Genomic DNA, 54,893 nt, shown 5'->3' with positions numbered 1-54,893 from the left:
CCGGCCGCCTGGAAGGCCCGGGCCAGCGGGACCATCGCGTAGAGGTGCGACGGCCAGGCCCAGGTGGTGAAGAGCACTCGCATGTCGGTCGTCCTTTCCCGCACGTTTCGACCCCGGTATCGACCTATGGCCAGTTGGATCCCCTAGGTCTGGAGGCGCCAGGCGGCTTCCAGGAAGGCCCACTCGTGCCGGACCGCTTCCGCGACGAAGCGCAGCAACTCCGCCCGTTCACCCGTCGACGCGCCCGCGCCGACCTCGTTCACCAGGACGAGAAGCTCGTCCACCAGCCGCCGGTACTCCTCGCCGGGGTGGGACTGCTCGATCAGGGCCGCGTAGCGGGAGCCGGCCGTGTAGTGGGCGAGGAGATGGTCGTTGATCCGCATCTGGAGCAGCGCCGACGGCAGCAGCGCGCCGAGTCCGGCGGCGAGCGAGGTGACCCCGGCGGCGGTCAGGAAATAGGTGTAGGAGCGTGTGGCCGGTGCGACCGGCGGAGCCCCGTCGGCCTGCTCCGGGGACAGGCCAAGACCGCGCAGCGTGTCGCCGATGGTCCGCATGTCGGAGGCGACGCTGTCCAGGCAGATCGCGGCCATCCGGCTCAGGAACCGGGCGTGCGTGGGCTCGGCCGCCCGCGCGGCGCAGCGGGCGAAGGCCCGGCCGTAGTCCGGCAGCAGGTGGTAGGAGTCCTGCCTGGCGAAGTGGGCGTACACCACCGGCGGCAACGTCCCGTCCGCGAAGGCCCGGTGGTACGGGTGCTCCCGGTGGCGGCGCGCCGCCGCGACGACGATCTCTTCCACATCGGCGGCGAGCGGCCCCGGTATGGTCGTGGTCAGGTCCAGCATGCGGTGCAGCGTGCCGCGTCCGGCTCGAAGACCGGTCAGGACCCGCTAGGGGCTTGCGGCACCGTGGGGTCGATCAGTGGACATCGCGGGAAGCTCTTCGATGTAGGAGACGCCCGTGGAGTTGGTGTCGTCGAACCGGCGCCACTCCTCGCGCAGGCGCAGCCGCCCGTCGGCGAGCCGCTCGGGCGTACTGACGCATTCGCCGGCCACCACCCGACCGTCGACGAGCACCTGCCCGTACACCACGCGCAGGGTGCCGTCCGGCGCGCACGTACCGGCCAGCCGCCCCAGCCGCACCGCGCCGCCGGAGAACTCGGCCCAGACGAGGTCGCCCCGCTGGTGGTACCGGCCGATCGGGGCGGCCGAGCCAGCCGCCGTCTCCTTCGCCGTGGACCGGAACACCCGGCCGTCGTAGTCGACCGGAGCGTCGCTCATCGCGTCACCGCCACACCCGCCGGCGCCACGTTGTAGTTGGAGCGGAAGAAGTTGTCCGGGTCGACCCGCCGCTTCACCGCCGCCAGCCGCTGGTACGCCGCCGCGCCGAACGTCCGCTGGGCGCGCTCGTCGGGCGAGCCACCGTCGGCCGGCCGGTCGGCGACATAGTTGACGTACCCGTCGCCCCACGCGTTGTGCGGCTCCACCGCCCGCGCGACCGACCGCGCCCACTCGACCTGGGTGGCGTCCGCGTCCGCCGGCTCCCAGATGGCCATGCCGGTGATGTTGAACCGGGCCGTGCGGAAGGGCACCGCGGTGGCCGCCGCCGGCACCCGCCGTACGGCGCCGGCGATCGGTTCGATGAGGACGGTGTCGTTGTACAGGCCGCTCCAGCGGCCCGCGAGGAACCGCTCGACCAGCGGCTCGACGAGGTCGTCCGGAAGCTCACCGGCGCACCGCGCACTCCAGTAGTGGCGCAGCCCGAACGGCAGCCGGCCCAGGCACACCTGCATCGACACGTAGCCGCGCCGTCCGATCCGCCAGTCCGCGACCGGCAGCCGGCGCAGGGTCCGTTCCAAGCGCTCCCGGTAGGCCTCGTCGGCGCCGCAGTAGGCCACGCTCATCACCGCCGCGGCCTCCTGCGTCGGGCCGTACCGCTCCAGCAGCAGCGTGCAGGTCAACTCGTCCGGCGCCTCGGTCATGAGATCGCGAAACAGCCGGACGGCGGCGGCCAGCTCGGTCCGCGGGTACGCGACGTAGCCGCCGTACACAGTGGACACCGGATGCAGCCGGAAGCGGAACCGGGACACCACCCCGAAGTTGTGCCCCGCGCCCCGCAGCGCCCAGTCCAGCTCCGGATCCGACCGCGCGTCGACCGTCAGCTCCCGCCCGTCGGCGGTGACCAGCCGGTAGTCGACCACGTTGTCGCAGGCCAGCCCGAACCGGCCCATGAGGTGGCCGATACCGCCGCCGAGGGTGAGCCCGCCAACGCCCGTGGTGTCGAACGTGCCGCCCGTGGTCGCCAAGCCCCACGCGGACGTGCTCAGGTCGACGTCGCTCCACGTCGCTCCCCCGCCGACCGTCGCGGTGCGCGCCCCCGGGTCGACCTCCACCTGGTTCATCAGCCGGAGGTCGATGACGAGGCCGTCGTCGACCGAGCCGAGCCCCGCCACGCTGTGACCGCCGCCGCGTACGGCCGTGGGGATGCCGTGCGAGCGCGCCGCCCGCACGACGGCGAGCAGCTCGGCACCGTCGCGGGGTAGGCAGATCAGCCGGGGTCGCCGGTCGTGCATGCCGTTGAAGAGCAGGCGCAGGTCGTCGTACGCCGGGTGACTGGCCGACACGACCCGGTCGGGGCAGGCGGTGGCGAGCTCACGGGACAGGGCTGAGGTCATCGTCGGTCTCCCTCTGGCGGTTGGAGCGCAGCAGTGCGTCGGCCGCGTCCACGCTCGCGGCGAGGGCGGTCTTGGCGGCACCGCCGCTGCCGCCGGTAAACGTGAACAGTCCCGGCACCTCCGGCGCGACCGGGCGCAGCCGCAGCTGGCCGTCCGGCGCGTAGCAGTCCGCCGCCGCCACCGCGCGGTACCGGCCCAGCGTCACCTCAGGCAGCCGGCGCGCCGCGGCGCGCCGGACCTCGGCCGCGGCGGATCGGCCGGCCCGGACTCCGTCGCGGTGCGAGGTGCCCGGTGGCGCGTCCCAGTCCACTGTGGGCAGACCGAGCAGCATCCGGCCCAGGCCGTCCGGCCGGCCGTACAGCCCGGTGGACTCGTCGACGAACGCGCGCGGGACTGGCCCGGCCGCCCGGAAGACGCCGTACCGGATCAGCTTGGTCCGCAGGCCGCCCGCCGGCAGGCCGTTGCCGGCGAGCAGTCCCGGCGTCCATGCCCCGGCAGCGAGCACCACGGCGTCGGCGTGCTCGACCCACTCGCCGGCCTCGCAACGGATCCGCGTTACCGTGCCGGCGCGCACGACGCCGCCGCGCAGGATCACCTCGCGGCGGGCCCGCGCCGCCAACCGGGCCGGGTTGATGAAGCCGGCCCGGCGCTCCACCACGGCGGTGTGACCCGGCGGCACGCCGGCGAGCCCGTGTCGGGCCGCCGCGTCACCCGGTGCCAGCGACAGCGAGCCGGGTAGCGCGGCGTCGATGGCATCCAGCGTGCGCCGCGCCGGGCAGGCGGCGGTCAGGTAGACCGAGCCGATCTCGCGGAACGCGGCCCAGGAGCGCAGGGTCGGGCTGGCATACAGGACGGCGAGACCGCGTACGGCCAGCGCCGCGTTGTACTCGTCCGGCTCGTAGCCGCGTACGAGGCCGCCGGAGGCCGCGCTCGCGGCGTGGCGGTGCTCGTCGCCGACCAGCATCACCCGCACCCCTGGCCGCTGGACGAGCCGCCAGGCCAGCAGGCTGCCGGCCAGCCCGGCGCCGACCACGCAGACCCTCATCGGGGTACCCCGACCGCCTCGACACCGGTAAGCATCGTGAGCAGCTGGCCCGCCCGCCCACCGTCACCGGGCTGGTCGGCGCCGAGCAGGCACCGGGCGGCCTGTGCCAGGGCGAAGCTGTCGTACGCGAGTGACCGTTCCGCGCGGGCCGCGTCCATCGCGGAAACCTCGCCAGCGCGCAGCGGTTGGGGCCAGCTCCCGGTGACCCGCTCGAACCGTTCGCGGGTGAAATCGGTGGCGTACGGCTCGGGCCGGTCCCAGCACAGGAAGGCGCGGACCACGTCCGGCGGATACTCGGCCAGCAGCTCCTCCGCCCAGACGGCGTGGTCGCGGCTGGTCGAGAACTTGTCGCCGTCGAGCGTGTAGAACTCGTTGACGACCAGGCCGCCGAGCAGCTCCGGTGGCAGTCCCCAGGCCGCGAACAGCCCCGGAAACAGCACGGCGTAGTAGAACGCGTTGTCCAGGCCGAGGAACGCCCACAGCGAACCCACCGAACGCCACGCGCGCAGGTGGTCGGAGAGCGAGACCGCCGAGGAGTCCAGCCGCCGGCCCACCGAGTACAGGTAGCCCAGCCCCATCTCGGCCCAGGGGTCCAGCCGATGGCCGTCGGCCACGGGGATGCCCCAGTCGGTAGGGTAGGTGAGCGGTACGGTCGGCAAACCCTTGTCCAGCAACCGATCCACCATCCGGCGCACCCGCGGCGGCAGCGTCGCCTGGCACCAGACGCGCATCAGGTAGTCACGGTGGTCCGCGAGCGGCAGCACCGGCCCGCGCCCTTGCGACTGTCCCGACGGCGGGGCGCCGCACCGGGTACAGCGCGGCTCTACGAGGTCGCCGGCGGTGTGGAACGCGCCGCATCCCTCGCAGGTGCCGCCGTTCATCCCCGCGCCACAGCCGGCGCAGCGACCCGCCACGTACGCGTGGTGCAGGGTGCCGCCGCACGGCTCGCAGTACGGCAGCGTCCATTCCTGGACCGGCAGCATCCCGGCGGTGACGCTCTGGTCGAGCAGGCGGACGACCGCCGACCGGTACCGGGGGTCGGCGGTCGGCTCGGTGAAGACGTCATGCCCGATGCCCAGCCGCGTAAAGACCGAACGGATGCGGCCGGCGTTCTCCCGGCGCAGCTCCTCGGCGTCCCGGCCCCGTGCGCGGGCGGCGGCCACCACGTAGTTCTGGTTGTCGTCCAGGCCGCACACCGAGATGGTCGGCTCGCCGCGCGCCCGCCCGGCGCGCACGGCCACGTCCGCCGCGACGTACGGCCCGGCGAGGTGCCCGACGTGCAGCGGTCCGTTCGGGGTGGGCGGCGGCGAGAGAACCACCGTGACGGGCGGCTCGCCCGCTCCCTCCGGCGGCGTCTCCGGCATCCAGTACACGCTGAGGATGCGGACCGGCTCGTCGGCCGCGGCGTTGTGGATGACGTGCCGCTCGCCGGACTCCAGCAGGACCGCGGTGCCCGCCGACACGGCCACCTCGCGGCCGTCCACGTCGAAGGTCGCCCGGCCCGCCATCACCACGGCCAGCTCCACCTCGGGATGCTGGTCGGGCGCGCTCGCCGACGCCGGCGGGATCACACACCACATGGCCTGGAACGGCAGCGCCGCCACGCCCTCGTACTGCGACCACCGTCCGATGTGGATGCCGGAGGCGGCGTTGAGCACCGCGTCGGCCGCGCTGAAGGTACGCATGGGCGACAGCCTCTGGCGCCCCGGTCGAACCGCGCTCGAAGGCCGCTGGTACGCGCTCGCGGCCGCGCCCGCCGGCGTGTGACCATCGAGCCATGACGGTCGGGATGAGGCCGGTGACGTACCAGCCGCGTGCGATCACCACGCAGGACGGCATCGACGTCGGCGGTTGGACGGTGAAGAGGTACGCGGTGTCCGCGCTGCGCGACACCCCGCCGGAGCCGGTGCACGCGTTCGCCGTGCTGGCGTTGCGCCGCAGCCTGCCGCCACCGCACCCGCACGGCGGCTCGCACGCCTTCAGCGTGGTGCACGAAGACGAAGACGGCTGCTACGCGGTGGCCGCCTGGTGGAGCCTCAACCGCGTCATCCTCCACACCCGCACGTGGCTGGCCGACTGGTCCGACCTGACCGCGCCCACCGAGGCCCCCGGCCACGCCACCGCATGCCTCTGGGAGCTAGCCGTCATCGCCCACGAACGCCGCTCCTGGCTGACCCACATCGTCCGCCCACCCCAACCCGACGTCCCCACCTACCTAGCCGACGCGATAACCGACAAGTTCTAGACCGATCGACAACAGTTCTGGGCACATTCAGATCCAGGACCGAGGTCTGGGCTGCCGCGACGTCCGCCGCGCGCAAGACCGCCGCTCCCGCGGCCTCACCCTCCGCGACCCACAACCCCCGGCCGGGTGGGTCGTGCGGACACGAACGGTGAGGCCGCGGGAGCAACGGCATCGCCCACGACGAACGTCGCGGCAGCCCAAAACCCCTGAATCTTGGCGAGTTTGGCGCTGTTTCCGCCACAGCTCGCCAAGATCCGATCATGACCTATGTGGACAGACAACCCTGTTCGCGAAAGGTCTCCTAGAAACCCGGAGCCAGATCTTGGTTGGCCACCGTCGTCATAGCGACGCTCCAGCTCCAAGATCTACCTCCCGGGACCTATGTGGACGGACGGAGCAGCCTCACCCACCGCGAGTCACATCCACCCCGGGCACCCCGGGCGGCGCCCGGGTGCTCGGCCTTGGTGGCCGGTCCGCGCCCCACTGTGGTGGGACGCGGGTGGTGGGGTGCGGTGGTGGGGTTGTGGGGGTGCGGAGGGGGAGGCTGCGGGAGCGGCGGTATGGGGCGCGGCGGGCGTCGCGGTAGCTCGAGCGGCGGCAGCGCTAGGCCCACATGGTGTAGACCTGTTCGTCGCGGATGGTGAAGGCGGGTCGGTCGAGGAGGGTGTTCAGGATTATCGCGCTGCGGACGGGGAGCAGGCTGAGGTTCGGGTCGGCGAGGCCGTGGCTGAGGCGGCCGCGGTTCTGGACGAAGATGCGGTGGCGCGGGGCGTGCTTCCACCGGATCGAGTAGTCGTGGTCGACGATCGGGTCGCCGGCGCCGTCCAGTTCCACCAGCTCGGCCAGACCGGCCGACAGGGGCAGCGGGGCCGGGCGGCGGCCGGTGGCCAGGACGACGAGATGGGCGGTGTGCCGCTCGCTGCCGCCCGAGGCGCGGCGGCACCACAGGGTCACCACGCCGTCGCGGGCGCCGGCTCGCACGACGTCGCGTCCCGGCAGGATCATCACCGGTGCCCGGCCGTCGCGCAGGTAGCCCTCGTAGTTCGCCCGGTAGATCTCTTGCAGCGTCTCCAGCGAGACGCCGTCGCTGGTGAGCACCTGCGCTCCCACGTACGCGTGCCGCACGTCGTCGGGCAGGTTGTGGAAGAACCGCTGGTACGCCGGCCGGTAGAAGTCGTTGGCCGGTGGTGAGTCGTCCAGGGGGGCGAACCAGTGCCGGCGCCCGAGCCACCGGATGTCGCGGACGCCGCGGCGTACCAATGACAGCACCGCTTCCGCACCGGTCTGGCCGCCACCCACCACGATGACCTGTCCCCCGGTCGCGCCGCTGTCGCCCGCGAGGGTGGCGTCCAGGCGCTCGGCCAGCACGACGCCGGGCAGCCCGCCGGGCGGTAGGCAGGGCGGGACCTCGGGATGGGTGCCCAGGCCCAGGACGAGGTGTTCGGCGGTGGCCACCGGTCCGTCCGCGCCCACCAGCTCGAACCTGTCCGCGAACCGGATCTCGTGGATCGCCGTCCCGTACCGCACGGTGCCGAGCTCGCTCGCCGCCCACCCGAGGTACCGCGCGTACTCCACCCTCGGGATCGCGTCGAACTGCGCGTTCAGGAACGCGTAGATCCGTCCAGTTTGGACGAGGTAGTTGAGGAAGCTGAGCCGGTTGCGCGGATCGACGAGCGTCACCAGGTCCTTGACCCAGGACGTCTGCAGTCGCGAGTGGGCGCCGAGCAGGCCCGGGTGCCAGGCCGGGCCGGGTTGCCGCTCGAAAAGCGGGAGCCCGCCGGGAAGCAGGTCCTCGCCCAGCGCGGCGAGGCTGAGATTCGCGGGGCCGGCGCCGATGCCGGCGACGAAGTGGTGCGCCGGCCGGGCCGGCTCGGTGGTTGGCATGGCTCTCCGGTCACAGTGGAATGTTGCGGTGCGCGCCGCGGGCGGTGCCGGCCGCGGCGATCGCCCCGGCGATCCGGGCGCGGGTCTCGGCCGGCGCGATCACGGCGTCGACGGCGCCGATCTCCAGCGCCCGCGCCAGCCCGCCGACGGTGTCGGCGTACTCCCGCGCCAGGCGGGACCGTAGCTGTCCGCGCTCGGCCGCGGGCGTGCCGGCCAGGCGCCGCCGGTGCAGGAACCCGGCCGCGGCGTCCGCGCCCATCATCGCCACGTCCGCGCCCGGCCAGGCGAAGACCGCGGTGGCGCCGAGCGCGCGCGAGTTCATGGCGTGGTACGCCGCTCCGTAGGCCCGGCCGGTGATCAGCGTGACGCGCGGCACGACCGCCTCCGCGAAGGCGTGCAGCAGCTTGCCAGCGTGCCGCACCGAACCCCGCCACTCCTCGTAGAGCCCGGGCAGGAAGCCGGGCGCGTCCACGATCACGACCAACGGCAGGCCGAGCGAGTCGCACATGCGCACGAACCGCGCCGCCTTGTCCGCCGCCGCGGTGTCGAGGCAACCGCCCAGCCGCCGCGGGTTGTTCGCCACGACGCCGACGGTGCGGCCGGCGAGCCGGCCCAGCAGGGTGACGATGTTGGGCGCCCAGCGGGGATGCAGCTCGGTGCCGGCGGTGTCGAGCAGGCCGGCGACGACGGACTCGACGCCGCCGGTGTGTGCGGCCCCGGGCCGGGCCGGCGGTGCGGCGCCCGCGAACGGCCGGCCGAGCAGACCGGTCAGCCTTCGGACCTGCTGGAGGGCGGCGGCGTCGTCTTCGGTGGTCACGTGCGCCACCCCGGATCGGCGGCCGTGCGGCTCGGAGCCGCCGAGCCGTTCCATGTCCACCAGTTCCCCCGTCACGCTGCGGACCACCTCCGGCCCGGTCACGAAGATCCGCCCGTTGCCGGACATCACGACGATGTCGGTGAGGGCGGGCCCGTACGCGGCGCCGCCGGCGGCCGGCCCCAGCACCGCCGAGATCTGCGGCACCCGGCCGGATGCCCGCACCATCGCCGCGAACAGCCGCCCGACCGCGTCCAGCGCGCCGACCCCATCAGGCAGCCGGGCGCCACCGGAGTGCCACAGACCGATCACCGGTGTGCCGGCGGCGACGGCGTCGTCGATGGCGTCGCAGATACGCCGGCACCCGGCCACCCCCAGCGCACCGCCCATGACCGTCGCGTCCGTGCAGTACGCGGTGACCGGCACCCCCTCGATCTCACCCCGGCCCACCGTCACGCCGATCCGCTGCCCCGCCGGCTCCCGGTCGTCGAGAACACCGAAGGCGCCGTCGAAGAGCCGTCGCAGGCGGGCTCGCGGCTCGCGCAGGTCGGCCTCGGGCCTGACCTCGCGTATCGGCGTGAGCGTCATGCGGCCATGGTGCTGACCGCCACTCGAACGCCGATCGATGCGACCTCGATCCGGAAGATTGCGGGTACGGCGGATAGGGACGTTGCGTAATTTCACTGAGGCGCCTGTCAAGGCATCTAGCGCAAACTGAAGCGAGACCTGCGCTTATGTGCAAGGTCGCTCCACGCGGGACAGGCAAAAGGGGTGGTTATCGACGGTTCGACGAAGACCGCACACCATAGACCTCAGTCCATTGCACATTTGCTCTTTCGCTGGCTCCCGATGCCTGCCTACACTGCCAAGCATTGCAGCGGAGATCACACTGTTAACAAACTTCCTTGACGGCGGCCCGACAGAGGCTGCCTAAAGGACCCAGCAAGGAATCCTCAAGGCCATTCCATGACTTGAGAAAAGGACGCGCCGTGATCAACGTCGATATTCTAGGCCCGCTGGCGGTGACGGTCGACGGGATGCCGGTGACACCCACCGCCCCGAAGCCACGCCAAGTCCTCGCGCTGCTGGCCACCTCGGCCAACAGCGTGGTCCGCAACGAACGAATCATCGAGGAGCTCTGGGAGGATCAGCCGCCGGCCAGCGTGACCACGACACTCCAGACGTACGTCTATCAACTCCGCAAACAGCTGCGGCTGGCACCCGCCGCCGGGCCGGGACACCGGCACCCGCGCCGAGCCCGCGAAGACGCGCTGCGCACCTTCGCCGGCGGCTACATGCTCTCGCTGGAGCCCGACGCGCTGGACGCGACGCGCTTCGAGCACCTGGCCCGCCTGGGCACATCCCTGCTGGAGTCGGGCGCGACCGAGGAGGCGAGCCACACGCTGCGCAGGGCGTTGGGGCTCTGGAACGGGTCTGCCCTGGTCGACGTGAGTCCCGGCCCGATCCTCCAGGTCGAGATGCTGAGACTCGACGAGATCCGCAAGAGTGCGGTGGAGGCCCGGATCACCGCCGACCTTCAGCTGGGCCGACACTCCGAGGTCGTCAGCGAGCTGATCGGGCTGGTCGCGCAGCACCCGACGCACGAGGGGTTTCAGGGAAAGCTGATGCTGGCGCTCTATCGGGCCGGTCGCCGCTCGGCCGCCCTGCACGCTTACCAGCGGGCCCGCGGAGCCCTGGTCGCCGAGCTCGGAGTGGAGCCGTCGAGAGAGCTGCAGCGCCTGCACCAAGCGATCCTGGCTGGAGATGGCGAGCCGCACGTGTTGTTGACGCCGCAATTGCCGATGCCGAGGCAGATGTATGCGCAGGAAACCGGTTCGATGAATCATCGCACACCCCCCTCGCGCTCCGCGGCCTGAGGCCGACCCGAATGTGACGCGACCCAGAATGTGTTACCTGTAAGTCAGAGATTACACATGAAAGCGATGGCGGGCAATGGCCGGTTGTGTGGGAGTTCTGGGCGGCTCCCACATTCACCAGTACCCATCCTCACCGCTGCACAATTGCGCAATTACCGAGCGAGCAGCGCCGCACTCTGGAATCCGCCGAACCCGCTCGCGACACTCAAGACCGCGCGCATACGGTGTTCTCTCGCTACCAGCGGCACATAGTCGAGATCGCATTCCGGGTCGGGGTGGTGCAGATTCGCCGTTGGCGGCACGACCTGCCGGTCGAGCGCCAAGGCGCAGGCGGCCAGCTCCAGCGCACCGATCGCGCCCAGCGAGTGGCCGATCATGGACTTGATCGAGCTGACCGGGACCGCGTACGCCCGCTCGCCCAGGCTCCGCTTGAACGCGGCCGTCTCGTGGCGGTCGTTCTGCTTGGTGCCGGACCCGTGCGCGTTGATGTAGTCGATGCCGTCCGGGTCGAGCCGCGCCTGGTCCATGGCGACGCGAATGGCCTCGGCCATCTCGCGGCCGTCCGGCTTGAGCCCGGTCATGTGGTAGGCGTTGCTGCGGCTGGCGAAACCGACGATCTCAGCGTAGATCCGGGCACCGCGCCGGCGGGCCGCGTCCCGCTCCTCCAGCACCAGCATCGCGCTGCCCTCGCCCAGGACGAAGCCGTCACGGTGCAGGTCGAACGGGCGCGAGGCGTGCTCCGGGTCGGCGTTGTGCGACGACGTCGCCTTGATCGCCTCGAACGAGGCCGCGCTGATCGGCGAGATCGGCGCGTCCGTGGCGCCGGCCAGCACCACGTCGGCGGAGCCCTCCTCCACCAGCGTCGCGCCGTGGCCTACGGCGTCCATCCCGGAGGTGCAGCCGTTGGACAGCAGCACCGTCGGGCCCTCCGCGCCCACGGCCCAGGCGACCTCCACGGCCAACGTGCTCGGGACCATGTAGCCGTACAGGTGCGGCACCGCGTACCCGTGGTCGACCAGCCACTGCCTGCCGTCGTCGGAGAGCACGACGTACTCCTTCTCCAGGCCCATCGTGCAGCCGACCGCGCTGCCCACGGTCACGCCGGTGCGCGCCGGGTCGAGCCCGGACAGGTCGAGGCCGCTGTCGGTGACGGCCTCCCGGGCGCAGACCACCGCGAACTGCGCGGCGCGATCCATCCGCCGGACCTCCTGGCTGGTCAGGCCGCAGGCGCTGGGGTCGAAGTCCGCCTCGGCGGCGATCTGCGACCGGAACGCCGCCGGGTCAAAGAAGGTCACCCGGCGGGTGGCGGTGCGCCCGTCGACCAGCAGGCGCCAGAACTCCTCCCGGCCGATCCCACCGGGCGCCACCGCGCCGATCCCGGTGATCACCACCCGCCGGCTCACGCTCCACCGACCTGCGGGAGCGGCGCGTGCCCGTAGAGCGGCGGCTCGACGTCGACGTGGCCGAGGGCGGGCAGCGGGGCCAGCGGCGAGAGGTGGAAGATCGCGTGTATCTCGACGTCGCCGGTGTTGACCGCGCGGTGGCGGGCACCGATCGGCACGATCAGGGAGTCGCCCGGCCCGAGGCGGGTCAGGGCACCGTCCACAAAGAAGTCCAGCTGGCCGGCCACGACGTGCAGGAACTCCTCGGAGTACGGATGGTAGTGCTCGGTGACCGACTCGCCGGGGAGCATCTTCAGCACACCGCCGAACCCGGAGGTGGCGCCGACGGTCGCCGGGCTCAGGGTGACCCGGATGTCGCCGCCGCGGCGCCGGTTGGGCGGCACGTCGCCGGCGTTGACCCGCAGCGGCCGCACGGCGGTCATCGCGGGCCCCCGTTGCCGGCCGACCAGACGTAGAACGGGTTCGCCATCGCGTCCTTGGGCTCGGCCCAGTACGGGTCGTACGGGTACACCAGCTCCGCCAGGCGGGTGTTGATGTCCTGGTAGAGCGGGTGGCTGCGAGCCTTGTACAGGGACGGTGAGATGTCCTGGTCGGCCTCGACCAGGTGCACGTAGAGGTCGTGGAAGGTAAACAGCGTCCGCCGGGACACTCCGATCAGGTGGGGCAGGTCGGTGGCGTCGGACTCGGCGAACACGTCGGCGATCTTCTCCGGCCGGTCGGTTTTGAGCTTCGCGATGATCAGCGTTCGATGCATGAGGGCCTACCTCCTTGGATGTGCCGCGGGGTGCTCGTCCGGGGACGGGATGGACCAGCGCAGGATGCGCAGGGAGAGCTGGAGCGCGTCGGTGGCGTACCCGACCATCGCCGCCTGGTAGTCCGCCACCGCGTCGGCCAGGTCCCGCTCCCCACGGTCGACGCCGGCGAGGGCGGTGGTCAGGGCGCTCGCGTCGCGCAACGCGGTGTTGGCGCCCACGCCTCCGGACGGCGGCATGGTGTGCGCGGCGTCGCCGAGCGGGATCACCGGTCCGGTGTCCCAGGGCACGACCGGATCCGTGGCCCGCAACGCCACCGCGAAGCTGGCGGCCGGGTCCGCGTACCCGAGGATCTCCCGCACCCCGGGGTGCCACCCGGCGGTGCGATCGGTCACCAGGCGCCACAGGTCGGTGCCGGAGAGCCGGAACAGCTCGTCGTCGGAGGTGCCGAGACGATCGGCGTGCAGGTTGAAGACGCACATGTAGTAGTCGCCGGCGGGGGCCATCGCCAGCCCGGGCCACAGCCGGCCCGCGACCACCGGTGGCGGCTCGCGGAACACCATCGGCATGAGGCCGAGGTGGTGGCCGTCCGAGCCGATGACGTAGCTGAAGCGGTCGCGCAACTCGGGTGATACCAGCGCCTGGACCCGCGGCGTCATGGGTATCCGCCCGAAGATGGTGCGGATGCCCAGGTCCGCGTGGCTCGCCAGGCCGGGGTGGCGCTCCCGGATGCGCGAGCCCGCGCCATCGGCCGCGACCAGCACGTCGCCGGTCTCGGTGGCGCCGTCGGCCAGGCGTACGGTCACGCCCCCGGGCGTCACCTCGTGCCCGACCACCGTCCGTCCAAATTGGACGACGTCTTCGATGCCGGCCAGCAGCGCGTGCCGCAGCGTGACCCGGTCCACCGAGTCGATCTTCTGCGGATCGGCGGCGCGCGGGTCCTCGAACGCCGGCGCCCAACGCGGCGACAGGTGCTCGTCGTACGCGGACAGCCCGGCGCCGTGGCGCACGTTGGCCGTACCGGAGATGAGGCGCACCACCCGCTCGGGCAGGCACTCCCGCAGGGCCCGCTCCCCCTCCGGGCTGATGTGCAGCCGGTACCCCTGGTTGCGGCCGGCGACCGAGGTATCACGCTCGAACACGCGCACCGACACACCGGCGGCCCGCAGCCCCTGCGCCAGGCACAGCCCGCCGATGCCGCCGCCGGCGACCAGTACCCGCAGCCCCGGCCAGCTCACGGCAGTTCCACTGTGGAGTCTGTGGAGACTGTGGAGTACGCGGCCGCGACCTCGTAGACGCCGTACGGGCGGGCCGGCGGGTTGCTGCGGTACGCGCGCAGGGGCGCGGTGCTCGCCCGGTGCCCGGGACCGCTCTCCCAGGCCCGGAAGGCGGCCAGGTCTCGCCAGGCGCTGACGACCACGAACTCGGTCGGGTCGTGCACGGAACGCAGCAGCTCGTTGGCCATCAGGCCGGGCACGGGCGCGAGCCGGCGGCTGACCTCGTGGTAGGACGGGTCGATCTCGCCGATGCTCGGCGCGCTGTGGTAGAGCAGCACCCGCAGGCTGTTCATCGCCATTCCGGTCACAGCCGCACCGTCTCCCACTCGTGGTGTGAAACGGCGCTGGGCGTACCCGGCAGGTGGGCGACGACCCGCATCGTCGTCATCGTGCCGCCGGAGCGGTACGGGTGCAGGCGCTGGCGGTGTTCGAGGTGGCGGTCGCTGGTCTCGAACTCGCGGAAGCCGGGCTCGTCGACCCAGTCGCTGACGATGTAGTAGACGACGCCCTCGCTGCCGCTCTCCTCGGCGGCGCGGGACAGCCACTGGCCGAGGTTGGCCGGGTGGGACGTGACGGCGTCGCCGATCTCGCGCCACACCCGCTCGAAGTCCGCCTCCGCGCCGGCCTTGATGGTCATACGGAGCATGACGCGAAAGGCGATCGGCTCCTGCGTACGAGGGTTCATGGGTAGCTCCGAACGTTTACTGGATGAGCAGGGGCAGGGCGGTACAGTTGGCGGCGAAGGCGGCGACCGTGAAGACGGCGCGCACCCGGTTCCAGGCACCCCAGCTGCGGCGCGGGTCCACGGCGGGGAAGTCGGCCGGCAGGTTGGCCGGGTCCAGGCTCCTGATCCAGGAGTTGACCGGCACGTTCCGCAGCAGCGAGATGGCGATCGCACCGGCGGCCAGCACGGCGGCGGACAGGAACAGCGGCGTGGCCGCCCTCACCGCCAGGGCCGCCAGCGCCACGTCCCCGCCGACCGTGAGCAGCATGCAGGCCGGCATGAACGGGTCGAACCGGGTGGCGAAGAAGGCGTGCGTCGCCACGTACCGGTCCGGCGGCAGGCTGGTCAGCAGGGGCCAGCCGCCCAGTTGGGTCCACATCATCACGCCGGCGGCCAGGCCGCTGGCCAGCAGGACGATCGGCACGAGCAGTTCCACTGTGGACGCCTCCCGGTCAGGTGCTGTGGACGCGGGCGACCGCCTCCACCTTCCGCTTGATGAGTTCCATCTGGACCTTGGTGTTGCCGTCCAGCCGGTCGCGCATGGCGGCGTCGTCGATCGGCGCGCCGGGTTTCATCTCGAAGTCCTGCACCCAGCGCATCCGCACGCCGTCCGGCTCCTGCGTGTACTCCCAGAAGATCCACATGTACTTGAAGACGCCCGTCTCCACGCGGTGCGCCCGCACGGTGCGGGTGGCCAGGTCGGGCGTGCGGGCGGAGACCCAGCTCCAGACGGTGCCCCTGTCGTCCGGATGCAGGGCCAGCCGGAAGCGGGTCGTGCCGTCCCGCTCCTCCAGGATGGTGGCCTCCGCGTACTCGCTGAACAGCCCCGGCCAGGAGGCCACGTCGTTCGTCATCTGCCAAACCAGGTCCATCGGGGCGTCGAGCACGACCGCGTTGTCCACGTGCCCGGCCATCTCAGGCCACCTTCCCGGCCAGCAGCGAGTTGACGAAGTCCACGGCCTCGCGCGGGCTGCGCATCTGGTCGAGGACCGCCTCGTCGGTGATCCGCACGCCGTAGCGCCGCTGGACCTGGCTGGCCAGCTCGATCATCGCCAGCGAGTCGTAGCCCAGCTCCGCGAACTCGGTCTCGGCGAGCTCGCCGTCGAAGCGCACGTCGGCGTCGAGACCGATGCTCGTCCGCAGGATCTCGGTGAGCTCTGTCATGCCAAACGGGTCGGCCATGTCTTCCTCCAATCGACGGGGTTCACAAACCTCAGGCGGGCCTGCCGAGCACCAGGGCCGCGGCGAAGCCGCCGTAGCCGCGGGCCAGCACCATCGCGTGCGAGACGGGGCGCTCGCGGGGCTCGGACAGGACCAGGTCCACGGCGTACTCCGGGGCCGCCCGGACCGGACCGGGCGTGTGCGGGATGACGCCGTGGCGCATCGACAGCAGCGCGGTGGCCACGTCCAGCGCGCCGCCGCCGGCGTAGAGGCGCCCGGTCAGCGTCTTGGGCGCGGTGACCGGCACGGCGTACGGGCCGAAGACCTCGGTGATGGCCCGCGCCTCGGCCAGGTCGTCGGCCGGTACCCCGGCGGCGTCGGCGAAGACCACGTCCACGTCGTCCGGTGCCAGCCCGGCGTCGGCCAGCGCGTCCTCGATCACGCGGCGCAGCGCCCTCGGCCGTGACGAGCCCGGCGGCGGGTCGAAGCCGGCCGCGTAGCCGGCGACGGTCCCGTACGCCCGGCCGCCGCGCGCGCGTACCGCCGCGGCGTCCTCCACGAGCAGGATCGCCCCGCCCTCGCCGGGCAGGTAGCCGCAGGCGTCCGCGTCGAAGGGCCGGTACGCGTGCTGCGGGTTGTCCACTGTCGACAGAAGTCCGTTGGCCAGCTGGGCGGTGAGACCGAAGGGGCACAGCGAGGCGTCCAGCCCGCCGGCCACCACCAACCGCGTGCCGGTACGCAGCAGGCGCCGGGCGTGGCCCAGGGTGTCCAGCCCGCCGGCCTGCTCGTTGCAGATCACCCCGCACGGCCCGCGCATCCCGTGCCGGATCGAGATCTGCCCGGTCGTCGCGGCGTAGAACCACGCGATGGACTGGTACGCGCCCACCCAGTGCGGTCCCTTGCGGTGCAGGTTGACCATCTCGGTCTGGCCGAACTCGGTGCCGCCCGAGGAACTGGCGGTCACCACCGCCATGTCGTACTCGGGCAGGCTCGCCGGCTCGACGCCGGCGTCGGCCAGCGCGGCGTCGGCCGCGGCGATGCTCATGTGGGTCCAGATGTCCATCTGCGGGATGAGCCGGCCGCTGAGGTGCTCGGCGGCGACGAAGCCGGGCACCTGGCCGGCGAGCCGCACCGGGTACGGCGACGGGTCGAACCGGCTGATCCGCCCGATCCCGGACTTGCCGGCGAGCACCGCCTGCCAATGCGCGTCCCGCCCGATGCCGGTGGGCGCGACGACACCGATACCGGTGATGACGGCGGGCGAGGCGGGCGGCATCCTGGCTCCTTTCCGGTGCGGGACCTCAGAGTCACGGGCGAGGCTGGAAGACATCTCGAACCCGGCTCGACCAACCGTTCCGGTGGCGGGCTCAGCGCACAGCGACGCTCAGTGCACGGCGACGCTCAGCGCACCGCGACGCTCAGTGCACAGCGACGCTCAGTGCACCGCGACCGCGATGGCGTTGAGCAGCAGTGCCAGGACGGCCAGGACGGTGCGCAGGGTGTGCCAGCGCCGCCAGAGCGGGCGCGGGTCGCGCCAGTCGGGCGGCAACCGGTCCGGATCCAGCCGTTTGACCTGCCGGTTGATCGGCACGTTGCAGAAGTGCGAGACCACCGAGACACCGACCAGCAGCCCCGCCGACGCCGCGAAGAGCCGGGCCGGCACGCCCGCCGACATTACCGCGAGCGCGACCGCACCGGCGGCCGACGCCAGCACGATGAGCGGCATCGTCGGGTCCCAGTTGCGGCCGAGCAGGCGGTGCGCGTAGACGTACCGGTCGGGCGGCATCGCGGACAGTCCGGGCAGCACGCTGAGGGCCACCGCGAACAGCACGCCCGCCGTCACGCCGCTGCCGACCAGCACCGCGACGCCGAGCGAGTTTTCGATCATGCTGGCCCGCGTCGCCCGGTCAGCCGAACGCGACCTTGGCCAGCAGCGGGAGCTGCTCGGCGTCGGCCGTACCCGGGAATATCAGCAGCTCGTCGCAGCCCGCGGCGGCGTAGCCCTCGATCGTGGCCCGCAGCCGGTCCTCGTCGGCGATGACGTGGGCCGCCAGCATCTCGGCCTTCGGCCCGACGTAGGAGTAGTAGTGCCGCAGGTAGTCGCCGGCCTGCTCCTTGCGCTGCGAGCCGAGCGCGACGTAGGTCAGCGCCGCCATGCGCGGCGTGTCCGTGCGGTTCTCGGCCGCCCAGACGTCCCTGGCCCGGCGGACCAGGTCCGGAAAGCCCATCACCGAGCCGCCGGGTGCGATCCAGCCGACCGCGTGCTTCGCGGCCCGGCGCAGCGCCGCCTCGGAGTGCCCGCCGATCCAGATCGGGATGTCGCCGTCGGTCGGGCGCGGCCCGATGCCGGGTACGGCGCCTTCGCCAGCCCAGACGGCCTTCATCTCGTCGATCATCGAGTCGAGCCGGCGGCCGCGCCGGCCGTACGTCACGCCGGCGGCCTCGTAGTCGTCGGGGCGGCCGCCGGCGGCCAGCCCGATGGCGAGCCGGCCGCCGCACAGCCGGTCCAGGCTGGCCAGCTGCTTGGCCAGCACCGCCGGCCCGGGCCGGTACGCGGCCAGCAGGATCGTGGTGGCGAGGCGGATGCGTTCGGTGACCGCGGCCGCGCCGGCGAGCGCGACGATGCTGTCGTAGCTGTCGTACACCAGGCGGTCGATCACCGCGAGCGTGCTGAAGCCCAGCTCGTCCGCACGGCGGGCGAACTCCAGCAGGTGCTTGCCGTCGGTGCCGGGCACGGTGGTGGGCAGGCCCACTCCGATGTCCATGGGTTTCCTCCTATTCCGATGTAGACAAACCGGGGTCCGGTGGGCAGGTCAGCTCGGCGAGCACCGCGGCGTCATCGGCGCCGCGCCCCGCGGCGAGCGCCTCGGCGTACCGGTCCGCGGCGCGGGCCACGACCGGCAGTTCGGCCCCGCACGCCCGCGCCTCGCGCAGGGCGAGCGTGAGGTCCTTGTGCATCAGCTCGGCGCTGAAGGCCGCCGGCCGGTACTGACCGCTCTGCATGTAGCCCGCCCGGAAGCTGAGCACCGGGGAGCGCCAGCCGCTGTTCTCCAGCGCGTCGAGCAGCAGCCCGCGCGCCATACCGGCCGCCTCGACCAGGCTGACCGCCTCGGCCAGGCCGGCCGTCTGCACGCCGAGCAGCAGGTTGAACGCCAGCTTGAGGGTGCTGGCCTGGCCCGCCTCGCCGACGTGGCGGACATCCTGCGCGCAGGCGGCCAGCACCTCCGCCACGGCCGCTGGCGGCGGTGACCCGGCTACGAGTACCCGCAGCCGGCCCTGACGAGCCATCTCCGGGTTGCCGATGACGCACGCCTCGACCCGGGTCACGCCGCGCACGGCCAGGCGGGCCGCGGTGGCGCGGGCGAACTCGGGCGACACCGTCGACGTGTCCACAATGGAGGCCGCCGGTGCCAGCCGGTCCAGCAGCCGGTCGGTGAGGACGCCGTCGACAGCGGCCTCGTCGGCGAGGCTGACGAGGACCACGTCGGCACCCTCGACGGCGGCCTCCGCGGATGCCGCCACCGCCGCGCCGGCCGCCCGCAGGGCCTCGGCCCGCTCCGCCGTTCGATTGTGGACGGTGACGGCGAATCCCGCGTCCAGCAACGCCGTCGCCATCCCCGAGCCCATCCGGCCGAGGCCGATCACCGTGACCCGCGTGCCCACCCGGATCACCGCCCGGCCGGATGGGTGTCCACCGTCAGCTCCGACACACGCCGCATGGTCGCGCTGCGGAAGAACGCGGCGAAGCTCTCCGGCGTCTGGGTGTCGCGCTGCTCGGCCAGGAACGGCGCGAGGGCCGCCTCGACCAGGTGGACGCCCCGCTGCCCGCCGACGTGCCGGCCGATCGCGGCGAGGTCGCCCTCGTAGTGGATCATCCGGACGACGACGTCGTCCTTGACGAAGACGGCGGTGCCGAGCAGGCGTCCGGCCATCTCCCCGCCGGCGTCGCGCACCTGCGGGGTGTCCATCCGCTGGAAACCGGCGAAGATCTCCGCGATCTCGTCGTCGTGCCCGGGCTTGACCCGGTACATCAAGGCCGCGTACGGCATCAGACTCCCCCATCCACGTTGAGCGTCGCGCCGCTGATGTAGCGGGCGTTGTCGCCGGCCAGGAACAGCACCGCCGCGGCGACGTCGGTCGGCTGGCACAGCCGGCCCAGCGCCGTCATGCCGACGATGCGGCGCACCGCCTCGGGCGGCAGGCCGGCACCGGGCTCGGTCTCGGTGAGCCCGGGCGCCACGGTGTTGACCCGGATGCCGCGCTCGCCGACCTCTTTGCACAGCGCGCGGGTGAACCCGATCAGCGCCGCCTTCGAGGCGGTGTAGTGCACGCCGTTCGCCCGGCCGCGCAGGGCGACGGACGAACCGACGTTGACGATGGACGCGCCGTCCACCAGCAGGTCCAGCGCGGCGTGCGTCGTCAGGTACGTCGAGGTCAGGTTCTCACCCACCACCCGGTGCCACTCGCCGTCGTCGACCTGCCCGAACGGCCGCGCGCCGTCCGCGCCAACGTTGTTCACCAGTACGTCCAGCGCCCCGAAGTGCCGCCGGCACAGCTCGGCCAGCCGGGTGACGTCGGCCCGCTGGGTCACGTCGGCCGGTACGACCAGGTGGCCCTCGCCGAGTTCCTTGAGCTCCCGGGCCAGCTCCTGCGACCGCTCGTCCGCACTCCGGTGGCAGGTCACCACCCGGGCGCCGGCGGCGGCGAACGCCAGTACCGTCGCGCGCCCGATGCCGCGGGTGCCGCCGGTCACCAGTACCCGCTTGCCCGAGACCGCCATGTCCATGAGGTCCTCCCTCTCTCGATCGCTAGTCGGTGCCGCGCGCGGCGACCCGGGCGAGTACCTCGATGAGCTCCGCGTCCGGGTCCTCGACCGGGCCCGGTGAACGCCACGCCACGAACGCGTCCGGGCGCACCAGCACCGCTCCCCCGGGCGAGACGCCGTACGCCGCCGCCCAGTCGGCGCCCTCCGGCACGAGGTCGCCGGCCGGGCCGACGACGGCGCACCGCAGCGGTACGCCCAGCCGCTTGGCGACCCGGTCCGCGGCCTCGTTCCAGCCCTTGTCCCGGTCGCCGGTGAGCAGGACGTAGCCGTCCCAGAACAGGTCCACTGTGGAGATGAGCTGCCCGTCGCGGCGCAGCCACACGTGCGGCGCCCGGGTGCCCGGCTGCCCGGTCAGCTCCAGGTTCGGCGTCAGCACCGGGCCGTCCGGCTCGCCGTCGACGACCGCGTCGGAGGCGTACCGGTAGCCAAGGGTGATGATGATGTCGTCGACCATCGCCGCGCGGGTCTGGTCGTCGGCGTGCCCGTGCCGGATCCGGTTGCGCACCATCGCCTGCTCGGCCATCGCCTCGCCGACCCGGCGGCGCTCGGTGTCGTAGGTGTCCAGCAGCCGGTCGCCGGCCGTGCCGCGCAGCACCGCCGCCAGCTTCCAGGCCAGGTTGTGCCCGTCGTGGATGCCGGTGTTGGCACCGAATCCGCCGGCCGGCGGGTGCACGTGGGCGGCGTCGCCGGCCAGGAACACCCGGCCCTGGCGGAACGCGTCCGCCACCAGCTGCGCACCCTCCCAGGGCACTTTCGCGACGATCTCCACGGCCAGGTCCGGACGGCCGGCGGCGGCCCGCACGATCTCGGCGCAACGCTCGTCGGTGAAGTCTTCCGGGCGCTCGCCGCGCTCCGGGAAGTACAGCGGGGCGGCCAGCCATGGATCGCAGCCGTGCAGCCGGGATAGTCCCATCATGGTGCCCGGAGCCGCCTCGGCGTAACAGAGGATGAACTTGCGGCCCTTGAGCAACGCCTCCAGTTCCGGCGCGCGGAAGTAGACGCTCATCGCGGTGAAGACGGTGCCGCGCCCGTGACGGCCGATGCCAAGGATCCGCCGGGTGGTACTGGACGCGCCGTCGGCACCGACGACGTAGCGGGCCCGCACGGTGGTCGGCTCGCCGGTGGCCACGTCGCGCACGATCGCGGTAACGCCGTCGCCGTCCTGCTCCAGCGCCTCCAGCCGGGTGCCGAAGCGGATGTCGGCGCCGTCCTCGCGGGCGGCCTCGGTCAGCACCTGCTCGTAGCGGTCCTGGCCGCAGCCCATCACCCGCTCGGGGCTGATGTGCGGGCCGTCCAGCGACGGCGCCTCCAGTACGACCGCGTCGTCGATCTCGGCCAGCGTCCGGACGCGCAGGATGCCACCCTCGAAGTACGGGTGGGAGTCACCCATCTCCAGCGCCCTGATCCGGTCGTGGACGCCGGCCGCGCGGAACAGTTCCATGGTGCGGGCTTGCAGGCCTGGTGCGCGCGGCAACGACGAGGTGCCGTCCCGCTTCTCCACCAGCATCGTGGCGATCCCGTGGCGGCCCAGGAAGAGCGCGGTGGACAACCCGACCGGTCCGCCGCCGATAACGAGGACGGTCACTTCGACGTACGACATCCGGTGGCCCCTTTCGTGTTACCGGATGTGGTAGTGCCGCGAACTCAAGGATGGCTGGCGGCGCGGTCGCGGTCACGCTCTTTCCACAGCGGGTGTCGCTCTTCCACCGCGGGTAGAGCGCGCCTCGAACCGGGTGCCGGACTATCCGGCCCGGCAACCATCGCCGGAGAGAGGAACGTCGACATGACAACCACGGAACTGGACGTCGGCACCGCAGCCGGCCTGCTGCGCCTGGGAAACGCCTTCTGCGACGCAAAGGCGCTGCTGACCGCTGTCGAGTTGGACCTGTTCGGCGTGCTGAAGGACGGACCGGCCACGGAGGAGGAGATCCGCGAGCGCCTGCGCCTGCACGGGCGCGGGCTGTCGGACTTCCTGCACCTGCTGGCCGCCCTGGGCGTGCTGGTGAAGAGCGGCGAGGCGTTCGGCAACGCCGCCGGCGCGCAGCGGCACCTGGTGCCCGGCGGCGAGAGCTACATCGGCGGGTTCCTGCAACGGTCCAACCGCAACCTGTACCCCGCCTGGGGCCGGCTGAGCGAGGCGCTACGCACGGGCAAGCCGCAGTCCGGCGGCAGCTTCGCCGAGGTGCTGGAGCGCCCGGCCGTGCTGCGGCAGTTCATCGGCATGATGGACGCGCTCACCCAGCAGCTCGCGCCAGCGCTGGTGGAGGCGTTCCCCTGGTCGCGATACGGGTCGCTGCTGGACGTGGGGGGCTGCCGGGGAAACCTCGCCGCCCATCTGGTCACGGCGAACCCGGGCCTGCGCGGTCACGTCTTCGACCTGCCCCCGATGGCGCCGTTCTTCGCTGAGCACGTTGAAGCGCAGGGGGTGGCCGACCGGCTGGAGTTCCACGGCGGCGACTTCTTCGCCGACCCGCTGCCGGCGGCCGACGTCGTCGTCCTCGGTCACGTGCTGCACGACTGGGACGCCGACCAGCGGCGGCAACTGGTCCGCGCGGCGTACGCCGCGACGAACCCGGGCGGCGCGCTGGTGGTCTACGACCGGATGCTCGACGACGACCCGCGGCACGTGGAGAACCTGGTGATCAGCCTGGACATGTTGCTGGTCACCGACGGCGGCAGCGAATACCCGGTGCAGGAGCTGCGTGCGGCGGCCGCCGAGGCCGGGTTCGAGAGGATCACCGACCGGCCGCTCGGCGACTTCGACACCATCGTCGTCTGCCACAAGCCCTGAGCGTTCGGGCCCGGAGCCTTTCCCGGCTCCGGGCCTATGGGTGGGGTCAGCGGGGGACGGACAGGTGGGTGACGCAGCGCAGCAGGCTCGCGTTGAACGTGCGGACGAACCCCTCCGGCGTGTCGGTGTCCCGCGGATTGCGCAGGTACGGCTTGAGGCGGCGCTCCACCTCCCGCACGCCGGGCTGCCCGGCCATGAACCGGGCCACGGCCTGCAGGTCGCCTTCGTACTCGATGACCCGCACCAGGGTGTCGTCGCGGATGAAGACCGCGGTGGCCAGGATGCGGGCCGCCGGGGCGTCCCCGTTGCCGTCGCCGGGGATGTCCGGCGACGGCGGCCGGCGGAAGCCACGGAACACCTCCGCGACGTCGTCCTCGTGCCCGGCGATGATGTCGTAGGTCAGCGCCGCTATCGGCATGGCGACCTCCTGTCCACAGTGGTGCTCATCGGCCCGGGCCTTGGTACGCGCCGATGTTGGCACCATCGGCCGGCACCGGGTTGCCGAAGAAGTCGCGCCGCACCCCGGGCACCGCCGTGCCGGCGCCCAGCGCCGGCGACCCGGCTAGCAGCAGGTACCCGTCGGTGGTGGCCAGCGACGACGCGGTACCCGGCGCGGCGAGCATCGGGGCGCCGGTCACGGCGGCGGTGTCGCCGGGCGGCGCGGGCACGTTCTGGTAGAGGTTGTGCGCGTAGTCGCCGTGCGGGTCCCTGATGACCGACCCGGCCGGCCGGCCGACGAAGACGTTGTTGACGAACCGCACGGCGGTGGTGCCGGCGTTGTTGACGATCCGCTCGCTGGTCGGGGCGTAGAACGTGTTGTTGTGCACCACGGTGTTCGGCTGCGGGTCGCACAGCAGCGTGAAGATCCCGAAGAAGTTGCTGCCGCCCACGTCGTTCTGGCTGATGTTGTATCGCACCACGCCGTTGCGCGACGTCGAGCCGTCCGAGTTGCACGCGTACAGGAACCCGCCGCCGTTGTCTCGCGTGAGGTTGTACTGGTAGACGGTGCCGTCGTTGGCACCCTCCAGCGCGAACGCCATCCCGACGCCCCGGCCGCCGGCCACCTCGTTGTACTCGAAGAGCGTGCGGTCGGAGTTCCAGGCGTACATGCCGACGTTGTAGTCCAGCGAGCGGGTGTTGTAGCCGTCGATCACGTTGTGCCGCACCCGGGCGCCGACGCCGTTGAGGATGGCGACGCCGTCCCCGCCGATGTCGGTGAGCCGGTTGCGCTCCATGGTGACCCCGGTGATCGGCACGAACGAGGTGCCCGGCCCCTCGGGGTGGATGTCGCGCCGTTGCCAGCTGGAGAAGGTGCCGATGCCGATCCGGTCGACCGTGGAGACCGCGTTGTCGCGCACCGAGATGCCGTCGAACCCGGTCGGCACGCTGGCGCCGCCGGCCTCGAAAACGATTCCGCCGCTGGGGCCGGGGAACCGGCAGTCGCACCCGTTGACGTCGTGCACCGATACCCGCGACACCTTGTAGTGGCGGCCGATCCCGAAGTCTTCCAGCAGCACGTACAGGCCCACCCGCTGCTGCCCCGCGGTGGGCGGCGGACCGGCGTTGCTGATCCGGAGGTCGCGCAGTTCCCAGCCCTGCACGTTGTGCAGGAACACGGCGGCCCGGGCGCCGCCGCCGTCGATGTGCGGTGCGCTGCCCACCCCGTACGCGCCGAGGGTGATCGGCCGTCGGGGTGTCCCGGAGCCGCGCGGCGCCAGGGTGCCGGTGCAGGTCGTGCCGGCGCGCAGGCGCACGGCGTCTCCCGGCTTCAGCTGGGTCGTGTTGACCCGCGCCAGCGTGCGCCAGGGACGGCCTGCGGTGCCCGGGCCCGCGTCGCTCCCTTGTGCACAGTCCACAAAGTAGTGCCGGCCCCCACCCCCAGCGGCCGAGGCCGGCGTCACCGGCACCGCCGCGGCGGCCACCAGGAGCGCACCGACTCCCAGCGCGAGAGTCCGGATGATGTGCGAGCGTTTCATCGGTGGTCTGCCTCCCTACACTCCTGGCGGGCGGCGGTTACCGGGGTCGCCAGGGGTGGAAGGGCGGCCAGTACGGGCGTACCACGTTGGCCCGCGCCACCGCGACGACCCAGCTCAGCAGGCGCCACAGCAGCGCGGTCCAGCGTGATCGACGATCCTCGACTCGCATGCGCGCTCCACCTCCCCTTGACGGCTGGCTGCCGTCCCGCTCCGGGGGAGCATGCGGCCGACCACTCAAGGCTGGCTGGAACGGCCATCCCGGGCCAGGAGGCCGCAGGAGGTCAGTCGACCTCGCGCATCATCCGCTCCATCGCGATGATGCGGCCCTTCATGTCGCGCACGTCCTCGGCCAGCCGGCTCAGGTCGTCACCGGCCCGTGCCTGCGCGTCGCCCACCTGGTCGGCGAGCTTGCGGTAGGCGTCTTCGCGGCTCACCGCCGCGCGCGCCCGCAGTGCGGAGCCGACCTGCCAGATGATGACGACCAGCACGACGGCGATCAGCGCGAAGATCGCCGCCGTGAACCAGATTCCGTTGATCGTGACCGACGTTTCGTCCATCAGTCCTTCGCCTCCGGGGGGTCAGGGGTCAGGGTGGAGGCCGCCTCGGCGACCGTGGTCGGCGTCAGCGCCACCGTGAAGGGCGCGACCTCGAAGTACTTCATCGCCTTGCCGTCGGCCGAGACCTCCAGTACGCCGGAGACCAGGCCGGCGGACTCCAGCCGTTGCAGGTGCATGTGCAGCAGCGGGCGGCTGATGCCGAGGTCGCGGGCGAGCTGGCTGACGTAGTTGCGGCGGCTGGCGAGGGCGGCGACTATCCGCAGCCGGTGCGGGTTGGCGAGCGCCCCCAGCATGTGCAGCAGGCGGTCGCCGTTCGGCGGTACCGCGTCCATAGACCCTCCATATGTAAGAGCAGCCTTACACATGTTCGGTGTTTTCGATACCTACCACGCTACACATATTATGGATAACCTTAATATGAGCGATCCACACGCGACGTCCGCGCGAACCAAGGAGGCACGTCATGGCCATGCCGCCGCGCGTCATCGTCATCGGCGCCGGCACGGGAGGGATGTGCCTGGCGCACGGACTCAAGCGGGCCGGCATCCCAGTCGAGGTCTACGAGCGCGACCGGGACCGGGCCGACGGGCTGCACGGCTACCGCGTCGGGATCGACCCTGACGGCAGCCGGGCCCTGCACGCCTGCCTGCCGCCCGAGCTCTACGACACCTTCGTCGCCACCTGCGCCCGCGCGCCCATGCACTTCACCATGCTCGACGAGCGCCTGTCCGAGCTGCTCTCGCTGCCCCTTCGCGACGAGTCCGACCCGATCAACAGCGAAAAGTCGGTCAGCCGGATGACCCTGCGCCAGGTGCTGCTGACCGGCCTGGAAGACGTCGTCCGTTTCGACAAGACCTTCACGCACTTCGAGCAGGACCCGGGCGGGTCGGTGACCGCCCACTTCGCCGACGGCACCCGCGCCACCGGCGACCTGCTGGTCGCCGCCGACGGCACCGGATCGCGGGTGCGCCGGCAGTACCTGCCGCACGCCGTCGTGGAGCCGGCCGGCGTGATCGCCATCGGCGGCAAGGTCGAGCTGAACGAACAGACCAAGGCGCTGCTGCCACCCAAGGTCTTCGCGGGCATCTCCATCGTGTTCGCCCCGAAGGGCTACAGCTGCGTGCTGCACGTGATGGAGTTCAAGTGGGACCGCGCCGGCGTGCCGCACCCCCACATCGGCGCCAGCGACGCCGCGCTGCTGGCCAAGTGGCCCGGCCTGATGTACGACAACACCCGCGATTACATCAACTGGGGTTTCGCCGCGGCGACCACGCGGTTCCCCAGCGACGTGATGGCGATGCGGGGCGCCGACCTCGCCCACCTGGCGCTCGAAATGACACCCGGCTGGCATCCCCACCTGCGCACGCTCTTCGAGCTCACGGACCCCGGCACCGCCTTCCCGGTCAACATCGCCACCTCCACGCCGGTGCCGGCGTGGGAGGCGACCCACGTGACGCTGCTCGGCGACGCCATACACACCATGACGCCGGGCCGGGGCGTGGGCGCCAACACGGCGCTGCGCGACGCCGCGCTGCTCTGCCGCACGCTTCGCGACGTCCGCGACGGCAAGGCCACGGTGCGGGAGGCGGTGGCGCGATACGAGGCCAAGATGACTGAGTACGGCTTCGCCGCCGTCCGCGACTCCCGGCGCAAGCAGAGCGGCGACGACCCGCTGCACAAGCCGTACATCGGGCGGGCGGTCCTGGCCGGTATGCGCACCGGGATGCGCGTGGCCAACCGGCTGCCCGCCGTCAAACGACGAATGTCCGACGCCCTGTACCAGTACCGGGGCGCCGAACGCGAGGAGGACTGACATGGACCTCGGCCTCACCGACAAGCGGGTCCTGGTGACCGGCGCGACCCGCGGCATCGGCCGGGTGACCGCCCGGATCTTCGCCGCCGAGGGCGCCCGCGTCGCGATCACCTACCAGTCGGCCGCCGGCCGGGCCGCCGAGGTGGTCGAGGAGCTCGGCGGCACCGGCCGGTCGATGGCGATGCCCTACGAGCTGCGGGACCCGGCCTCGATCACCGCCGCGGTCGACGAGGTCGAGCGGAAATGGGGCGGCATCGACGTACTGGTGGCCAACGCCCACTGGTTCACCTGGGTGGACCCCGACACCGCCCCGCTGTTCGAGGACGTGCCACCCGCCGAGTGGGCCGACCTGCTGCGGGCCAATGTGGACGGTCAGCTCCTGACCGTGCAGTGCGCGCTTACCGGCATGCGCAAGCGCGGCTGGGGCCGGGTGGTGCTGCTCTCCTCCGTCACCGCGCACCACGGGCTGCCCGGCTCGGAGATCTACAGCGCGTCCCGCGCCGCCGTCCAGGGCTTCGCCCGCGGTCTGATGTGGAGCCGCGGCGGCGTCCTGGTCAACGTGGTGGCACCGGGCGGCACCCGAACGGAGAGCCTGGAGCGCGTGGACCCCGCCCAGCTCGCCCGCGCCGAGAGAGACACCCCGAGCGGCCGGCTGAGCACCCCGGAAGACGTCGGAAACCTCATAGCGTTCCTCTGCTCCGAGGCCAACGGCAACATCAACGGCTCGATCATCCACGTAGCCGGCGGCCGCTAACCCAGATCGTGAGCTACCGCGACGCCCGCCGCGGTAGCTCACGATTGTTCTGGATCCTGCTCTTCAGACGGCGATTTCGACGTTGTACTCGGTTAGCCAGGTGTTGAAGCCGCAGGCCATCTCGACGTTCATCCGGGCGTGCCAGTCGTGGGCGCCGGCCGACAGCTCGGCCACCGCCTGCTGGGCCGACTCCAGGTGCAGGAAGGGCAGCACGGGCGAATCCGGGTTGGAGAGCACATCGGACAGTTCGCGGTGCAGGGCCTGGGTGTAGGTCGGATCCTGCGTCACCGGGTACGGACTCTTCGGCCGCGCCAGGACCGACGGCGGCACCAGGTCCTTCACCGCGGCCCGCAGCAGGCTCTTCTCGCGCCCGTCGAAGGACTTGAACGACCACGGGGCGTTGTAGACGTACTCGACCAGGCGGTGGTCGCAGAACGGCACCCGGGTCTCCAGGCCGGAGGCCATCGCCAGCCGGTCGCCGCGATCCAGCAGCATCGGCAGCCACCGGACCAGCTGGAGGTAGCACTGCTCGCGCATCCGGTGCTCGTGCTCGCTCTCCCCCTCCTGGTGCGGTGTCTCGCGCAGCGCCTGCCGGTAGGAGTCGCGGTAGTAGCCGGTCATGTCCAGTTTGGACATTAGCCCCGGATCGAACAGCGCCCGGCCCTGTCCCAGGCGGCTGGCGGGCGAGCGCATCTCCGCGGCCACCCACGGAAATGTATCGGCGGCGACCAGTTCGGCGTCGTGTAGCCACTTGAAGCCGCCGAAGATCTCGTCGGCTGTCTCGCCGGTCAGCGCCACGGTCGAGTGCTCGCGCGTAGCCCGCAACATCAGGTAGAGCGAGGTGTCCATGTCGCCGAGCGTGGTCGGCATGTCCTGGGCGACCAGGGCCGCCCGGCGGGCCGCCGGGTCGATCAGGTCGGCTGTGCCGAGCACGATGTCGGTGTGCTCGGCGCCGACGTGGCGGGCCAGCTCGGCCGCGTACGGCGCGTCCGGGGTGTCCCGCTGGTCGTCCGGCCGGAAGTTCTCGCTGTATCCGACGAACGTCGCGGTGATGGTGCGCACCGGCTCGTCGCCGGCCGCGCGGCGGGCGATCGAGGCGAGCGCGGTGACCGCGCTGGAGTCGATGCCGCCGGACAGGGCGGTACACAGTGGAACGTCGGCCACGAGCTCCCGCGTGACGATCTCCTCCAGCATGGACCTGACCGTGGCCGTGGTGGTGGCCAGGTCGTCGGTGTGCGGCCGGGCCTCCAGCGTCCAATAGCGACACTGGGTGCGGCCGGTACGCGAGATCGTCAGCGTGTGGCCGGGCAGCAGCTCGCGCATGTCGCGAAAGACCGCCTGGCCGGGGGTCTTGGCGGTGGAGAACAGCTCGCGGAGCCCGTCGGCGTCGACGATCGGCCGCACGCCCGGGTGTGCCAGCAGCGCCTTGGGCTCGGAGCCGAACAGGACGGCACCGCTGGGGAGCACGGCGTAGAACAGCGGCTTGATGCCGAGCCGGTCGCGGATCAGCACCAGCTCCTGGCGGCGCTCGTCCCACACCGCGAAGGCGAACATGCCCTCCAGGTGTCGGGCGCAGTCCGCGCCCCACTCCAGGTAGCTGCGCAGCACGACCTCGGTGTCACTGCGGGTCAGGAACGTGTGGCCGCGCCGCTCCAGCTCGATCCGCAGCGACCGGAAGTTGTACACCTCGCCGCTGTAGGTCAGCACGGCCAGGATCCGCCCGTCCTCACGGGCCAGCATCGGCTGGATGCCGCCGGCGAGGTCGATCACGGAATTGCGGGTGTGCCCGAGCGCGGCGTACCGGCCCAGCCAGGTACCTCGCGCGTCCGGCCCGCGACTGGCGAGCGCGTCGGTCATGGCGTCCAGGACCGCTTGCGCGTCGGGCACGTCGTGTCCGAAGTCCACCCACCCCGCGATGCCGCACATGGCGCCTCCCTCTCCTCGACGGTCGAACCCCCACCACCGTGCCGATCGCCTCTCGCGGGTACCTCGACCACCGCTCGACGCCCTTACCGGTAACCCTTCGCCTGGAGGCGGTACAGCTCGGCGTACCGGCCGCCGCGCGCCAGCAGTTCCTCGTGCCGGCCCTGCTCGATGATCCGGCCACGGTCGAGCACGATGACGAGGTCGGCGTCGCGTACGGTCGAGTACCTGTGCGTCACGAGGAGCGTGATGGTGCCGCAGGAGCGGGCGGCGTCGGCGGCGATCCGGGCGAACCGCTCGAACAGCAGGTGCTCGGCGGCGGGGTCCATCGCCGCGGTGGGCTCGTCGAGCAGCAGCAGGAGCGGGTCGGGGCGCATGCAGGCGCGGGCCATGGCCAACCGCTGCCACTGCCCCCCGGACAGGTCCACCCCGCCGAACATGGTGCCGAGCTGGGTGCGGTACCCCTCGGGCAGCTGTTCGACGATCTCGGTGGCGCCGGCCCGATCCACCGCGGCCGGCACCGCGGCGGGGTCGAGCTGGTGCAGGTCACCGATCCGCACCGCTTCGTCGACGCGTACCTGGAACCGCACCGCGTCCTGGAAAGCGGCGGAGAGCCGCGCCCGCCACGACGCCGGATCGAGCTGGTGCAGCGGGACACCGTCGATCTCGATACTGCCGGCCCTGGGTTGGTACATGCCGGAGAGGAGCTTCACCAGCGTGCTCTTGCCCGCGCCGTTGAGCCCGACAACCGCCACAGTGGAGCCCGCCGGCAGGTGGACGTCGAGGCGGCGGAGCACGCCTTCCTGGCCGCGGTAGCCGAAGGAGACGTCGCGCAGCGTGATGCCGTGACGCAACGCGGCAGGTGCCGGCTGGCGGCCGGGGTGCGGCCGGCGGGCCCGCTCGCGCAGCGACCGGTAGTACTCGGTCACGTGACCGGCCAGGGCGACCTGATGCGCCGCCTGGATGGCGACGTTGACCTGGGCAAGCAACTGGGTGCCCAGGGACAGCACGAGGACCGCGTCACCGACGCTGGCCGTACCCTGGGCGACTAGCCGGCTCACGACGGCCAGCGCGGCGACCAGCCCGCTGAGATACACCGCCCAGCCCAGCAGCTGCCAGACGCCGGCCAGGCCGTTGGCCCTCGCCTCGGCGCGCCAGGCGCCGCGCCACAACTGGGCGGCGCGCTCGCTGAGCATCCGCTCGGCTCCGGCGACCAGTGCCTCCTTCGCCGGCTCCGGACGGATGACGAGTTCGTGCAGCCGCTGCTCCAGGCGGCTGGTGCCCTCCGCGCGCTCCCGGGCGTCGCGCACCCGGCGCAGCCCCGCCCTGTTGGCCAGGAAGGGCGGCACGGCCAGCACCGCGAGCAGTCCGAGGGCCGGGTGGACGCCGGCGAGCAGCCAGAGGCTGAGCAGCAGTCCGCAGGCCGCGATGCCGACCTCGGTGATGGCGCTGAGCCCGGCGGCGAGGAACCAGGTGCTGTGCCGCAGCAGTGAGGACCGGTCCAGGAACCGTGGATCGTCGAGGTGGTCGAGGGTAGGGAGCCGGGCGGACCAGGCGACGATCTCGCCGTTGAGGAGGATGCCGAACCGTTCGATCAGGTAGAGGCGCAGGTTGGACTCGATCCGGCCGCAGGCCGCGGTCATCGTGTGAGCCAGCACGCCGAGCACGACGGCGGCGAGCACCATCGTGGCCTGACCGTGCACAGTGGAGTCGACCAGCCAGCGCTGGCTCAGCCCGATGGTAGCGGCGCTGGCGGCGATGGCCAGCGCCATGACGGTCACCGCGACCGCACGCCACCGGTCGCCGCGGGTCGTCAACCGCGCCAGGTCGGCCAGCAGGTGCCAGCGGCCGGCCGTCATCCGGACACCTTCTGAGTCGCGAAGCGGGCCGCCTGTAGCTGGTACAGCCGGGCGTACTCGCTCTGCCGCGCGACCAGCTCGTCGTGGTCACCGGCCTCCACGATCCGGCCGCCCGCCAGCAGCAGGATCGCGCGCGCCGGCCGGACGGTCGACAACCGGTGCGAGATCAGCACGACGGTCACCCCCGGCATGGCCGCGATGATCTGCTGGTGGAAGTCGGCCTCCAGGCCGACGTCGAGGTGCGCGGTGGGCTCGTCGAGCACCACGATCCGGCGGCCGTGCGCCACCGCGAACAGCACCCGGGCCAGCGCCACGCGCTGCCACTGCCCGCCGGACAGGTCGACCCCGCCGGGCGCCCCGGACCACAGCGGTGTCTCCACGCCGCCCGGCAGGTCCTCGACCACCTCGGACAGGCCCGCGCGCTGGATCGCGGCGAGGACGCCGGGAAGGTCGTCGCCCGCCTCCGGGGCGCCGGCGACAACGTTGGCGCGAAGCGACTCGGGATATCGCACGAAGTCCTGGAACAGCACGGCGAGCCGGCGGCGCCACGCGCGCGGGTCCTGCTCGGCCAATGGCGCGCCGTCCACGGTTATCCGGCCGGCGCTCGGCTGGTAGAGACCGGCGAGCAGCTTGATCAGCGTGGTCTTGCCGGCGCCGCTGCGGCCCACGAGCGCGGTGACCTCGCCCGGCCGCAGTTCGAGGGTGAGCCCGTCGAGCACGGAACGGGACCGGCCCGGGTAGGCGAACGTGACGCCGTCGAAGCGGACCAGTGGCGGCGGCTGGTCGTCGACCGGCGGCTGTGGTGGCGGCCCGGCGGCGGGCGGCCGGCCGTGCTGGCGCACCAGCCGGTCGTAGGCGCCCACGGTGATCGCCCCGTACTCGATGTCGAAGGCCTCGGTGCCCAGGTAGCTCAGTGCGAACATCCCCCAGGCCGCGAGGACGCAGCTCACCAGCCCGCCGGCCGAGATCGTCCCGTGCAGTGCCGCGTAGCCCGGTACGCCGAGCGCCAGCCCCGCGGCCAGTGCCGACAGCGCGATGACCGGACCCTGCGCGCGCAGGGTCCGGAAGGTGGCCCGCCAGGCGCCGGCGGCACCGCCGATCTCGTCCCGCAGGTACCGCCGGACGACCCAGCGGCCCAGGTCGAAGATCCGCAGCTCCTTGGCGGCCTCCGGCTCGGTCGCCAGGCTCACCCAGTACTTGGCCCGCCGTTGCCGGGTGCGGTCGCCGTGCCGGACCTCGGCGATGTGCATCCACTGCCGGCGCAGCAGCGCCCGGATGGTCAAGGTGATGGCCAGCAGGACGGCGGCGAGCAACACGGAGAACCGGGCCACCACCGCGGCCGCGACGAGCCCGCCGGCCAGGCGAAGCACCAGCGCGGCCTGGCCGGCTGCCGCCGCGCCCGGTGACCGGGCCCGGCCGTTGCCCAGCCCGAGGTCGCCGGCCTGGTCGGCGCCGGCCTGGAACGCCGGGTCTTCGATGAGCCTCAGGTCGCCCGGCGCCGTGGCCATCGCCCGCAGCCTCTCCCGCAGCGCGCCGTTGACGCGGTGGGAGACCTCCATGGTGACGTAGCTCTGCATTGACTCGGCGGCCCGGCCGGCCAGCAGCACCGCGCCCAGGACCGCGACGACCGGCAGCGCGTCGCCGCCGCCCGCGCCCTCGGTGAGGATGGCCGCCAGCCGCCCGCCGGCCAGCGCCACCAGCGCCGGGCTGACCTCGACCGTCGCCCGGATCAGAATCAGGCCGGCCGCGGCCGGCGGGCCGGCGAGCCCGAGCAGCCGCAGCAGGCGCCAGCCGCGCCGTACGGTGGCGACGAAGCGGTTCATCACTGGGCCCTCCCTCAGACGTCGAATGACTTCCGGGAGCGCCCGACGCCGATCGTCCCGTCCAGAAGGCGGCGTTCGAACGTGATGCCGAGCTGGCCTTCCCAGCGCGCCAGGATCTCCTCCTCGCCGCTCCGGTTGATGTCGTCGAGCACGACCGTGTAGTCGTCGGCGAGCATCGGTGCGAAGAAGGGGACGGCGGGATACCGGCGGTGCCGCCACTCCGGCCGGTACGCGGGTGGCCCGTCGACGACGAGCAGGTCGACCGGCTCGCCATCGATCGCCTTCGTGATGGTGTCCCGCTCGTACCAGACGGCGTCCTCGCCCGGCCACTCCGAGGCGATCGGTGCCAGCACGGCCACGACCACGGTGACCACCGCGTCGAGCCCTTCGTTCGCCAGCTCGTCACAGAGCAGCTTGGCCCAGTCCGCGTCGTGCTCGACAGTCCAGAGATGCCCACCCCGCTGCTGGAGCAGGCGTCCAATGTAGAAGGTGCTGATGCCGCCGCCCAGCTCTACGACGCGCCGGCGCCGGTAGACCACGATGTCGTTGAGGAGAGCGACGATCGCGCTCGGCCGCATGGCGCTCGCGCTCCACGGCAGGTAGGACGGTGACAGCGGGGCCAGCGCAAGCAACGCCAGCATGTCCTTGCGGTCGCCGAGTGCGCGAAAGTACTCCTCGGAGGCGGGCGGCATGGGGTCGATCGTGGGAAGGGGTGCTTGAGTACCGCTCGACCGCCGGTGGAGCGGTAGATGCTGCGCTGTGCCCATGAAGGTTGTCACGATCGCAACTGACCTGGAGAACCCGTTCCTCACACGGCTGCTCATGCCGTCCTGCCGGGACGCGGGGCTCGACCTCATCGTCCTGCACTCCACAAAGGAGCAATTCACGTTCGCGGACAAGCGCGCCGCGCTGACGGCGTACCTGTCCGAGGCGGCCGACCCCGATGAGCTCACCGTGTTCACCGACGCCTACGACACGCTGTTCATCCAGGGGAAGCAGCACATCGAGCGGGCCTACGCGCGCTTCCCGCAGCGCGTCGTCTTCAGCGGCGAGACGAACAGCTGGCCGATCGGAGTCATCGGGTTGGCCCTGCGGGAGAACCCGCCGGTCGGCCGCTTGCCCTACCTCAACAGCGGTGGCTTCATCGGGCCCGCGGGCGACCTCCTCGACCTGTGCACCCGGTATCCCGAGCCGCCGAGCGAACGCTTCACCGTGCTGGAGCGGCTGCGTGCGCACGGCTACGACACCACCGCGCAGTTCAGTTTCAGCGACCAGTACCACTGGACGCTCGTCCAGCTTCTGGAGCCGGACCGGATCGGCGTGGACCACGACGCGGCCATCTTCGAGTACTACGGGCCGACGGGGTCCCACCTGGTGATGCAGGAACCCCTGTACGACGTCATCGAGTTCCGCGAAAAGGGTGTCGCGGCCGGCAGCTACCAGCGGGAGCGGGCGCGGCTGCTGGAGCAGCTCCAGACACCCAGCGGCGCCGCGCAGCTCCACTTCGCCAGTACGGTCACGAAGGCGGCGTTTCTCCACCTGCTCGACGAGGGACTGCTGCCGGAGTGGGTCGCGAGCGTGACCGCGAACGACACGGCGGCCGCCCGATGACCACGCCCGCACCTCGGACCTCCGTGGTGATCATGACGCGCAACCGCGCCGCCGAGCTCCGGCGGACGCTTCAATCGCTGCGCGAACAGACCGCACCCGCGCACGAGATGGAGGTCGTCGTCGTCAACGACGGCTCGAGCGACGAGACGCCTGAAGTGGTGCGGGAGTTCGGGGCGACGCACCAGGTGCGGCACCTCGTTGTGGACCACGACGAGGCCGATGTCGCGGCGCACGGCCCCGCCTACGCGCGGAACCGCAACCTCGGCGTCCGGCTGGCCACCGCCCCGATCCTGGCGTTCCTGGACAGCGGCACGGTCGCCGGACCGGACTTCGTGGCAGACCACCAGCGCCACCACCAGCTCGCCGGCAGCCCGGCCGGACCAGGGGTGGCCGTCATCGGCTACGCCCACGGCTACAACCCGGAGGCCTTCACGTCCGGCCGCGACACCCTGAAGGAGCTGGTCGCCCGGCACTCCCCCATGGAGGTCGTCGAGCGGATCGCGGACCAACCGCTCGGCATGGACATGCGCGAACCGTACTTCGATCGGGACCTGAGCGAGCTGGCCGCGCCCTGGCTGCTGTTCTGGGGCCTGAATGTCTCGATGTCCGCCGCCGACTTCTGGGCCGTGGGCGGCTTCGACGAGGACTTCCGCGGCTGGGGCCACGAGGACATCGAGCTGGGATACCGCCTGACGCGGCACGGCGTACGGCTGGTCACCTCGCGGACGGCCTGGGCGTTCGAGCTGCCGGTCGACCGGGTGCTGGAGGTGACCAAGACGGCGGGCGACGTGAACATGCGCCGCTTTCTCACCAAGCACCGCAAACCCCTGATCGAGCTGTGCGCGGTCAACTCGAACGAGGACATCGTGCGTCTCGTCGAGGACGAACACCGGTACCTCACCCGCTGGGCCGCGCGCGCCCACGGTCTGGACGTACGGCCGGAACTGGAGCAGGCGGCGCGGGACCTCGGCGTCACGGCCGGTACGCGGACGGCCGTGATCGGCTGCGGTCCGGCGCTCCCGCCCGGGTGGCCCGACTCGGTGCTACTGGACTTCGACGCCGACGCGCTGGCCGCCGCGGCCAACGGCGGCCGGCACACCGCGCTGCACGGGATCGGCCTGCGCACCGAGCTGCCGGAGTCCTCCGTCGACCTGGTGCTCGTCACGTCGCGGCTGGGCGGCGTGTGGGACCGGTGGGGCGACGCCGTACTCGCCGAGGCCCACCGGTTCGGCCGCCGCGTCCACGTGACGTTCCACTAAGGACACTGGGCCGGCGCGTCACCCCGGCGGGCGACGTCGGCCAGGACCTCGATCGCCCGGCCGAGCCCGTCTTCGGCCCGCAGCCGCTCACCGCAGGCGGCAGCCCGCTCGCGCACCTCGGGCCGAGCCAGGTGGCGCAGCGCCCGGCCCAGCCGGTCCAGGTCCAGGTCGACGAGGTAGGTGTGGCCGCCGGCGCCGAGCCGTGTCACCCGGCTGCCCCAGAACGGCTGGTCGAAGAAGAGCGAGTAGACCCAGTTCGGCCGGCCGGCGGTCAGGCTGGCGGCGGTGGTCCCCGAGCCGCCGTGGTGCACGATGGCGGCGCACCGCGGAAACAGCCAGTCGTGGTCGACCGCGCCGACCGCGTGCACCTGTGCGGGAAGCTGGTCGGCCACGCCGCTCAGGTCGGTCCAGCCGCTGCCGATCAGCACCCGCGAGCCGGTGCGGCGGGCGGCCCCGACCGCGAGGTCCACCAGGCGGCGGGGCTCGGCCATCATCATGCTGCCGAGGCTGAGGAAGACCGGGGCCGGTCCGGCCGCCAGCCAGGCCACCAGGTCGGGGGGCGGCTCCGCCTCGCCCAGCCGGCGGCGCGCCTCCGCCGGCAGCCGCCAGTAGCCGGTGATCACCTGGTGCGGTCCCCAGTCGCGGGGGCGCGGCACGAGGGTGGTGCTGAAGTGGTGCAGCGTGGTCAGGCCGAGCCGCTCCCCAGTGGCGATCACCGAGGCCGACGCCGGGGGCAGCCCCAACGAACGCCGGAGCGCGTTGACCTGTGGCTGCTTGTCGCGCCAGTAGACCGACTCGGCGAGCCGGTGGGTGGCGCGGTTCACCGGCCCGGCCAGCGGGCGGGGGCGCAAGCGGGCACGGCTGAGCAGCGGGTGCGGAAAGTCCGCGGTGGCTGCCAGCGGCACGAAGTACGCGGTCACCAGGGGAACCTCGTACGCCTGGGCCACGGCGAGCGCGTGGTCGTCCATGCCCAGCCCGGCGACCAGCACGTCGGACCGCTTGGCCAGCGCCTTGATGCCGTCGCCGATCGTCCCGCTCGCCCGCGCCATCATCTCCTTCCAGCCCGGGAACCCGGCCCGCCGCCGCCCGGCCCCGGCCACCATCCCACCGCTTTCTCGCACCAGCGCCTGCACGTCGAAGTCCAGCGGCACGAAGTGCGCGTCCGCGGCGGCCACCAGCTGCCCGGCGTCGACGGACGCGGCCATCGCCACCTCGTGTCCCGCCGCCCGCAGCGCGGAGGCGAGCGCCACGTACGGCTCGACGTCGCCCCGGGTCCCGCCGCAGACGATTCCCACTCTCACGAGGTCCTCCGGTTCGTGGACGTGCCGTCGGGTCGGCACACATGCTGCGGGGCACTGGTCGACGCCGGCTGGAGAGCCGCTGGACAGGGGCCCGTTCAATCCGGCCTTGAGCGCGCGTCCAGTACGGATGGGAATCCTCTGGCCATGGTGGACACCCTGCGCGACGACCTGGACCACCCGCTCTTCCCCGCCGGCGATCCACCTCGCCTGGACGCCGATCCACTGCTGGCGCGGCTGCGCCGGGAGCCGGGCATGCACCGGGTGCGGCTGCCGTACGGGCAGGCGACCTGGCTGGCGGTGCGCCACCGCGACGTCAAGGCGCTGCTGACGGACCAGCGTTTCAGCCGGGCCGACGCGGTTGGCCCTGACGAGCCGCGGATCCTGCCCTTCATCCAGCAGGCCAACGTGCTGCTGGTCACCGACGCGCCGGAGCACGACCGGCTGCGGCAGCTGCTGGCCGGCGCGTTCACCGTCCGTGGCGTGGAGCGGTTGCGGCCGTTCACCGAGCGGACCGTCGAGGAGCTGCTCGACGCGATGCGGCAGCAGGAAGCGCCGGTGGACCTGCTGGCGGCGTACGCGCTCCCCCTGCCGGCGCTGGTCATCGCCGAGCTGCTGGGCGTGCCGGCCGCCGAGCGGCAGGCGTTCCGCCGGCTCGCCGACGCCTTCTCCGTACCGGCGGTCTTCACGCGGACCGTGGAGGAGCTGATGGCGCAGCGGGAGGAGCTTCAGACGTACCTGTCCCAGCTCATCGAGCGCAAGCGGGCGAGCCCCGGCGACGATCTGCTCAGCTCGTTGATCGACGGCGGCTCGCTCACCGCCGACGAGCTGCTCGCCGTAGCGTTCATGCTGCTCGTCGCGGGCCACGAGGCGACCGCGGACCAGATCGCCAACCTCACGTACCTCCTGCTCACCCACCCCGACCAGCGGCGAGAGCTGCTGGACCGGCCCGAACAGCTGCCCGCCGCGGTGGAGGAGATGCTGCGGTTCGTGCCGTCCGGCGTGGCGACCGGCCTGCCCCGCCTCGCCACCGAGGACGTGCGGCTCGGTGGCGTCCTGGTGCGCCGCGGCGAGTTCGTGATGCCGCTGATGGCCGGGGCGAACCGCGACGAGGAGGTCTTCGCCGAGCCGGACCGGCTGGACTTCGCCCGGCCCAGGCCCGCCCATTTCGCGTTCGGGCACGGCGTTCACCGCTGTCTTGGCGCCGCTCTGGCCAGGATGGAGCTCCAGGTCGCGATCGGTGCGCTGCTGCGGCGCTTCCCGGATCTGCGGCTGGCCGCCGACGTCGACGACATCATCTGGTGCGCCGGCGGTCTGGTGCGGGCACCGGTGAATCTGCCCGTCGCCTGGTAGACATCGCGTCGGTCATAGTAGGTATAGTCATAGCATGACTAGGGTCTTGATCATCGGCGGTGGTGTCGCCGGTCCCGTGGCCGCGATGGCCCTGCGGCACGCCGGCATCAAGGCGTCGCTCTACGAGGCCTACGACCAGACCGCTGACGGCGTCGGTGCGTTCCTGACGCTGGCGGTGAACGGCCTGGACGCGCTGCGCGCGATCGATCTCGAATCGGTGGTGAAGGGCGGCGTCGCGACCCCGCGGTTCGCGTTCCACGTCGGCAGCGGACGGAAGCTGGCCGAGTTGCCCAACGGGCCGACCCGGCAGGACGGCCTGGTCAGCCAGACCATCCGGCGCGCCGACCTCTACCGGGCGCTGCGGGACGCGGTCATGGCACGCGGCATCCCGATCGAGTACGGCAAGCGCCTCGTCTCGGCCGAACCCGTCGACGGCGGCGTGCGGGCGATCTTCGCCGACGGCACCACGGCCACCGGCGACCTGCTGATCGGCGCGGACGGCCTCCAGTCACGCACCCGCCAGCTCATCGACCCCGCCGCGCCACCCGCCCGGTACGTGCCGCTGCTCAATACCGGCGGCTTCACGCGCGGCGTGGAGGTCCCGGGCAGGCCCGGCGTCATGCACATGATCTTCGGCAAGCGCTGCTTCTTCAGCTACCTCAAGACCCCGGACGGCGAGATCTGGTGGTTCGCCAACCCACCCCGCACCGAGGAGCCCAGCCGCGCGGAGCTCGCGAACACGCCAGCCTCGGCGTGGCGGGAAATGCTCATCGGCCTGTTCCGCGCCGACCGCACCCCGGCGCGAGCGATCATCGAGTCCACTTCGGACATCCTGGCCGGCTGGACCACGTACGATCTGCCGTCGGTGCCGATCTGGCACACCGACCGCATGGTGATCATTGGCGATGCCGCGCACGCCACCTCGCCCGCATCCGGCCAGGGCGCGTCGATGGCGATCGAAGACGCCGTCGTGCTCGCGAAGTGCCTGCGCGACGTGCCGTCCATCCCGGAGGCGCTGGCCGTGTACGAGTCGCTGCGCCGGGAACGAGTCGAGCGGATCGTGGCGCAGGGCAAGCAGAACGGCGACTCCAAGGCGACCGGCCCGGTGGGGCGCGTGATTCGCGACGCCGTCCTGTCCAGGGTGTTCAAGCGGTTGGAGCGCACCGACACCGACCCGAGCGGCTGGATGGGCGACCACCACATCGAGTGGTCCACGCCGGCCGCGACCTGGCTATACCGGACGGAATAGCGAGGTGATGTCGTCGGCCATGGTCACCACCGTCGCGGCGAGCGCGCCGGCGCCGACCGCGACCAGGGCACCGGCCAGGTCGGGCGAGGCGGCCGGCAGTTGCCCGCCGGCCAGGCCGAGCGCGGCGGCGGCGAGCAGCACGAGGTTGCGCGCCACCTGCGGGTACCCGAGTGGTTGTGTCGTGGAGCCGAAGCAGCGGCAGGGCGCCCGCTCGCCGCGGCGCAGTGCCAGCACGATCGTGCCGGTAAAGCCCAGCAGCAGTGCGGCGGCGACCGCGAACCCGATCGGGGTGGTCGCCGGCATCGTTAGCAGCAGCACCACCGCGAGCTCGATGGCCACCACGCCGGCCGCCAGCCACCGGGCCAGGGCCGCCGGCAACGGCCGGGGCGACAGCCGGACGGTGGCGGCCAGGAACTCGTCGAACGCGCGGCGGCCGCGAAGCTTGCCCGCGATCGAGAACACGAATACCAGCGCGATTAGGCTGCGAAGGCCGATCAGGACATACGACATCATGTGGCGACCTCGGAGAGCTCCGGCGACTGGTATCCGGCCGCCTGCTTGGTGAACAGGGACGCGTACACGCCACCGGCGGCCATCAGCTCGGCATGGCTGCCCTGCTCCACCACACGGCCCTGGTCGAGCACGACCAGCGCGTCCGCGTCCCGGATGGCGCCGAGCCGGTGGGAGATCAGCAGGCTCGTGCGCCCCTGCCGAAAGCCGCGCAGCGTCTGATGGATCTCGGCCTCGGCCTCGGCGTCCAGACCTGAGCTCGGCTCGTCAAGGATGAGCAGGTCCCGCTCGTCGCGCAGCAGCGCCCGGGCCAGCGCCACCCGCTGCCACTGGCCGCCGGAGAGCACCACGCCGGCCTCCGGGTCGGGGTCCTCCGCCTCGGCCGCGCCGAAGAACATCCGGGTGAGCAACGTGTCGTAGCCGCGCGGGAGCGTGGCGAGCTTGTGGTGGATGCCGGCCGCCTGGGCGGCGGCGACGACTCTCGCCCGGTCGTGGCCGGCGTCCAGGTCGCCGAGGGCGATGTTCTCGGCGGCGGTCAGGTCGTACTCCATGTAGTCCTGGAACACCACGCCGATCCGTCGGCGTAGCTCGGCGGGGTCCATGTCGCGCAGGTCGACGCCGTCCCACCGGATCGATCCCCGGTCCGGGTCGTACATCCGGCACAGCAGCTTGACCATGGTGCTTTTGCCGGCGCCGTTGCGGCCGACCAGCCCAACCGCCTGTCCACGTTGGACCCGGAACGACACGCCGCGCAGCGCCCAGGGATGCTCCGGCGTATACCGGAACCACACCTCCCGGAACTCGATCTCCCAGCGCAGCGGTAGCGCCCACGCGGTGTGCGCACGCACCGGCAGGTCCGGCTCGCTGTCGACCACCGCCAGGTAGTGGTCGAACATGGTCAGCTCCTGGTGGGTCACCATCATCTGGCTCACCAGCGAGGCGACTCCCATCTGTACGGCGGCGACCGCACCGACCAGCAGCATCACGTCGCCGGCGGTGAGCTGGCCCCGGGTAGCGGCGAACAGTGCCCACAGCATGCTGGCCCCGGCGACCGCCGCGCCGAGCATGCTGAGCCCCGACTGGGTCAGCATCTCCCGCCGGTCCATCCGCCGGCTCTCCCCGTTGGCGACGCGCCGCTCAGCGAGCATCCGTTGGCGGAAGTGGCCGCTCGCGCCGAACAGCCGCAGTTCCTTCGCCGCCTGCACGCTGGTGAGCAACTGCTGGAAGAAGAACTCCCGCCGCTGTGCCGGGCTGACGCGCCACATCATCGCCGCACGCTGCCGGGACAGCTTCCACTCCGCGAACACCGCCGGCACCGCGCCGACCGCCACCGCGGCCGCCAGTAGGGGGTTGAGCACGAGCAGCGATCCGACGAACCCGACCACCGTCACGATGTTGCCACCGATGCCGAACGCGCCGGAGACCACCTGGCTCGGGGTGGAGCCGCCGGCCTGCTGAGCCAGGTTCAGCCGGTCCAGAAACGCCGGGTCCTCGAACCGGCGCAGTCCCACGAACCGTTCCGCCGCCACGAACAACCGGTCCTGCGCCAGCAGGCTGACCCGCCGCCCCAACTCCGCGGTCAGGTAGCTGGACGCGTGCGGCGAAACCCCGCCGACCACACCGGCGAGCGCCAACCCCACCCCCGCGGCGGCCAACGTCGAGACGCCCGCTGCCGAATCGACGATCCTGTCCAAGGCGTACTTGGTCAGCCACCCGGCCACGACCGGGACCGCCGCCGCCAGCAGAGTCAGTGCCCCGTACCCGACCAGGTGGTAGCGGCCGGCGCACCAGGCCAACGCCAGCGCGCGGGTCAGCCCGGTGAGGCTGGCCCGGGCGCCCCCGTTCAGGTCGGCCATCGCGTTCAGGCGACGGCCGGCGCGAGCAGCTGTAGCTGGTGCGGGTCATGTCCGCTGGCCACCACCGTCCCAGTGGAGTCGAGCACCGCGAACGCCGGGTAGCCTTGCACCTTCAGCGCGGCGGCGACCGGCCCGTCCAGCAGCGGCTCGATCACCAGCCGGGCGACCGGTGCGAGCCGCTCCCGGTACTCCGCCGTCTCCTCCCGTTCGCCGGCCAGGACCGCCAGCACCTGGCCCCGCCCGCCCGGGAACTCCTTCGCCCTGACAAGGAACTCCGGCAGCCGCTCCTCACACGCGCTGCAGCTGGGCGAGAGCACCCCGATGAGGGTCTGTCCCGACAGCAGGTCCCGCGAGACCGGCTCCCCGTCGTCCGTGGTGGCGGTGAAATCATCGACCTGCTCGCCCGCGCCGGGCATCACCGACGGCGCCGTCCCGTCCGGCACAGGCAGGTTCGTCAGCTTCTCGGTGTGCTGCCGCAGCCGGCGAATCACCCCCACGGTCAGCAGCAGGTTCAGTACGGCAACGGCGCCGACCAGCACCACGAGTGCGATAAGAAACGAGGTCACCTTCACCATCCAGATACGTCATCCGAACTCGACCCGCGACAGGTTGGCAGACCGGGATTGACACGGCCTTGCAGCGGAATTGAAAACGCTGGTGGCAGGGGGCGTCCTGGGTGGTGAGCCACCCGCACACCGGCGCGCGCCCATGCCGCCGAGCGCCGCTGACCAGCCGATTCAATCCCGCTGCAACCGCGCCTCAATTCGCCCGTGCCAACCTGCTGCGGGCCTCGAAGACCGGCGACATTCGGGCGACGAGGCCGCGAATGACCTCGACAGAAGGGATGTGGGATGGCGATCAGCCGTCTTGCCGATGCGTTGCTGGAGCGGCTGGTGCCGCGAGCGGTGGTCGCGGCGCTGCCCGCGTGCGGCAGCCTGATCGGGCAGAGCTGCAGCAATGGAGTCTGCACCCAGCTCGCCTGCGCGTACCACCAGAACTACTGCGGCGGCACCCAGCGCGTGCGGTACCGCCGGTACTTCTACACCATGCCGGGCACGTGTTCAAAGTGGACGGTCCAGTACTGCGGCTGCTGACCTGAGCGCTTCACAGCGCTGGCTGACCAGTGGCGGCAGGGCCCGGCGTCCTGCCGCCACCACTCAGGGTCGGACTGGCGAAATTGCGGCGGAACTAGCGAAGGGTCAAACGGTCATGACCTCGTCCCTCATCGCCGGGCTGGTCCTGCTGGCGACGGCCGCGGTCGTCGGCTGGCTGCGGTGGCGGCTGCGGATCGTGACCGTCTTCGGCGACAGCATGCGACCCGCGCTCGCCCCTGGCGACCGGCTGCTGGTGCGCCGTACTCCGCTGTCCCGGGTAAGAGCCGGCGACATCGTGGTCATCCAGCATCCGTGGCAGCTGGAGGCGATCGTGGCACCGGACACCAGCGCCCGGTGGCTCATCAAGCGTGCGATCGCGACGCCCGGCGACCCGGTGCCAGCGTCGGTCGCCCCCACCCTGTCCGTGCGGCCCGGCAGCCCGGTCCGCGACGGCGCGCTGATCGCCATAGGTGACAACCGGGACGCCAGCTCCGACTCCCGTGACTTCGGCTACGTCACCGCGAGCGACCTATTCGGCGTCGTGCTGCGCCCGATCCACCGTCAGTCGTCGAACACGTAGCAACGATAGTGGCCGCTGCTGGCGATGCCCGACGGTGCGGCGCTTTTAGCAGGTTGGACAGGCCTCGCGCCGGACGAGCCAGGTGAACTGGGTGCTGCCGGTGCGACCCGCCGCGTCGGTCGCGCTCACAGTGACCGTGTAAGTGCCGAACTGAGTAACGGTGCCGGCGATCACGCCGGTGCTGGAGTTGATCGACGTACCCGTGGGCAGCCCGCTGGCGGACCAGTTGTAAGGGGCGGTCCCGCCGGTCGCGGTCATTTGCAGATATGCGTAGTCATAAATGTAGGTACTCCGGCTGCCCGGGTTGGCCACGGCTGGGGGCGGCGGAGCGCAACTGATGCTGGTGCTCGGGCTCTGCCACCGGTACGACTCCGGCACGGTGGAGTCACTCACGGAGGCGTACCAGTACGCCACGTAGTTGCCGGGTACGCAGCTCGCCGCCGTGTACGCCCACGCTCCCCCGATGCCGAAGTCGTCGTCGGACCCCACGAGCGTCCCGTCGCGGTAGAGGTGGACCGACGCGTAGGCGGTGGATCCGACGTCGCTGCAATTGATCAACAGGTCGGCGCTGACCTGTGCCGGGTTGCTCCAGTTGTTGGGGCCGCCCGACCGGAAGGTACAGAGGCCGGCGGCGGCGGTGGCTGATGCGGGCGCGGGGATGAGGATCGCCGCCACCGCCGTGATGGCCAACGCCGCCACGGCCAGCGGCCTGCTCCGCGGAAGCCATCGTGTGATGTTCATTGCCACGAGTTCCTTTCCTGAGGTCGGATTCGATGGGACGACCGAGCGCGCTCATGTCGGAGGTCGGCTCGACAAGTGGCTCACGCTAAGCACGACGACTCGACGAAGCCTGGAGGACGACTGAACCGGACCACACCGACTCCACCTCCGCCGCGGTGGCGGCGCGAAGGACACCAGCGCCGACGACACGCCGACGGCACCGACCTGGCGGTACTCGTCACGGACCACTGTGGACGAACGGTGCCCACAGTTCGGGATGTGCGGGAAATCTCGCACGCAGGCGTCGGGTCACGTCGTGTAAGGCCACCGCGGCGCCGTCCGCGGTCGAGGAATCGCCGAGCAGCCGGTAGAAGCGACGTGCGGCCATCGCCGCGACTTGATCGTTGACCGACCACAGGGTGGCCACCACGTGCCGGTACCCCGCGAGCTGGAACGCGGACGCCAGGTGGATCGCCTGGTCTGCCTGGAAGAGGCTCCCTTGACCCGTGGAGCAGGCCGACAGGTACGCGAACTCACCGCCCCGCGGACCGGCCCCGCTGATCTCGGGCACGCGCAGCATCCTGTCGTGCAGGTGCAGCCCGCTCTTCGACGCCTTCTCCGGATGACTTGTCGCGTGGCAGGCGAAGTGAACCCAGCCGGCGCCGGATAGTGCGTCGAGAACGGCGGCCGCGCTGGCCTCGCCGTCCGCGAGCGCAACCGCGTCCGGGTTCCTGGCCAGCAGGTAGGCGGTCTCGGCGGCGGTAGCGGGCAGGTCCGGCAGTCCGTCCGTGTGCCGCATGGTGACGGTCAGCTGGGTGCGGGTGTCCGTGCCCGTGCGTTGCCTGCCGAGGATCAGGGCACGGATGGTCGGGGTGTACGAGCTCACGACGCGGTCGAGTGCCGAGGGCCCGTCGGGCAACCCGGCCGCGTGCAGGGGCAACAGGCTCAGCACCCCGGTCGCCACCCACCACACCCGTGGTGTTGGCTGCCCGGCATCCGGCGGCGTGTCGTATCCGAGTGCGGTCAGCACCGGCCCGGTGACCGTCTCCCAAAGCCAGGCGAGCAGGTCGTGTGTCGCGCCTGCCGGCCGTGTGGTTCTGGCTTGCGCGACGCGATTTTCCGTGAAGAACTCCACGCCCGCCAAGGCGTTCGCGTGGGCCCTCGCGTCCGCCTCGGTGAGCTCGGGCAGCCGTACCCGCAGCAGGGCGTCCGGCTTGAGCACCACCGCGTCGCCGCCGAGCGTTCCCACGTTGACGAGCACCACGGCACCGTCTGCCGCTGCACTCTGCAGCTCGGCGATCCGAGGCGGTACCAGGAAGCCGGCGAACTCGGGGAACTCGCGGATCCGGTGCAGCAGTTGGTCCCAGCGGTCGGCGAGGTGGCGCGGCGGCCGCCGCGGTGCCGGCGCGCCGGTGAGGTCGTGCAGGCGGCCGTCCATCGGCGACTGGGTGTCCATCTCGGACACGAGTATCTTGAACTCCTCGGCGAGGTCGGGAGCGGAGCGCGAGAGTTCGGCTACGTCTATGCGGGCGCTCAGCTGGTTGGACAGCAAGATGCCGCGGCCAAGCTCGGCAAGCTCGACAGCACCCGCCACGTCACCAATCGCGAGGAGAGTCGCCGTGGCCTCGCCAACCAGACTCCCGCTGTGGCTGAGCTGGTGCTCCTGGTCGGACCAGGCCAGGCCCTGAGGTGCGCACAGGGGCAGCAGCTCGACCGCTCCGCGCCACATCGCCGCCGCCTCGGTGAGCATGCCGGCCTGCAGAGCCAGGTGGCCGATATTCGTCCGGGCACTCGCCTGTGCCGTCGGTGTCGTATCTGTGGCGGTGCCGACCGCCTCGACGAGTCGCCGCACCACGCCTGCCCGACGCTCTGGATCGACCGCCTCTTCCTGGTAGGCGACCGCGAGGTTTTGCAGACGCCTCAGGAAGAACGGCGAGTCCGGCCCCGTCGCCGTCGCCGCCCGCGCGATGAGGTCGATCGCCTTGTCCAGGTCTGCGTGACCGGCCACCTCGCCCGTGCGGGCGTTTAGCCGGTGCCGATGCAGCAGGGCTCCGGCGAGGGCGTCGGCGAACTGAGCCCACTGTGGGTCGGCCTCGTCGGTGGCGCCGAGCGCCTGCAGGCTGTATCCGGCACTCGCGTCCAGATCGGCGGGATCGCCGCCCCCCAGGTATCGCTGCAGCAGGTACCCGCTGAGGTTGGACTGTATCTGCCGCCGCTCAGTGTGCCTGATGCCGGCGATCGCGAGGGCACGTTCACCCAGTTCCACGGCGGTGGTCAGATCTTCCAGGTCCCGGAAGCGTTCGAAGCGTTCGGAGTAGGCGTTGGCGAGACCTTCGAGTCGTGAGACAAGCTCGGGATGACCGTCGGGCAGCGCCCGGACGGCACGGTGACCGAGCTGGACGGCATGGTCAAGGTCGCCCTGCGCGCCGTATCGCTCGAACCGCTTCCGGTACATCTTGGAGAGATTGGCAACGCAGGTGCCGCGTTGTTGGCTGGTCAAACCGCCATCCGCCAGCGCTTCCTCACCGACCTCGATACTCGCCTCCAGATCGCGGTGGTCACCAAGGTATTCGTAGCGTTGGACGTAAGAAACGGCGAGATTGACCAGCGCTATGCCTTGATAGTGGGCAGAAGCGCGTCGCCGCGACTCCTGCGTCAGTTCGACGTACTTACGCAGATCGGCGGCGTCGCCGGCCAGGTTGAACCGAGCTCGAAACGCCAGACCCAGCTTGTAGAGCAGCTCCGCGTAGTCCCGGTTGTCCTCGCCAGCGATCTCCAGCGCCCTGCCCGCACAGTCGATGGCACTGTGCACATCCGCCGAGCCGCCAGTCGCCTCGTACCGCTCCAGATAGGCGAAGCTGAGGTTGGACAAGTCTCGGGCCAGCATGCCGCCGCGCAGACCATCGCCCACGACCGCCTCCCGACAGGTGATGGCCGCGTCGAGGTCACCGACGTCACGCGCCCGCTCGTACCGTCGCTCGTACCCAGCGGCCGCCAGCTCGTGCAGAACCGGCCGATAGGAGTCCGCGGCATCGGCCACTTCCAGACCGTGTTCGGCATGCCGGATCTGAGCGTCCACATCGGCCGGTGCCCCGCCGAGCTCAGCGCGACACTGGTGTGCGTAGGCAAGCCGGGCCAGCACCACCGGCGTCGCCAGCGCCTCCGCCAGGGCCTGCTCGCAGCACCCAACGGTGGCGTCCAGGTCGGACGGATTGCCCACGGCTTCGAACCGCACGATGTAGTGCTCCGCCAGCCGGCTGTACGCCACGCCGCGTTGCGGATCGTCCGCGGGCAGAGCCACGACGGCTTGCTCACCGAAAGCAACAGCCGCCTCGATGTCAGCGGGAACGCTCGTCAGACTGAACCGAAGCCCGAATGCCTCACCGAGGAGACCCAGAAAGATCCCTCGATGGGGATGGTCGGCCGCGACCCGAGGCAACCCCCGCTCAAGCACGTCGATGGCCGCGCTGAGACCTGACACGTCGTCGGCCGCGGCATAGACGGCGCTGGCCGCCTCGCTGAGCCGAGCATGCAACTCGATACTGTCGGGCGCGGCTGCGTCCCCTTGTCCACGCGCTTTCCTCTTCCACCGCACCACACCAGACTTACACTAAAGTTCGATGTATGAGTGACCGGCGGCGCGAGTCGCATTGGCGTGCCGAGCTGATGTCCACCCTCGACCAGCTTTCCTCCTTGCGAGACGAGCTACGCGGCAGCGAAAACGACCTCGATCCCGAGTTGATCGCGGAAGCGGATGAGCTCTTGTCCAGGGCGCGCCGGGCGATCGACGCGCTCGCGCCGCTTCATCCGGTACTCGACGCCGACGCGATCAAGGACTCCGGCCCGCGTGGGTTGGATCCACTGACAATTGTCTCGACCGTCGGCATCACCACCATCCTTCTACCCTTCGTGCAGAGCCTGATCGAAAACGCGGGCAACGACGCGTACCGCGCGCTGACCCAGCTCATCCGCCGGCACCGGGTGCGCAAGCAGCACGAGGTAAGCACGGCTGAGCAACCGGATCCAGAGCGCATCATGCTGGGCGACCGCGAGACCGACGTACGCGTCGTCATCGACGCCCGGGTCGACGCGACCGCGCTCGCCGCCCTGCAGAAAATCGACCTCTCCGGCGGCTCACTGCGCGCGGCCACACTCCGCTGGAACCCGGAGACGAAGGCATGGGAGCCCGAGCCCGTACGCCGGCCAGTGAACCTATGGCTGCCCGGAGATCCACTCGACGAAGACTGGGGTTAGTTGTAGGCCCTGCCCGCCTGGCGGCTAATGACTCAGCATGAAACGCGCCGCCGCGAGACCGCCTTCCACAATCGCTATCGCGAGCGGCCGCACGGCCGCTGGCGTCACGGCCTCCGCAGGCCCGGTGACCAGCGCGAAGAGCGCGCCTCCATACATCACGAGCATCGGCGGGATCGCGGCCGGTGGAATCCGCAGCCCGAGGTCGGTGTGGTGCCCGCTCGTGAACGCCGCCATCGCCACCATCAGCTCATCGATCGCCGCGGCGAGTGCCGGTCGCCGCAGGCTCTCCAGCCGTAGCTCGAAGATTGCCAGGTACCGCCGGCGGTGCAGGCTCCCAGCCAGCATCAATGAGCCCGAGATCAGTTCGATCGCGCGCTCGACGCTGTCTCCCTTACCGGATGTGGCCGCAGGGTCATTTCGTCTCGCCTCGGCCATGTCGGCCTGGTGCTGCTCGACGACCCGGCGGGCGGTCGCCACAAGCAGAGCCTCCCGGTTTCGGAAGTAGTTCGACGCGGTTCCGGCCGGCAGCCCGGCCCGCCGGTCGACGGCCCGATGGGTCACCCCGTGGACGCCTGACTCCACGAGCAGGTCGATGGCGGCGTCCGCGAGTTGCGCCCGGCGCTGTTCGTTCGGTGGCGGCACCCGGTCATCATATGACACCATCCGTAGTACAACGACCGTAGTGAACGGAGTGGCTTGGTGGACATCTTGATCGCCGGGGGCGGCGTGGGCGGGCTAGCGCTCGCCCGAGGGCTCGCCCGCTCCGAGCATCGCGTACGCGTGTTCGAACAGTTCCCGACGCTGCGGACCGGCGGCGCGGCTGTGACGATCTTCAGCAACGGAGCGGCCGCCCTGGCCGGGCTCGGCGCTCCTCTCGGCGGCCTCGGCGGCCGACTCGACACGCTGCGGTTCGACACCGCCGACGGCCGCACGATAGTCACCGCAGACCTGACGATCCTTGCCCGCCGTACCGGCTTCCCGGTCACCTCGGTGCCCCGAGACCGGCTGATCGAGCACCTCGCGCGGGGCGTGCCGGTGGAGTTCTCGCGCGAGATCGTCGACGTCGAGGTCCGCCCCGACGGCGTGACCGCGATCGACGCTACCGGCGACCGCCATGAGGCCGACGTCGTGGTGGGCGCGGACGGGCAGCGCTCCGCCGTGCGTCGGGCGCTCCTCGATCCGGCACCCGCCATCGAGAATGCGTGGACCACATGGCAAGGCCTCTCGCCGGTCCTGCCCGAGCTGGCCGTCAACGCCACGGGCGTCTGTGTCGTAGGGCAGGCTGGGCTGGTCGGTCTCCTGCCCTCGGGCGACGGGCTGCTCATGTGGTGGTTCGACGTTCACCGGCCACTGGAGGGCTCGCCCGCCGCCGCCCTCGCCGAGCGGTTCGCCGGATACGGCCCGCTGGTCGAGCAACTGCTCGCGAAGCTCCGCGATGAGGACCTAGAGTCGTTCCGGCACGTGACGCATCGCGTGCCGAACCAGTGGGGTCATGGTGGAACGACGCTGCTCGGCGACGCCGCACACGCGTTCCCACCCACCCAGGCACAGGGCGCCAACCAGGCGCTCGAGGACGCGTGGCTACTCAGCCGCGCGTTGCGCGTCAACCCTGTCGACGCTCCGGGCGCACTGCGGCGCTACGAGGCACTGCGAGCCCGCCGGGTGCGCAAGGTATCGCGGCGAGCCGCGAGCGAACGGACCAACAAGCCCCTTCCCCCACCTGTACGCGCGCTGACCCGGATGATCCCCCCGAGCCTGATCGGCAGGGCCTACATCGCCCAGCTCCGCGGCGTCAGCAGCGTTCTCAACAACGAGACGGTCTGACAACAGGTCGGCCCTCACGCGCGGAGTCGAGACGAGAGGCCGTCTCGCGAGCCGTGACAAGACGCCGGCACCAGCGTGTCGATCGACCCAATCATGATTTTCTCTTGTTGCTGCAAACTTTCCGCGCCGCCGGGCGTCTGTGTTGACGGAGGTGTGCAGTGACCCAGAGGACCGAGCGCGAGTTCACCGCGTTTGTCAACGAGCGGGGCACGGCGCTGCTGCGTGTCGCGTACGCCCTCACCGGTGACCGGCACAGCGCGGAGGATCTGCTGCAGAGCGCGCTGGCCAAGACGTACGTCAGCTGGTCGCGGATTCGGGGGGACGCGGAGCCTTACGTACGCCGGATTCTCTACCACGACCAAGTCTCCGGCTGGCGACGCCGGGCCCGCCGGTCCGAGGTGCCGGTCGCGGCGTTGCCCGACCTGGCCACCGGCACGGACGACGATCACGAGACGGCGGTGCGGCTGCTGCTGCGCGACGCGCTGCTCCGGCTGCCGCCACGGCAGCGGGCCGTGCTGGTGCTGCGCTACCTGGAGGACCTGAGCGTCGAGCAAACCGCTGAGCTGCTCGACTGCCGGATCGGAACGGTCGCCAGCCAGGCGTCCCGAGCCCTGGCGAAACTGCGTCAACTGGTGCCCGCCTTCGACGATCTCGTTCAACGTACGGAGGTGCACCGATGAACCGACCCGACGAGCTGCTGCGAAAGGCCGTACACGATCTGGCCGGAACACCCCAACTCCCGGCCGACCTGGTGACGCACGCAATCCTGGGCGGGCGACGGATACGGCGTCAGCGGCGGGCGGCAACGGCGCTCGGCGCGATGGTAGCCGTCATCGCGCTCGCCACCCCGTTCATCTGGCTGCATCCCAGGTCCGCGCCTTCGGTTACCGCGCCGGACCCGACCGCCGCCGAGCTACGTGTCCTGCCGCCGCCCGACGACAACTGGCGGGACGCGCCGCTGGAGCTGCCCGGTGGCTGGGTGGTCACCGGCGCCACTTCCACCGGCGGGCCGGCCAGCGACGGACTCGTCCTGGACCGCAGCCAGAACCGGTACGTCAAAGTGGACAAGTACGAAGAGACGTGGGCAGCACCACGCGGTCGGTTCGCGGCTGTCCTCGACCACGACCGTCCCGGCGACGTCGGCCTGCTCGACGTACCGACCGGGAAGGTCCGATGGGTCAGGACCGGCCAACTGACACTCAACCCCGAGTGGTCGCCGGACGGGACACGGCTAGCGTTGACTCTGCTGGACAAGGAGACCGGTTCCTCCTCGCTCGGCGTCCTGAGCGTCGATGGGTCGTTCCAAACCTTCCCGGTGGACACGTCGAGCGGGTGGGCCAACCGCGGCCCCGGCCAGTATCTCTGCACGGATTACTGCCTCTTCACCTGGATGCCGGACGGGAAGCAGGTAGCGCTCCAGCAGACCGACCCGGCCGTGCCACGCACCGAAAGCAAGCCGCACGCCCGCCGTGGGTTGCAGCTCTTCTCCGCCGATACCGGCAAGCCAACCAGGTTTGTCCCAGCACGCGGTGACGCAGCCGGCCCGTACTCCTGGTCACCGAACGGAAGGCTGGTGGTGATCAAGGGACAGGAGGCGACCCAACTGGTCGAGGTGGACAGCGGGCGGGTGGTGCGCGACCTACCAACGATAGACCTCAATTCCGCGACCCTCGTCTGGGTGGCAGCCGAGCGACTGCTCCTGATCTCCGCTGGCCACGCCACGCTCCTCGATCCCACCGGCCATCCCCTGGAACGCCGTGACCTGCCCCCCGAACTGACCGGCCTGCGGATCGCGGTCGCCCCCAGTGCATGACGCCGAAGCCACACCCTGTTTTTCCTATTGGTTGAGATAGCGAAGACCGCGCTTGAGGTACGCCCGTGGATTGGTGTCGACGTATCTGGCCCAAGCAGGGTCGGCCTCACCGCGCAGCCACGCGTACCGGGCTAGCCCGTACCCGTACATCGGCTCGGTCAGGTAGCCGAGCCGGGTACGTGTCGTGTAGGTGTACTGGCCCCGGTTCTCCCGACCAAACTCGAACGCGGCGTTAGCGGTGAAGATGCCAAGTCCGAAGAAGACGGTCAACAGGTCAGTCAGTGGCTCGTGATCCTCCCGCTCCCGCGAAATTCGGCCATCACCCAGCAGCAGAACGTGGCCCAGTTCGTGCGCCACGGTCGCCACGAGAGCCACCGGCTGCTGGGCTTGGTCGTCACGGATCCCGATGACCGACCGCCCGTCGCGGAGCCGGTGGTGTCCGGCCGCACCGGTCGACGCACTGTGGATCGGCATATGCGCCGACAAGCCCGGATCCTCGTCAGCGGTGTCGTGCTCCAACTCCACCCGGGCCGGATCGATGTCCATGTGCTTACACAACCGTTCGAGCACGGCCCGCACATCGTCACGACTGCCCTGGTAGGCGCCAGGGAAGTAGTCATCGGTGGGTAACACGACATCGCCGAGCAGACGCTCCTCGCCGAACTCCCCCACGAACCAGTCCATCGACCGCTCGATCCAACCCTGCTCAACCGACCGCACGGGGCACGACGTCCGCCACCACACCATGGCGCCGATTGTGCGATACGCCAACAACGGCGCACAGCCCACCGGCCACGCCCCCACGGCCCATGCCCGTGCGCCCACCGGCAACCGTCCTATCGCGACGGCAATGACCAGTACGGCGACTCGGTGGATAAGCGTGAGACCCGCCTTACTGCGGCTTGCGGATCACGGTATCGGCGACGCTCGCGACGTCAGCGGGTACGGCCGCCAGCGCCAGCGGCGACAGCCCGATCGCGACGGCCGCGATGGCCACGATCGCTCGACGAATACGCATGGATTCTCCCTTAGGTCTATGGCGTCTCAGCCACCCGCTCGCACAGCTTTCGCGCGGATCTCCGCCGGAGTGTACGGCGCCGGCGCTCGGCGCGTGCGGTCACCACGGTCGCGGCGACACCCACGAACGCGGCCGGTCCGGCAACCTTCGACCAAAGTGTCAAGCCCCGGGTTTGGTGGAGAGTTGGTTAGCTGGTTTTCAGGGGTGCGGTGACCGGTTGGGTCATCGCGTGTAGGGCCTCGTGCTCGGCGGGTGGGATGTGGCTGAGTTCGCCGTGCAGGCG

General features: G+C 71.5%; 57 protein-coding genes (1 of these 57 running past the window's edge). 15 read left to right on the top strand and 42 right to left on the bottom strand.

What is annotated here, in order from left to right:
• The 6 genes in view from QMG73_RS19085 to QMG73_RS19060 are tightly spaced (at most 60 nt apart) and all read right to left on the bottom strand, a layout consistent with a single transcriptional unit that may run on beyond the window.
• A protein-coding gene (locus QMG73_RS19085) for a nucleotide disphospho-sugar-binding domain-containing protein (RefSeq protein WP_281897484.1) crosses the window boundary here: on the bottom strand, positions 1-83 show its start. Its footprint begins 1,078 nt before the window's first position; 83 of the gene's 1,161 nt are visible here — the first part of the coding sequence; the start codon lies at positions 81-83; its stop codon lies off the left edge, out of view.
• A 60-nt stretch (positions 84-143) separates the two neighbouring features.
• A complete protein-coding gene (locus QMG73_RS19080; protein ID WP_281897481.1) occupies positions 144-839 on the bottom strand; it encodes a TenA family protein in 696 nt (231 codons plus the stop codon).
• A 45-nt stretch (positions 840-884) separates the two neighbouring features.
• Positions 885-1,274 carry a hypothetical protein gene (locus tag QMG73_RS19075; RefSeq protein WP_281897479.1) on the bottom strand — a complete coding sequence of 130 codons (390 nt, stop codon included), beginning with the start codon at positions 1,272-1,274 and terminating at the stop codon, positions 885-887.
• Complete coding sequence (locus QMG73_RS19070) at positions 1,271-2,668, bottom strand: FAD-binding oxidoreductase (RefSeq protein WP_281897476.1); 1,398 nt, start codon at positions 2,666-2,668, stop codon at positions 1,271-1,273. Before QMG73_RS19070 ends, QMG73_RS19075 begins: the two co-directional genes overlap by 4 nt.
• Positions 2,646-3,713: an NAD(P)/FAD-dependent oxidoreductase gene (locus tag QMG73_RS19065; RefSeq protein WP_281897474.1), complete on the bottom strand. Its 1,068-nt coding sequence runs from the start codon at positions 3,711-3,713 to the stop codon at positions 2,646-2,648. Before QMG73_RS19065 ends, QMG73_RS19070 begins: the two co-directional genes overlap by 23 nt.
• Entirely contained in the window at positions 3,710-5,398 is a 1,689-nt protein-coding gene (locus QMG73_RS19060) for a class I tRNA ligase family protein (RefSeq protein WP_281897472.1), read from the bottom strand. Before QMG73_RS19060 ends, QMG73_RS19065 begins: the two co-directional genes overlap by 4 nt.
• A 92-nt stretch (positions 5,399-5,490) precedes the next feature.
• Between QMG73_RS19060 and QMG73_RS19055 the strand changes: the two genes are divergently transcribed.
• Complete coding sequence (locus QMG73_RS19055; protein ID WP_281897470.1) at positions 5,491-5,958, top strand: hypothetical protein; 468 nt, start codon at positions 5,491-5,493, stop codon at positions 5,956-5,958.
• A 603-nt stretch (positions 5,959-6,561) separates the two neighbouring features.
• Here the strand turns inward: QMG73_RS19055 and QMG73_RS19050 are convergent.
• Positions 6,562-7,842: a SidA/IucD/PvdA family monooxygenase gene (locus QMG73_RS19050; RefSeq protein WP_281897469.1), complete on the bottom strand. Its 1,281-nt coding sequence runs from the start codon at positions 7,840-7,842 to the stop codon at positions 6,562-6,564.
• Positions 7,843-7,852: 10 nt separating this feature from the next.
• On the bottom strand, positions 7,853-9,244 hold the full coding sequence (locus QMG73_RS19045; RefSeq protein ID WP_281897467.1) for a carboxyl transferase domain-containing protein: 1,392 nt from the start codon (positions 9,242-9,244) through the stop codon (positions 7,853-7,855).
• Positions 9,245-9,645: 401 nt separating this feature from the next.
• On the opposite strand from QMG73_RS19045, the gene QMG73_RS19040 reads away from it, so the two are divergent.
• On the top strand, positions 9,646-10,533 hold the full coding sequence (locus tag QMG73_RS19040) for an AfsR/SARP family transcriptional regulator (protein ID WP_281897465.1): 888 nt from the start codon (positions 9,646-9,648) through the stop codon (positions 10,531-10,533).
• A 152-nt stretch (positions 10,534-10,685) separates the two neighbouring features.
• Here QMG73_RS19040 and QMG73_RS19035 read toward each other — a convergent pair whose 3' ends face one another.
• From QMG73_RS19035 to QMG73_RS18960, 16 genes are all read right to left on the bottom strand, one after another.
• Positions 10,686-11,936, bottom strand: a complete 1,251-nt coding sequence (locus tag QMG73_RS19035; RefSeq protein WP_281897463.1) for a beta-ketoacyl-[acyl-carrier-protein] synthase family protein — start codon at positions 11,934-11,936, stop codon at positions 10,686-10,688.
• On the bottom strand, positions 11,933-12,358 hold the full coding sequence (locus tag QMG73_RS19030) for a cupin domain-containing protein (RefSeq protein ID WP_281897460.1): 426 nt from the start codon (positions 12,356-12,358) through the stop codon (positions 11,933-11,935). The genes QMG73_RS19035 and QMG73_RS19030 overlap by 4 nt, the downstream gene beginning before the upstream one ends.
• On the bottom strand, positions 12,355-12,690 hold the full coding sequence (locus tag QMG73_RS19025; protein WP_281897458.1) for a TcmI family type II polyketide cyclase: 336 nt from the start codon (positions 12,688-12,690) through the stop codon (positions 12,355-12,357). Before QMG73_RS19025 ends, QMG73_RS19030 begins: the two co-directional genes overlap by 4 nt.
• A gap of 6 nt (positions 12,691-12,696) precedes the next feature.
• The gene (locus QMG73_RS19020) at positions 12,697-13,926 is read right to left on the bottom strand and encodes an FAD-dependent oxidoreductase (RefSeq protein WP_281897456.1); all 1,230 of its coding nucleotides are present in this window, start codon (positions 13,924-13,926) and stop codon (positions 12,697-12,699) included.
• The gene (locus QMG73_RS19015; RefSeq protein ID WP_281897792.1) at positions 13,923-14,264 is read right to left on the bottom strand and encodes an antibiotic biosynthesis monooxygenase family protein; all 342 of its coding nucleotides are present in this window, start codon (positions 14,262-14,264) and stop codon (positions 13,923-13,925) included. The genes QMG73_RS19020 and QMG73_RS19015 overlap by 4 nt, the downstream gene beginning before the upstream one ends.
• A 5-nt stretch (positions 14,265-14,269) precedes the next feature.
• Positions 14,270-14,650, bottom strand: a complete 381-nt coding sequence (locus QMG73_RS19010) for an antibiotic biosynthesis monooxygenase family protein (protein ID WP_281897455.1) — start codon at positions 14,648-14,650, stop codon at positions 14,270-14,272.
• A gap of 16 nt (positions 14,651-14,666) precedes the next feature.
• Positions 14,667-15,125, bottom strand: coding sequence for an anthrone oxygenase family protein (locus QMG73_RS19005; RefSeq protein WP_281897452.1), 459 nt, complete (start codon positions 15,123-15,125; stop codon positions 14,667-14,669).
• Positions 15,126-15,141: 16 nt separating this feature from the next.
• Positions 15,142-15,603, bottom strand: coding sequence for an SRPBCC family protein (locus tag QMG73_RS19000; RefSeq protein ID WP_281897450.1), 462 nt, complete (start codon positions 15,601-15,603; stop codon positions 15,142-15,144).
• 1 nt (position 15,604) lies between these two features.
• Positions 15,605-15,871 (bottom strand): acyl carrier protein, encoded by a 267-nt coding sequence (locus QMG73_RS18995; protein WP_281897447.1) that lies wholly within the window; start codon positions 15,869-15,871, stop codon positions 15,605-15,607.
• Positions 15,872-15,902: 31 nt separating this feature from the next.
• Positions 15,903-17,126: a ketosynthase chain-length factor gene (locus QMG73_RS18990; protein ID WP_281897445.1), complete on the bottom strand. Its 1,224-nt coding sequence runs from the start codon at positions 17,124-17,126 to the stop codon at positions 15,903-15,905.
• Between the two features lie 159 nt (positions 17,127-17,285).
• Positions 17,286-17,738 (bottom strand): anthrone oxygenase family protein, encoded by a 453-nt coding sequence (locus QMG73_RS18985; RefSeq protein WP_281897443.1) that lies wholly within the window; start codon positions 17,736-17,738, stop codon positions 17,286-17,288.
• 19 nt (positions 17,739-17,757) lie between these two features.
• Positions 17,758-18,615: an LLM class flavin-dependent oxidoreductase gene (locus QMG73_RS18980; protein WP_281897441.1), complete on the bottom strand. Its 858-nt coding sequence runs from the start codon at positions 18,613-18,615 to the stop codon at positions 17,758-17,760.
• A 10-nt stretch (positions 18,616-18,625) separates the two neighbouring features.
• The gene (locus QMG73_RS18975; RefSeq protein WP_281897439.1) at positions 18,626-19,513 is read right to left on the bottom strand and encodes an NAD(P)-dependent oxidoreductase; all 888 of its coding nucleotides are present in this window, start codon (positions 19,511-19,513) and stop codon (positions 18,626-18,628) included.
• 5 nt (positions 19,514-19,518) lie between these two features.
• On the bottom strand, positions 19,519-19,899 hold the full coding sequence (locus tag QMG73_RS18970) for a SchA/CurD-like domain-containing protein (RefSeq protein WP_281897437.1): 381 nt from the start codon (positions 19,897-19,899) through the stop codon (positions 19,519-19,521).
• Positions 19,899-20,636: an SDR family NAD(P)-dependent oxidoreductase gene (locus tag QMG73_RS18965; RefSeq protein WP_281897435.1), complete on the bottom strand. Its 738-nt coding sequence runs from the start codon at positions 20,634-20,636 to the stop codon at positions 19,899-19,901. The genes QMG73_RS18970 and QMG73_RS18965 overlap by 1 nt, the downstream gene beginning before the upstream one ends.
• A gap of 22 nt (positions 20,637-20,658) precedes the next feature.
• The gene (locus QMG73_RS18960; RefSeq protein ID WP_281897432.1) at positions 20,659-22,275 is read right to left on the bottom strand and encodes an FAD-dependent monooxygenase; all 1,617 of its coding nucleotides are present in this window, start codon (positions 22,273-22,275) and stop codon (positions 20,659-20,661) included.
• 183 nt (positions 22,276-22,458) lie between these two features.
• On the opposite strand from QMG73_RS18960, the gene QMG73_RS18955 reads away from it, so the two are divergent.
• A complete protein-coding gene (locus QMG73_RS18955) occupies positions 22,459-23,466 on the top strand; it encodes a methyltransferase (protein WP_281897430.1) in 1,008 nt (335 codons plus the stop codon).
• Between the two features lie 46 nt (positions 23,467-23,512).
• Here QMG73_RS18955 and QMG73_RS18950 read toward each other — a convergent pair whose 3' ends face one another.
• The 5 genes from QMG73_RS18950 to QMG73_RS18930 form a co-directional block, all read right to left on the bottom strand.
• Positions 23,513-23,884, bottom strand: a complete 372-nt coding sequence (locus QMG73_RS18950) for a SchA/CurD-like domain-containing protein (protein ID WP_281897428.1) — start codon at positions 23,882-23,884, stop codon at positions 23,513-23,515.
• A 25-nt stretch (positions 23,885-23,909) separates the two neighbouring features.
• Positions 23,910-25,442, bottom strand: a complete 1,533-nt coding sequence (locus QMG73_RS18945; RefSeq protein ID WP_281897426.1) for a right-handed parallel beta-helix repeat-containing protein — start codon at positions 25,440-25,442, stop codon at positions 23,910-23,912.
• Positions 25,443-25,479: 37 nt separating this feature from the next.
• On the bottom strand, positions 25,480-25,611 hold the full coding sequence (locus QMG73_RS18940) for a hypothetical protein (protein WP_281897423.1): 132 nt from the start codon (positions 25,609-25,611) through the stop codon (positions 25,480-25,482).
• Between the two features lie 112 nt (positions 25,612-25,723).
• Positions 25,724-25,999, bottom strand: coding sequence for a hypothetical protein (locus tag QMG73_RS18935; protein WP_281897421.1), 276 nt, complete (start codon positions 25,997-25,999; stop codon positions 25,724-25,726).
• Positions 25,999-26,331, bottom strand: coding sequence for an ArsR/SmtB family transcription factor (locus QMG73_RS18930; protein WP_281897418.1), 333 nt, complete (start codon positions 26,329-26,331; stop codon positions 25,999-26,001). Before QMG73_RS18930 ends, QMG73_RS18935 begins: the two co-directional genes overlap by 1 nt.
• 131 nt (positions 26,332-26,462) lie before the next feature.
• Here QMG73_RS18930 and QMG73_RS18925 point away from each other — a divergent pair, with 131 nt between their 5' ends.
• Together QMG73_RS18925 and QMG73_RS18920 are read left to right on the top strand one after the other, a co-directional pair.
• Entirely contained in the window at positions 26,463-27,812 is a 1,350-nt protein-coding gene (locus tag QMG73_RS18925; protein WP_281897416.1) for an FAD-dependent oxidoreductase, read from the top strand.
• A 1-nt stretch (position 27,813) separates the two neighbouring features.
• Positions 27,814-28,566, top strand: a complete 753-nt coding sequence (locus tag QMG73_RS18920) for an SDR family NAD(P)-dependent oxidoreductase (RefSeq protein WP_281897413.1) — start codon at positions 27,814-27,816, stop codon at positions 28,564-28,566.
• A 63-nt stretch (positions 28,567-28,629) separates the two neighbouring features.
• On the opposite strand, the gene asnB is transcribed toward QMG73_RS18920, so the two are convergent.
• The 4 genes from asnB to QMG73_RS18900 form a co-directional block, all read right to left on the bottom strand.
• A complete protein-coding gene (asnB, locus tag QMG73_RS18915; RefSeq protein ID WP_281897409.1) occupies positions 28,630-30,492 on the bottom strand; it encodes an asparagine synthase (glutamine-hydrolyzing) in 1,863 nt (620 codons plus the stop codon).
• A gap of 83 nt (positions 30,493-30,575) precedes the next feature.
• Positions 30,576-32,348, bottom strand: coding sequence for an ABC transporter ATP-binding protein (locus QMG73_RS18910; RefSeq protein ID WP_281897407.1), 1,773 nt, complete (start codon positions 32,346-32,348; stop codon positions 30,576-30,578).
• Positions 32,345-34,171 carry an ABC transporter ATP-binding protein gene (locus QMG73_RS18905; RefSeq protein ID WP_281897404.1) on the bottom strand — a complete coding sequence of 609 codons (1,827 nt, stop codon included), beginning with the start codon at positions 34,169-34,171 and terminating at the stop codon, positions 32,345-32,347. The genes QMG73_RS18910 and QMG73_RS18905 overlap by 4 nt, the downstream gene beginning before the upstream one ends.
• A gap of 14 nt (positions 34,172-34,185) precedes the next feature.
• Positions 34,186-34,863 (bottom strand): class I SAM-dependent methyltransferase, encoded by a 678-nt coding sequence (locus tag QMG73_RS18900; protein WP_281897402.1) that lies wholly within the window; start codon positions 34,861-34,863, stop codon positions 34,186-34,188.
• Positions 34,864-34,936: 73 nt separating this feature from the next.
• Here QMG73_RS18900 and QMG73_RS18895 point away from each other — a divergent pair, with 73 nt between their 5' ends.
• Both QMG73_RS18895 and QMG73_RS18890 read left to right on the top strand, forming a co-directional pair.
• Positions 34,937-35,782, top strand: coding sequence for a glycosyltransferase domain-containing protein (locus tag QMG73_RS18895; RefSeq protein ID WP_281897400.1), 846 nt, complete (start codon positions 34,937-34,939; stop codon positions 35,780-35,782).
• Entirely contained in the window at positions 35,779-37,041 is a 1,263-nt protein-coding gene (locus QMG73_RS18890) for a glycosyltransferase (protein ID WP_281897397.1), read from the top strand. The genes QMG73_RS18895 and QMG73_RS18890 overlap by 4 nt, the downstream gene beginning before the upstream one ends.
• Here QMG73_RS18890 and QMG73_RS18885 read toward each other — a convergent pair.
• Positions 37,038-38,342, bottom strand: coding sequence for a glycosyltransferase (locus QMG73_RS18885; RefSeq protein ID WP_281897395.1), 1,305 nt, complete (start codon positions 38,340-38,342; stop codon positions 37,038-37,040). The two genes, QMG73_RS18890 and QMG73_RS18885, sit on opposite strands and share 4 nt — an antisense overlap.
• A 144-nt stretch (positions 38,343-38,486) precedes the next feature.
• Between QMG73_RS18885 and QMG73_RS18880 the strand changes: the two genes are divergently transcribed.
• Both QMG73_RS18880 and QMG73_RS18875 read left to right on the top strand, forming a co-directional pair.
• Positions 38,487-39,692 (top strand): cytochrome P450, encoded by a 1,206-nt coding sequence (locus tag QMG73_RS18880; protein WP_281897392.1) that lies wholly within the window; start codon positions 38,487-38,489, stop codon positions 39,690-39,692.
• A 34-nt stretch (positions 39,693-39,726) separates the two neighbouring features.
• Positions 39,727-40,941, top strand: a complete 1,215-nt coding sequence (locus tag QMG73_RS18875; RefSeq protein WP_281897390.1) for an FAD-dependent oxidoreductase — start codon at positions 39,727-39,729, stop codon at positions 40,939-40,941.
• Here QMG73_RS18875 and QMG73_RS18870 read toward each other — a convergent pair.
• Genes QMG73_RS18870 through QMG73_RS18860 form a run of 3 tightly spaced genes read right to left on the bottom strand, consistent with a single transcriptional unit; the run spans position 40,924 to position 43,882 of the window.
• The gene (locus QMG73_RS18870; protein WP_281897388.1) at positions 40,924-41,454 is read right to left on the bottom strand and encodes a MauE/DoxX family redox-associated membrane protein; all 531 of its coding nucleotides are present in this window, start codon (positions 41,452-41,454) and stop codon (positions 40,924-40,926) included. The two genes, QMG73_RS18875 and QMG73_RS18870, sit on opposite strands and share 18 nt — an antisense overlap.
• Positions 41,451-43,307: an ABC transporter ATP-binding protein gene (locus QMG73_RS18865; protein ID WP_281897386.1), complete on the bottom strand. Its 1,857-nt coding sequence runs from the start codon at positions 43,305-43,307 to the stop codon at positions 41,451-41,453. The genes QMG73_RS18870 and QMG73_RS18865 overlap by 4 nt, the downstream gene beginning before the upstream one ends.
• A 5-nt stretch (positions 43,308-43,312) precedes the next feature.
• A complete protein-coding gene (locus QMG73_RS18860) occupies positions 43,313-43,882 on the bottom strand; it encodes a TlpA family protein disulfide reductase (RefSeq protein ID WP_281897384.1) in 570 nt (189 codons plus the stop codon).
• Between the two features lie 276 nt (positions 43,883-44,158).
• Here QMG73_RS18860 and QMG73_RS18855 point away from each other — a divergent pair, with 276 nt between their 5' ends.
• Positions 44,159-44,401, top strand: coding sequence for a hypothetical protein (locus QMG73_RS18855; protein ID WP_281897383.1), 243 nt, complete (start codon positions 44,159-44,161; stop codon positions 44,399-44,401).
• Positions 44,402-44,516: 115 nt separating this feature from the next.
• Positions 44,517-44,981 (top strand): S26 family signal peptidase, encoded by a 465-nt coding sequence (locus tag QMG73_RS18850; protein ID WP_281897381.1) that lies wholly within the window; start codon positions 44,517-44,519, stop codon positions 44,979-44,981.
• 45 nt (positions 44,982-45,026) lie between these two features.
• Here the strand turns inward: QMG73_RS18850 and QMG73_RS18845 are convergent, their stop codons facing one another.
• Both QMG73_RS18845 and QMG73_RS18840 read right to left on the bottom strand, forming a co-directional pair.
• On the bottom strand, positions 45,027-45,722 hold the full coding sequence (locus tag QMG73_RS18845; RefSeq protein WP_281897379.1) for an Ig domain-containing protein: 696 nt from the start codon (positions 45,720-45,722) through the stop codon (positions 45,027-45,029).
• A 217-nt stretch (positions 45,723-45,939) separates the two neighbouring features.
• On the bottom strand, positions 45,940-49,236 hold the full coding sequence (locus QMG73_RS18840) for a CHAT domain-containing protein (RefSeq protein WP_281897376.1): 3,297 nt from the start codon (positions 49,234-49,236) through the stop codon (positions 45,940-45,942).
• A gap of 89 nt (positions 49,237-49,325) precedes the next feature.
• On the opposite strand from QMG73_RS18840, the gene QMG73_RS18835 reads away from it, so the two are divergent.
• The gene (locus QMG73_RS18835) at positions 49,326-49,955 is read left to right on the top strand and encodes a hypothetical protein (protein ID WP_281897374.1); all 630 of its coding nucleotides are present in this window, start codon (positions 49,326-49,328) and stop codon (positions 49,953-49,955) included.
• A 24-nt stretch (positions 49,956-49,979) separates the two neighbouring features.
• Here the strand turns inward: QMG73_RS18835 and QMG73_RS18830 are convergent, their stop codons facing one another.
• On the bottom strand, positions 49,980-50,597 hold the full coding sequence (locus QMG73_RS18830) for a TetR/AcrR family transcriptional regulator (protein ID WP_281897372.1): 618 nt from the start codon (positions 50,595-50,597) through the stop codon (positions 49,980-49,982).
• Between the two features lie 57 nt (positions 50,598-50,654).
• On the opposite strand from QMG73_RS18830, the gene QMG73_RS18825 reads away from it, so the two are divergent.
• From QMG73_RS18825 to QMG73_RS18815, 3 genes are all read left to right on the top strand, one after another.
• Entirely contained in the window at positions 50,655-51,779 is a 1,125-nt protein-coding gene (locus QMG73_RS18825; protein WP_281897370.1) for an FAD-dependent oxidoreductase, read from the top strand.
• A gap of 158 nt (positions 51,780-51,937) precedes the next feature.
• Positions 51,938-52,459: a SigE family RNA polymerase sigma factor gene (locus QMG73_RS18820; RefSeq protein WP_281897367.1), complete on the top strand. Its 522-nt coding sequence runs from the start codon at positions 51,938-51,940 to the stop codon at positions 52,457-52,459.
• Positions 52,456-53,592 (top strand): TolB family protein, encoded by a 1,137-nt coding sequence (locus QMG73_RS18815; protein WP_281897365.1) that lies wholly within the window; start codon positions 52,456-52,458, stop codon positions 53,590-53,592. The genes QMG73_RS18820 and QMG73_RS18815 overlap by 4 nt, the downstream gene beginning before the upstream one ends.
• A 24-nt stretch (positions 53,593-53,616) precedes the next feature.
• On the opposite strand, the gene QMG73_RS18810 is transcribed toward QMG73_RS18815, so the two are convergent.
• Positions 53,617-54,339, bottom strand: a complete 723-nt coding sequence (locus tag QMG73_RS18810; protein WP_281897362.1) for a hypothetical protein — start codon at positions 54,337-54,339, stop codon at positions 53,617-53,619.
• Positions 54,340-54,484: 145 nt separating this feature from the next.
• Positions 54,485-54,610 (bottom strand): hypothetical protein, encoded by a 126-nt coding sequence (locus QMG73_RS18805; RefSeq protein ID WP_281897360.1) that lies wholly within the window; start codon positions 54,608-54,610, stop codon positions 54,485-54,487.
• Positions 54,611-54,893 lie beyond the last annotated feature (283 nt).

The organism is Phytohabitans aurantiacus (genome assembly GCF_027923225.1).
Classification (GTDB): Bacteria; Actinomycetota; Actinomycetes; order Mycobacteriales; family Micromonosporaceae; genus Phytohabitans; species Phytohabitans aurantiacus.
The sequence above is the reverse complement of the archived record's forward strand: the minus strand, read 5'-3'. Positions and strand labels throughout refer to the sequence as shown.

Bases quoted from the DNA above. Each gene is read 5' to 3' on its own strand.
- QMG73_RS18815 (WP_281897365.1), top strand. From the start codon at position 52,456: ATGAACCGACCCGACGAGCTGCTGCGAAAGGCCGTACACGATCTGGCC.
- QMG73_RS18890 (WP_281897397.1), top strand. From the start codon at position 35,779: ATGACCACGCCCGCACCTCGGACCTCCGTGGTGATCATGACGCGCAAC.
- QMG73_RS19070 (WP_281897476.1), bottom strand. From the start codon at position 2,668: ATGACCTCAGCCCTGTCCCGTGAGCTCGCCACCGCCTGCCCCGACCGG.
- QMG73_RS18960 (WP_281897432.1), bottom strand. From the start codon at position 22,275: ATGTCGTACGTCGAAGTGACCGTCCTCGTTATCGGCGGCGGACCGGTC.
- QMG73_RS18805 (WP_281897360.1), bottom strand. From the start codon at position 54,610: ATGCGTATTCGTCGAGCGATCGTGGCCATCGCGGCCGTCGCGATCGGG.
- QMG73_RS18900 (WP_281897402.1), bottom strand. From the start codon at position 34,863: ATGCCGCCCGCCTCCGAGGAGTACTTTCGCGCACTCGGCGACCGCAAG.
- QMG73_RS18835 (WP_281897374.1), top strand. From the start codon at position 49,326: ATGAGTGACCGGCGGCGCGAGTCGCATTGGCGTGCCGAGCTGATGTCC.
- QMG73_RS18855 (WP_281897383.1), top strand. From the start codon at position 44,159: ATGGCGATCAGCCGTCTTGCCGATGCGTTGCTGGAGCGGCTGGTGCCG.
- QMG73_RS18970 (WP_281897437.1), bottom strand. From the start codon at position 19,899: ATGCCGTACGCGGCCTTGATGTACCGGGTCAAGCCCGGGCACGACGAC.
- QMG73_RS19000 (WP_281897450.1), bottom strand. From the start codon at position 15,603: ATGGCCGGGCACGTGGACAACGCGGTCGTGCTCGACGCCCCGATGGAC.
- QMG73_RS19030 (WP_281897460.1), bottom strand. From the start codon at position 12,358: ATGACCGCCGTGCGGCCGCTGCGGGTCAACGCCGGCGACGTGCCGCCC.
- QMG73_RS19080 (WP_281897481.1), bottom strand. From the start codon at position 839: ATGCTGGACCTGACCACGACCATACCGGGGCCGCTCGCCGCCGATGTG.
- QMG73_RS19060 (WP_281897472.1), bottom strand. From the start codon at position 5,398: ATGCGTACCTTCAGCGCGGCCGACGCGGTGCTCAACGCCGCCTCCGGC.
- QMG73_RS19015 (WP_281897792.1), bottom strand. From the start codon at position 14,264: ATGGCGATGAACAGCCTGCGGGTGCTGCTCTACCACAGCGCGCCGAGC.
- QMG73_RS18880 (WP_281897392.1), top strand. From the start codon at position 38,487: ATGGTGGACACCCTGCGCGACGACCTGGACCACCCGCTCTTCCCCGCC.
- QMG73_RS19025 (WP_281897458.1), bottom strand. From the start codon at position 12,690: ATGCATCGAACGCTGATCATCGCGAAGCTCAAAACCGACCGGCCGGAG.
- QMG73_RS18860 (WP_281897384.1), bottom strand. From the start codon at position 43,882: ATGGTGAAGGTGACCTCGTTTCTTATCGCACTCGTGGTGCTGGTCGGC.
- QMG73_RS18955 (WP_281897430.1), top strand. From the start codon at position 22,459: ATGACAACCACGGAACTGGACGTCGGCACCGCAGCCGGCCTGCTGCGC.
- QMG73_RS19010 (WP_281897455.1), bottom strand. From the start codon at position 14,650: ATGAACCCTCGTACGCAGGAGCCGATCGCCTTTCGCGTCATGCTCCGT.
- QMG73_RS18850 (WP_281897381.1), top strand. From the start codon at position 44,517: ATGACCTCGTCCCTCATCGCCGGGCTGGTCCTGCTGGCGACGGCCGCG.
- QMG73_RS18865 (WP_281897386.1), bottom strand. From the start codon at position 43,307: ATGGCCGACCTGAACGGGGGCGCCCGGGCCAGCCTCACCGGGCTGACC.
- QMG73_RS18940 (WP_281897423.1), bottom strand. From the start codon at position 25,611: ATGCGAGTCGAGGATCGTCGATCACGCTGGACCGCGCTGCTGTGGCGC.
- QMG73_RS19065 (WP_281897474.1), bottom strand. From the start codon at position 3,713: ATGAGGGTCTGCGTGGTCGGCGCCGGGCTGGCCGGCAGCCTGCTGGCC.
- QMG73_RS19045 (WP_281897467.1), bottom strand. From the start codon at position 9,244: ATGACGCTCACGCCGATACGCGAGGTCAGGCCCGAGGCCGACCTGCGC.
- QMG73_RS19075 (WP_281897479.1), bottom strand. From the start codon at position 1,274: ATGAGCGACGCTCCGGTCGACTACGACGGCCGGGTGTTCCGGTCCACG.
- QMG73_RS18980 (WP_281897441.1), bottom strand. From the start codon at position 18,615: ATGGACATCGGAGTGGGCCTGCCCACCACCGTGCCCGGCACCGACGGC.
- QMG73_RS18810 (WP_281897362.1), bottom strand. From the start codon at position 54,339: ATGGTGTGGTGGCGGACGTCGTGCCCCGTGCGGTCGGTTGAGCAGGGT.
- QMG73_RS18945 (WP_281897426.1), bottom strand. From the start codon at position 25,442: ATGAAACGCTCGCACATCATCCGGACTCTCGCGCTGGGAGTCGGTGCG.
- QMG73_RS18845 (WP_281897379.1), bottom strand. From the start codon at position 45,722: ATGAACATCACACGATGGCTTCCGCGGAGCAGGCCGCTGGCCGTGGCG.
- QMG73_RS18925 (WP_281897416.1), top strand. From the start codon at position 26,463: ATGGCCATGCCGCCGCGCGTCATCGTCATCGGCGCCGGCACGGGAGGG.
- QMG73_RS18910 (WP_281897407.1), bottom strand. From the start codon at position 32,348: ATGACGGCCGGCCGCTGGCACCTGCTGGCCGACCTGGCGCGGTTGACG.
- QMG73_RS18870 (WP_281897388.1), bottom strand. From the start codon at position 41,454: ATGATGTCGTATGTCCTGATCGGCCTTCGCAGCCTAATCGCGCTGGTA.
- QMG73_RS18935 (WP_281897421.1), bottom strand. From the start codon at position 25,999: ATGGACGAAACGTCGGTCACGATCAACGGAATCTGGTTCACGGCGGCG.
- asnB (WP_281897409.1), bottom strand. From the start codon at position 30,492: ATGTGCGGCATCGCGGGGTGGGTGGACTTCGGACACGACGTGCCCGAC.
- QMG73_RS18985 (WP_281897443.1), bottom strand. From the start codon at position 17,738: ATGATCGAAAACTCGCTCGGCGTCGCGGTGCTGGTCGGCAGCGGCGTG.
- QMG73_RS18990 (WP_281897445.1), bottom strand. From the start codon at position 17,126: ATGCCGCCCGCCTCGCCCGCCGTCATCACCGGTATCGGTGTCGTCGCG.
- QMG73_RS19050 (WP_281897469.1), bottom strand. From the start codon at position 7,842: ATGCCAACCACCGAGCCGGCCCGGCCGGCGCACCACTTCGTCGCCGGC.
- QMG73_RS18930 (WP_281897418.1), bottom strand. From the start codon at position 26,331: ATGGACGCGGTACCGCCGAACGGCGACCGCCTGCTGCACATGCTGGGG.
- QMG73_RS18895 (WP_281897400.1), top strand. From the start codon at position 34,937: ATGAAGGTTGTCACGATCGCAACTGACCTGGAGAACCCGTTCCTCACA.
- QMG73_RS18875 (WP_281897390.1), top strand. From the start codon at position 39,727: ATGACTAGGGTCTTGATCATCGGCGGTGGTGTCGCCGGTCCCGTGGCC.
- QMG73_RS18905 (WP_281897404.1), bottom strand. From the start codon at position 34,171: ATGAACCGCTTCGTCGCCACCGTACGGCGCGGCTGGCGCCTGCTGCGG.
- QMG73_RS19055 (WP_281897470.1), top strand. From the start codon at position 5,491: ATGACGGTCGGGATGAGGCCGGTGACGTACCAGCCGCGTGCGATCACC.
- QMG73_RS18950 (WP_281897428.1), bottom strand. From the start codon at position 23,884: ATGCCGATAGCGGCGCTGACCTACGACATCATCGCCGGGCACGAGGAC.
- QMG73_RS18965 (WP_281897435.1), bottom strand. From the start codon at position 20,636: ATGGACATGGCGGTCTCGGGCAAGCGGGTACTGGTGACCGGCGGCACC.
- QMG73_RS18920 (WP_281897413.1), top strand. From the start codon at position 27,814: ATGGACCTCGGCCTCACCGACAAGCGGGTCCTGGTGACCGGCGCGACC.
- QMG73_RS18995 (WP_281897447.1), bottom strand. From the start codon at position 15,871: ATGGCCGACCCGTTTGGCATGACAGAGCTCACCGAGATCCTGCGGACG.